Source organism: Microbispora sp. H10830, from assembly GCF_014161375.1.
Classification (GTDB): domain Bacteria; phylum Actinomycetota; class Actinomycetes; order Streptosporangiales; family Streptosporangiaceae; genus Microbispora; species Microbispora catharanthi.
Map to the genome: position 1 here is coordinate 1 of NZ_JABBWX010000030.1, position 57,021 is coordinate 57,021.

Sequence of the window (57,021 nt, forward strand, 5' to 3'; positions counted from 1 at the left end):
TCGTCCGCCACGCCAAGGCCACCCGCGCCGACGTCGCCGTCCACGCCGGGGACGGACGGCTGACCCTCGTGGTGGAGGACAACGGCGTCGGCATCCCGGCCGAGGGCCGCCGCAGCGGCCTGCGCAACCTCGCCGACCGCGCCGAACGACTCGGCGGCGCCCTCACCCTCACCTCCCCCGAGGCCGGCGGCGCCCGTCTGGAGTGGAGCGTCCCGCTGGGCTGATCAGCTCGTGCCGCGTGAGGACGCCGCCGCCTCCGCCGGCTGCGGTACGTCTCCTGATCCGTCTGCCGAGCCGCAGCCTCGGGCGTCCGCACATGACAATGGGCGAGACGTGCCGCGGCGACGGTGACATCGCTCGGCACGTCCGCTTGATGTCACTGCTGGTGTTCGGCCTTGAGGCGGGCGGCGAGCGCGGCGGCCTGGGTGCGGCGCTGCATGTCGAGCTTGCTCAGCAGGTTGGACACGTAGTTCTTGACCGTCTTCTCGGCCAGGAACATCCGCTCGCCGATCTGGCGGTTGGTCAGGCCCTCGCCGATCAGCTCCAGGATCTGCCGCTCCTGGTCCGACAGCGCGGCAAGCGGGTCCTTCTTCGTGGCCTGGTCGCGCAGCCGGTGCAGCATCGCGGCCGTGGTCTGCGGGTCGAGCAGCGACTGCCCGCCGGCCACCGTGCGCACCGCGCCGACCAGGTCAGAGCCGTGGATCTGCTTGAGCACATACCCGGCCGCCCCGGCCATGACCGCGTTGAACAGCGCCTCGTCGTCGGCGTAGGAGGTCAGCATCAGGCAGGCCAGGCCGGGCAGCTTCGAGCGCACCTCACGGCAGACGTCCACCCCGCTGCCGTCGGGCAGGCGCACGTCGAGCACCGCCACATCCGGCTTCAGCGCGGGGATGCGGGCCACGGCCGACTCGGCCGTCCCCGCCTCGCCGACGACCTCGATGTCGTCCTCGGCGTCCAGCAACGCCGCCACACCACGCCGCACGACCTCGTGGTCGTCCACCAGGAACACCCGAATCATGCCTCATAAGGTAGACCCTCGCGGTGTACGCACACACGGGAGACGGACGGCTACTCCGGGGAACGCCCGTAGTAGGCGGCCCGCATCAGCGCCTGCATGTCCTCCAGCATCGGCATCCGGGGATTGGCCGGCGCGCACTGGTCCTCGTACGCGTTGAGCGCCTGCTGTGGGAGTGCGTCGACGAACGCCTTCTCGTCTACGCCGACGTCCTGGAAGGACCGCTCGATCCCGACCGCGTCGCGCAGCCGCTCGACGGCCGCGGCGAGCGATTCGACCCCCTCCGCCGGCGTGGCCGCGGGCAGGCCCAGCATCTGGGCGATCTCCTGGAACCGCTCGGGGGCGCGGTAGTCCTCATACTTGGGCCAGCCGGACAGCTTCGACGGGACGGTGCCGTTGTAGCGGATCACGTGCGGCAGCAGGATGGCGTTCGTGCGCCCGTGGGCCACGTGGAAGGTGGCGCCGAGCGTGTGGGACATGGCGTGCACGATCCCGAGGAAGGCGTTGCCGAAGGCCATGCCGGCGATCGTGCCGGCGTTGTGCATCTTCTCCCTGGCCTCCGGGTCGGCGGCGCCGCGGGTGACCGCGCGCTCCAGATACCGGAAGATGATCCTGACGGCGTGCAGGGCAGGGCCGTCGGTGAAGTCGTTGGCGTACACCGACACGTACGACTCGATGGCGTGGGTGAGAGCGTCGAAGCCGCTGTCGGCGGTGACCACCCGGGGCAGGTCGGCGGCGAGGACCGGGTCCACGATCGCGATGCTCGGGGTCAGCGCGTAGTCGGCCAGCGGATACTTCTTGCCCGTCACGGTGTCGGTGATCACGGCGAACGGCGTGACCTCCGCGCCCGTGCCCGAGGTGGTCGGCACGCACACGAGGCGGGCGCGCTCGCCCAGGGCCGGGAAGCGGAAGGCGCGCTTGCGGACGTCGAAGAACTTTTCCTTCATGTCCGCGAAGACGACCTCGGGGTGCTCGTAGCGCAGCCACATGACCTTGGCCGCGTCCATCACCGAGCCGCCGCCGAGGGCGACGATGACGTCGGGTCGGAAGGCGCGCATGAGGTCGGCGCCCTTGTCGACGGTCGCCACGCTCGGCTCGGGCTCCACGTCATCGATGATCTGCAGGGCCACCCGCTCGCCGCGCCGCCGCAGCACGTCGGTGACACGGTCGACGTACCCCAGCCGGGTCATCACGGCGTCGGTGACGATCGTGACGCGGTGCACGTCCGGCATGTCCGCCAGGTAGCGGATCGCGTTCGGCTCGAAGTAGATCTTCGGCGGCACCTTGAACCACTGGAGGTTGTTGTTGCGCCGCCCGATCCGCTTGACGTTGATCAGGTTGACGGCCGAGACGTTGTTCGACACCGAGTTGTGCCCGTAGCTGCCGCAGCCCAGGGTCAGCGAGGGCAGGAACGCGTTGTACATGTCGCCGATGCCGCCCTGGGAGGCGGGCGCGTTCCAGATCACCCGTACGGCCTTCACCCGCGTGCCGTACGTCTCGGCGAGGGCGGCGTCCTCGGTGTGGATGACGGCGCTGTGCCCGAGGCCGTCGAACTCGACCATGCGCTCGGCGAGGACCATGCCCTCCTCGCGGGTGCGGGCCCGCAGCACGGCGAGCACCGGGCACAGCTTCTCCCTGGTCAGCGGCTCGTTCGGGCCGACCTCGTCCACCGGGACGAGGATCAGGGAGGTGTCCGGCGGCACGGCGAACCCGGCCTGCTCGGCGATCCAGTGCGGAGTCCGCCCGACGACGTCGGGATTGAGCCTGGCCTCGGAGCAGGAGGCGCCGTGTGCCGTCACCCCGAACACGAACTCCTCCAGCTTCGCCTTCTCCTCCGGCGTGGCGACGTGGGCGTGCAGCCGGGCGAACTCGCCCAGCGCGGCGTCGTAGATCTCCTCGTCGAGGATGACGGCCTGCTCGGAGGCGCAGATCATGCCGTTGTCGAACGTCTTGGACAGCACGACGTCGTGCACGGCCCGGCGCAGCTTCGCCGTCCGCTCGATGTAGGCGGGGACGTTGCCCGCCCCCACGCCCAGCGCCGGCTTGCCCGCAGAGTACGCGGCTCTCACCATGGCGTTCCCGCCGGTGGCGAGGATGACCGACACGCCCTCGTGCCGCATCAGCGCGCCGGTCGCCTCCAGCGAGGGTTCCTCGATCCACTGGACGCAGTGCTCGGGCGCGCCGGCGGCGACGGCGGCGTCGCGGACGATCCTCGCCGCCTCGGCGCTGCAGCGCTGGGCCGCCGGGTGGAACGCGAACACGATGGGATTGCGGGTCTTCAACGCCAGCAGGGCCTTGAAGATCGTGGTCGAGGTGGGGTTGGTGACCGGCGTGACGCCGCAGACCACCCCGACGGGATCGGCGATCTCGACGATGCCGTTGATCTCGTCGCGGGACACCACGCCGACCGTCTTGAGGTCGGCCATGCTGTGGGTCACGTGCTCGCAGGCGAAGATGTTCTTGACCGCCTTGTCCTCGAACAGGCCGCGGCCGGTCTCCTCGACCGCCAGGCGGGCGAGCGCGGCGTGCCGGTCCAGCGCGGCGACGGACGCCTTCTTGACGATGTGGTCGACCTGCTCCTGGGTGAAGGACTCGTACTCCGTCAGTGCCTTCAGCGCGCCGGTCACCAGCGTGTCGATCGCGGCGTGCACGTCGGCGGGCAGGGCGGCTCCGGTCGGGGAGTCGGTCATCTGGATCACCTCGTGGGGCTCGGTCGGCCGGATTGTCACCTTCATCCTTCCGATGCCGGCGCGCCCGCACCGCTGCGCAAGGGCCCCGCCCCCAAGGACCAAGGTCATCGATTCGGCGGTCGCCGGCCGGGCATGGCAGCCTTGCGGTGGCGGACTCGGAGGCGAGCCCACGTGATCAGCGCGATTTTCAGCGCGACAAGCGCTACGGCGATGTCGACGGCAGCGGCGGTCCAGCGTGATTCCGCTATGACCGTGCCGGCCACGCCGACGTGCAGACCGATGAGAAGGACCACGGCCAGCGCGAGGACCACAGCCTGGCGGCCGGACCGTAAAAGCCCTCGCCGTGACTTCGATGTCACCGCACCGGTGTGCCGGAAGAGGGCGCCCGGGGTCTCCTGCCGCAGCCAGGTCACCGTCAATGGGTCCCGTCGGCTGAACCGCTCGAAGTCGCGGGTGATGATGTCGCGCATCTGAGTCAGGCCCTCCTCGCCGGGTGCGTCGATGCGAACCGTGAGGGTGCCTGCGTCGGCGGTGAGCGTACATGCGCCCCATGGTGAGAAGGTGACGGTTCCGCTGGTGTCCGACCACTCGGCGGCCACCCGCACCTCGCGGCGGGCCTCCGGTCCGTGCGGATGTAGCCGGGCGGTGTGGCCGCCGCCCATGGCGGCTGCGTGCCTGCAGAACTGGGCGAGGTAGCGCCCGGCCCGTTCGGTCTGAATCTGAGCGTGCAAGGTCGGCATCGGGGAACTTTCTTGCTCGTCTGTCGTGGAGGGATCCGGCTGATCGCGTGGGAGGTGCCGCAACGGGCGAGGATCAGGTCCGGGTGAGGGCGATGAGCCACGCCGGGATGCCGTCCTCGTCGCTGAGGCTGTCGAGGGTGGTCTCCTCGATCGAGTCCACGCGCCAGTCTTCGGTGAAGCAGGCGGTGACGTCCTCGCGCACCAGGTGGCGCGGTCCCGAGTCGCTCCGCGGGCCCCGGAAGCACAGGACGAAGTAGCGGCCACCGGACGGCACCACCGCCCGCAGCCCCTGTAGGTAGGCGAGGCGGTCCTGTTCGTCGTTTATGACGTGGACCAGCAGCCCGCTGTCCAGCACGGTGTCGAAGGACTCCCCGAGCTCGGCCAGCCGTCTGACATCGTGACGGAGGAACCGGGCGTTCAGACCCCGCTCGTGTGCCTTGCGTTCCGCGGCGTCGATCGCGGCGGCGGCGATGTCGACGCCGGTGGCGTCGAGGCCGATGTCCGCGCACATCAGCACGTGTTCGCCGGTCCCGCAGCCGACGTCGAGGACTCGGCCCGAGACGGCGCCGGACGCGGCGAGAGCGAGGAACGCCGGCTGGGGGCGGCCGATGTCCCATCGCGGCCCACGAGCGTAGATCTCTTCCCAGTTCGGGTGCTCGGTGTCCAGGTCGTGTGTGGCGCCGGCGGCGTCGTGGTGCCGGCCGGTGGTCGCGTTCCGCATGGCGGTGTCCGTTCCTTTTCGAGATGACCGCCCGCGGGTGTCGGGGAGGTCGTGGCGGGATCGACTTTTATCGATACACATTGTCTACGGCAGTTTCAGTATGTCGCGCAAGAGGACAGCCTGTATGATCTGGACGTGCCCAAGCTGTGGACCGAGACGATCGACGCGCATCGCGCAGCGGTTCGGGATGCCGCCTTGAACGCCATGGCGGCGCTGGTGGCTGAGCGCGGGCTGGTCTCGCTGACGATGTCGCAGATCGCCGAACGCGCCGGCGTCGGGCGCGCGACGCTGTACAAGTACTTCCCCGACGCCCAGGCCGTCCTCACCGCATGGCACGAACGCCAGATCAACGCACATCTCGACCGGCTCACCGCGGCGGCCGAGCCGGCCGAGCCGGCCGTCGTACGCCTGCGGGCCGCGCTGCGGGCCTTCGCGGAGATCCAGCACCACTCGGCGCGCCACCATGGCGGCGAGCTCGCCGCGCTGCTGCATCGCAGCGAACACGTCGACCGCGCGCGGCAGCGGCTACAGGAGTTCGTGGAGAACCTGATCGCCGAGGCCGCCCAGGACGGGGATGTCCGTGACGACGTGGCGGCCGGGGAACTGGCCGGTTACTGCCTGCACGCCCTCACCGCGGCCGGCACGGTCGACAGCCTTGACGCGGTCCACCGCCTGGTCGCCGTCACCATGGCCGGACTGGACGCGCAGGCTCCTCGGCCGTGATCCGTCGGCACAGCCGGGCGGCGGAAGCGGCGAGTGCGCTCGTGGCGTAGGTGGGCTGGCCTCACTTCGGGGCGGTGCCGACGCTCCTCGACACGACCGCGTGCGCGATGCGTTCCTGCTGCTCGATCTGCGCTCGCAGCTGCCCGAGGTCGTCGGCATCGACAGTGCGGAAGGCGCCTGCCATCTCGGCTGCGCGGTCGAACGCGCGCTCGCGGGTCGCCCAGAGCCGTCCGGTATCACTCCGCAGGATCCGCCAACCAGAGTGGACATGGGATTCGGGGAGCATGTTCACGGCGTAAGCACTATCTGGTCATGATCACGAATCGCCGCGGGCAGGTGGAGTTTTCTCCCCCGGACGGCCTCAACGGCGGCCACGGGAGATAAATCCACACCGAGTAGAAGATCTCTATAACCGAGCGGCTGGGCCTCTCTCGATGTCCTCCTGTGAGACTTCGCATGCTTCCTGGGGTTCCAGGTAGTGAGCCGAGGCAACCATCCAGCAGCGTCACTCGTCCTCACTCCTGTCATTCACCTTGTCAGGAGTCCCCCATGCGAACTCGTCTCCTGGTGCCGGCCGCGGTCTCGGTCGGCGCTCTACTCGTCGCTTCTCCGCCCGCGCTCGCGGCCGGCCCGGCGATCCAGATCACAAAGATCTACTACGACAGTCCCGGCAAGGACACCCGCTCGAACACGAGCCTGAACGCCGAATACGTGTGGATCAAAAACACGTCGAGCAAGACGGTCGCCGTCACCGGATGGACGCTCGCCGACGCCTCCCGCCACCGCTACACCTTCCCCGCGTTCTCCATCCCCGCCGGGAAGACCATCACCATCCGCACGGGCTCGGGCAAGAGCGGCACCAGCACCCGCTACTGGGGAATGGGCAACTACGTGTGGAACAACGACAGGGACACCGCCTCCCTGCGCAACGCCGGCGGCAAGCTCATCGACTCCTGCTCGTACAACTCCACCAAGGTCAGCTACAAGATCTGCTGACGAGGCTCGCCCCGCAGGATGGGCGGAGATCAGCTCGGGGGCACGATTTTCAACGCCTGCCGAAGCGCCTCCGCCTCCGCGGGGGTCAGCTCGGCGAGGAAGTGCACGAACGCCGCCGCCTGATTGTTGCTCGTCGCCAGCCCTCCGCGCATCAAACGCGCCGTGTACGCCTCGCGCGAGGCCACAGCCTCGTAACTGTAGGCGCGACCCTCCAACCGGCGGCGCAGCCGACGGGATCAGGGGGCCTCTCCCCGGCAGCTCCTACGACCTCACGGCCGGCCTCCATCACGATCACTAGCACGGGTAGTAGTGAGTGCTTGGGAAGGCATTGCGAGGCGATCCGGGAAGCGCGCGTATCCGTGGGTAATGTGTCCCACTGTGACCACGGGCGGTGCGGCGCGCAGGCTCGCTCCATTGAGCGGGCTGCTCCTGCTTGCCGCCGTCCTGTGCGGTCTACTGGCCATGCACGGACTGCAGCCCTCGCCTGGGCCCCTCCCCACTCCGAGCGTTCTGGCCCTGCACTCCGCTCAGACCGGTGACTCGGCGATGCCGATGGCGGGGCCCCACGACCGGCACGGCGACGGACCCGGCTCTCCCCACCCTGGGCATGGTGGCGGCCAGGTCTGTCTCGCCCTCCTCCTGGCCGGGTCGGTCCTACTACTTTTCCTCGTCATGGTGGCTGCCGGCCGCATCTTCGCCCCGCCGATCCGGCTGTTCCTGCAGGCGCTCCTCCCCCGCGGGCCGACCGCCCGCCCCCGAGGGCCGACTCTCGCGCAACTCTGTGTGATCCGGGTGTAGAAGGCGCACTCGACGGTCTGCCTGCCGTCGAGCTCCAGCGACCTGCCTGCGCCTACACACGGAGAGTGTTCATCCATGAAGCGTCTTGCCATTCCCGCCGCCCTGCTCTCGGCCGGTCTGCTCGTCAGTGCCTGCGGCTCCACGGAGACCGCCACCGGCGACATGTCCGCCACTTCGTCGATGTCCGCCACGCCTGCCGAATCGCCGGCTCCTGCCACCAGCTCGGCCGCGGACCACAACGACCGGGACATCTGGTTCGCACAGATGATGATCCCGCACCACCGCCAGGCCCTTGACATGGCGAAGCTGGCCGAAGACCGCGCCGGCAGCGGCAAGGTCAAGGAGCTGGCCAAGCGGATCGAGGCCGCCCAGGATCCCGAGATCCAGACGATGACCGGCTGGCTCGAAAGCTGGGGCGTTCAGGCTCCCGGCGAGGACGGCATGCCGATGGACCATATGGACCACGGCATGCCCGGCATGATGTCCGGCGAGGACATGAAGAAGCTCGAAGGCCTCAAGGGCGCCGCATTCGACAAGGCGTTCCTGACAATGATGATCCAGCACCACGAGGGCGCCATCACCATGGCCGAGGAGGAGCGGGGAGCCGGCGTCTACGAACCGGCCAAGCAGATGGCCGACTCCATCATGACCAGCCAGTCCGCGGAGATCAGCACCATGAAGAAGCTCCTGCGGTAGGACATTCCCGGTGGGTGGGCGACGAGTCCCTGTCGCCCACCCGAGCCTCGGATGAGCGCCGGCGCGTGGTCGGCCGCTGCGCGGCCTCTCATCTGAGGAACGGGTAGCGCCGGACCAGCGCCGTGTTCCCCCACCACCTGCCGAATCCGAGGGTGTCCCCGGCGTTCACCAGGGCCAGTCCCACTATCACGAGTGCGTAGACGAGGCGATAGTCCATGAACGGGTTGTGCTCGGGCGGCAGCTCGGCCGCCCACATGAGAAGCAGCAGCAACCCGCCCAACACCGCCGTCAGGCGCAATCCGACCCCCAGGATCAGCGCCGCTCCGACGCCCAGCAGGCCGAGCATGAACAGCCAGTCCGCCCATGCGTGCCCGGCCAGGGGAGAGAACACCGCACCCAGGGGCTTCCTCGCTGTGCCCTTGAGGTACCCCGTCGTCGGGCTCGCTCCCCCGACCCAGGCACGGCCGGCGGGAGTGCCGAACCCCCAGCCGAAGGTCTTGTCCAGGAACGCCCAGAGAAACACCCAGCCGATCGAGATCCGGACCAGCGCCCAGATGTAGTCGCTCGGACGAGTGGCCGCACCACCCGCACCGTGCTCGGCGACGTGGCCGGCCGCGGCGCCGCCCCTGTGTCCAGAACCGGCCATCACCACCGCCCCTGAGGAGTGTTACCGAGGAGTCCCGCCTCCACAGCGTGGAGTGTCAGCTCGACGTGGGGCACTGCTTGCCGAGCTTGGACACTTGGCCGGAGAAGGCCTTCGCGTGCTTCAACTCGTCTTTCGCGGTGCCGTTGAGCACAGCGGCCGCCTCGGTGTCACCGGCCGCCGAGGCCTGGCGGGCGTAATCGGGATACATCTGCGTACCCTCGTACGTCTCCCCCTTGATCGTCGCGCACAGGTTGGTCCCGGTGTCGCGCACCGCGCCGGCGAGATTCGCGTGCTCGGCGAAGTGCTCGGTGCGCTCGACGGCGGCCGTTCGGTGGAACAGCCGGGCCAGTCTCGGTTGCCCGGTCTCCCGTGCCTTGTCTCCGTACAGCGTGTATTTGGCATAGGCGAAGGCCTCGCCCTTCATCGCCGTCCGCAGGTTCTCCAGCGTCCGGGAGGAGGAAACCTTGGGTGCCCCGGCCTGGATTTCCACCGGCTTGGCCCGCACGTCGGTCGGGATCGTCGCTCCGGACGACGGGTCGGTGATGGCCTTCTGCGCCTGGAGGAACTTCTCTCGGTGCTTGGCCTCGTCCTGGCCGACTTCCGAGAAGAGCCTGGCGGCCTCCTGGTCACCGTCCGCCTTGGCCTGCTCGGCGAACTTCTTGTACATCGTCGTCGCCTCGTAGGACTCACCGCTGGTGCTGTCGCGTAGGTTCGCCGCGTTGTCGCCGACCTGGCCGATCAGCTTCGCCTGCTCGGTGAGGTGTTCACGCAGTTCCGTGTGCGCGGTGCGCCGGTACAGCGCGGCGACGTCGGGCAGGTTCTCCTTGTCGGCCTGCTTCGCGTACGCGCGGTAGGTGACGTTCGCTAACGCCTCGCCCTTCATGGAATTGGTGACGTTGGTACGCGTGGACGGGTCTACATCGTCCGAACGAGGAGCGGAGGCGGCCATCGCGCTCCCGGCTCCTACAGAGAGAAGGGCGACCGTCCCCGCGGTCGTAAGACAGAATCTCCAGCAGACGAGACCTCGGGTTCTCATGCGACCCCCCGATGTGCGTTCGGTGCGGCACAAGCAGAGTGGTTTCCTGCCCAGCCGAAGTTCCGACGGATTGACGCGTCCTCTGACCGTGGTACCCCCACGCGTCAGCCGAACCTCCCGAAGAACATTGGGCTAGGGCGGGATTGGGCAAAGTGGCAACGCCTCCGGCAGGGGCCTGCGCCGGGGTGATCGCCCGCGCACGGCGGCCGAAAGCTCTACGTCGCCGGCCACTTCGGCCTGTTCCAGGTCAGAGCGACGGACATCGCCGTCAATCGCGGGACCAGCCTCATGGTGTGTGCCGATGCCTGCGAGTATTGCGCGGAGCGCGTGTTCACCGCCCTGCATCGGACAAGGCAGGAGGCCCTATGACCTCGGCGGAGCAGACCTCAGCGAAGATTGCGCAGGCCGCACCGCGGCGGCAGATGTGGCCGCTGTACGCGGCGGGGTTCACCACCGCGTTCGGGGCTCACGGCATCGCCGCCAACCTTGGAGGCTTCTCCGAAGACGCGGTCACCTCGTTGATGGTGCTGGGGGGCCTGCTGGCCCTGTACGACGGAGCCGAGGTGCTGCTCAAGCCGTTGTTCGGCACGCTGGCGGACCGAGTCGGCGCCCGTCCGGTGCTGCTCGGCGGGCTGGCCGCCTTCGCCGTCGCATCGGCGGTGTACGTCCTGGCGGGCAGCCCTGCCTGGTTGTGGGCGGCCCGCCTGGGTCAGGGCGCTGCCGCGTCCGCGTTCTCCCCCGCGGCCTCCGCGCTGGTCGCCCGGCTGAATCCGGCGACCGGGCACGGCCGGGCGTTCGGCTCCTACGGCTTCTACAAGTCCATCGGCTACACCCTCGGCCCCCTGCTTGGCGGGGCACTGGTGTGGGCGGGAGGACTGCGGGTGCTGTTCGGCGTGCTGGCTGTGCTGGGCGCGGCGGTCGCCGTGTGGGGAGCGCTCACGGTGTCGGCCGTGCCTCCACTGCCCAAGGCCCGGCAGACGGTGCTGGACCTGGCCCGCCGGGTGGTCGACCCGGCCTTCCTGGTCCCGACGGCGGCGCTGGCCGCGGCGACCGCCGCGCTGTCGGCAGCGGTCGGCTTCCTTCCCGTTTCCGGCACGGCGGCCGGGCTGGGCACGGTGGCCACCGGCGCCGCGGTGTCGGTGCTCGCCGGCTGCGCCGCCCTCGTCCAGCCCAGGGCCGGGCGTGCACTGGACGCCGGGCGCATCACCTCGCGTGGCGGCATCACCGCAGGACTGCTGCTCACGGCAGCGGGCCTGGGATGCGCGCTGCTGCCGGGCCTGGCCGGTGTGCTGTGTGCCGCCGCGTTGATCGGTGCAGGAACAGGCCTGATCACTCCACTCGGCTTCGCCGCCCTGGCCGCCGCCACCCCCGTCGAACGGCTCGGCCAGACCATGGGCGCCGCCGAACTGGGGCGCGAACTCGGCGACGCGGGCGGCCCGCTGCTGGTCGGTGCCGTCGCCACCCTCGCCACCCTCACCTACGGCTACGCCGCGCTCGCCCTCCTGCTGGTCCTCGGCTCGGTGCTCATCCATCTCGCGTCGCGCCGCAGCACGGCGGCGCAGCCGGCGTAGTAGCCGCAGCACGCCGGCGCCGTTGACGGCACTGTCGGCGCCGATGCGCTCCAGTGCACGACACGGGTCCATCGCCCGTGCTTTGGCTCACCGCCTGAAGGCGGTTTCCACACCCGGTGTCACCACAGCGCGAAACGCCGCGTCCATCTCGGCCGGTGTGGCGGTCGACTCGCCGTCGGCCCACTTGCGCAGCAGCGCCATGAACGCCCCGACGACGCAGGTGACCATCAGGTCGAGCGAGTCCGGTGGTGTGCTTCGCGAAGGGAACGCTGCCAGCAACTCGTCACGTACGACCGTGGCCAGGATTTGCTCTCCGCGCGCCATCACGGCGCTGCCCCCGCGGCGCCCGAGCAGCGCTCGCGCCAGCCGGCGCTGCTCATGAAGGTGCTCGAACATCGGCAGGCTGAAGGCGAACAGCGGGCCCGGCCTGGACGCGGGAGCGAGACGGAGAAGGCTGGAGAGCTCTTCGAGGTTGCTGAACAGCACATCCTGTTTGTCCGTGAAGTGCGCGTAGAAGGTCGAGCGGCCGACGTTGGCGCGGTTGATGAGATCAGTGACGGTCACCGCCTCATAGCCCTTCTCCAGAATCAGCTCCACCAATGCCTGCTGAACGGCCTTCCGAGTGCGCTGCACCCGGCGATCGGAGCTCCCCCGCCGCGAGTTTCCGAACACGTCCCCCACCTCTGTCCAGTACGGCACAGCTCAACGAATTTGCTTGTTGACCATGCTGTGCCGGCGAATCGATCATTTATAACCGAACACATTGTTTCGAAACAAGAAGGAGAAGCCCTATGGGCAGGGGAAAGTTGCTGCATAGTCACTCGAAACACAGTGACGGTGGTGGCACCATCAACCATCCGCGGGGTTATGAGGTTTTGGCCGAGCTCGGTTTCGCCGGGCGCCGTCGCAGCGTTTTCACCCGCCTGGCCGCGTTGTCCGGCGCGGGGCCGAGCCATCGGATTCTGGACGTCGGCTGCGGCACCGGCTACCTGACCCGGATGTTGGCTCCTCTCGTGGGCCCCGAGGGGCGGGTGACCGGCGTTGACCCGTCACTTCCGATGATCGAGCACGCCCGCCGTCGCTCACCTGACAACTGCTCCTATCAGGTGGGCGAGGGGCAGGCGCTGCCCTTCCCCGACGCCTCGTTCGACATCGTGGTCTCCAGCTTCGCCGTTCACCACATGCCCGTCTCCGCCCGCGGCACCGCCGTGAGGGAGATCTTCCGCGTCCTGCGACCGGGTGGGCGACTGCTGATCGCCGAGTTCCGCCCGCCGGTCAACCCCCTCGCCGCCCGTCTGGTCGGGATACTGGCCGGCCCCGCGATGCGGCCCACCATGCCGGAACTGCTCGACGATCTGGTCCCCGGTGCCGGTCTCCGCGTCGAGAGCACAGGCACCGTGGGGCCGGTGCTGTACTACGTCAACGCCGTCCGTCCGCCCGAAACCCGTTCCTGAAATACCCCGCTGTTTCACCTGTCGGACAGATCGTCCGCCGAAGCACTGAGCACGGCGCCCGGCCTGGGCACACCACCACGGGGTCGTCGGACAGGCAATCGCCCTTCTCCACCGCTGACCGGTCGACAGTGACGATTTGGGGTCGTTCGGCTCTATCGGTCGTCAGGGCAGGGCGGTCGTATGGAGGGCAGCACTCTCATCGTCTCGTCATTGTGGAGGCGCGACATGCTGCGCTCTCTTGGTGCCGTGGGTGGTCGGTGGCGTGAGCCGGTGTTCCTGGCAGCGACCGGTGGCGCGCTGGTCGGCGGAGGTGTGGCCTGGTTGGCCGGAGCTACGGCTGTCGCGGACGGATTCTGGATGGCGGGGACCGCGGTGGCCATCGTGCCCGCGGTGGTGTGGGTGGTCGCCGCACTGCGGAAGGGACGGGCGGGCGTCGATGTGATCGCGGCGCTGGCGCTGGCCGGGACCCTGGCGGTCGGGGAATACCTGGCGGGGGCTTTGATCGCGGTGATGCTGGCCACCGGGCGGGCGCTGGACGCGGCGGCGGAGCGTCGGGCATCGCGTGACCTGCGTGCGCTGCTGGAGCGTGCGCCGCGCTCTGCTCGCCGCCGAAGCGGCGATGAGGTGGTCGTCGTCGCCCTGACGGATGTGCGGGCGAAAGACGTGGTGGTGGTCGGCCCGGGCGAGGTGGTGCCGGTGGACGGCCGGGTGCTCACCGGGCCGGCGATGCTGGATGAGGCCGCGCTGACCGGGGAGTCCACCCTGATCGAACGCGGTGTCGGCGAGGCGGTCCGCAGCGGGGTGGTCAACGCCGGCGGTGCGATCGACATCGAGGCGACGGCTACCGCCGAGGACAGCACGTACGCGCAGATCGTCCGGCTGGCCGAGCAGGCAGGTGCGCAGCGGGCGCCGGTGGTGCGGCTGGCCGAGCGGTACGCCGCCTGGTTCCTGCCGCTGTCGCTGGGAGTCGCCGGGGCGGCGTATCTGATCAGCGGTTCTGCGGTGCGGGCGGTGGCGGTCTTGGTGGTGGCGACCCCGTGCCCGCTGCTGCTGGCCGCTCCGGTCGCGATCGTCTCGGGATTGTCGCGGGCGGCGCGCCAGGGCGTCATCGTCCGGGACGGTGGGGCGCTGGAGCGGCTGGGGCGGGCTCGCACTCTGCTGCTGGACAAAACAGGCACGTTGACTACGGGCCGTCCGCGGGTTCTGCAGGTCGCCGCGGCTCCCGGCCGGACACCGTCGGAGGTGCTGCGGCTCGCGGCGTCACTCGACCAGATGTCGGCTCACGTGCTGGCTGAGGCGATCGTCGGGGAAGCGCGGGCCCGCGGCTTGGCGCTGTCGGCGCCGCGGGAGGTGACCGAGGAGCCCGGCCGCGGAGCGTCCGGCGTCGTGGACGGGCGGCGCGTGAGCGTGGGCAAGACCGTGATACCGCTCGAGGCCCGTCCCGGCTGGGCTCGCGCGGCTGACAACCGGGCCGCCTTGGACGGCGCCGCCGTCGCCTGGCTCACCGTCGACGACGCGTTGAGTGGTGCGATCTTGCTGCTGGACCCGTTGCGTCACGACGCTCCCCGTACGCTGCGGCGGCTGCGCTCGGCGGGAATCGGCCGCCTGCTGATGCTGACGGGCGATCGCGCCGAGCCCGCCCGGGAGGTGGCCGCGGTGGTCGGGCTGGACGAGGTACGGGCCGAGCAGTTGCCCGCCGACAAGGTCGCCGCGGTCAGAGCGGAAACCTCGCGGGCGGTGACGGTCATGGTCGGCGACGGCGTCAACGACGCCCCGGCGCTGTCGGCGGCCGACGTCGGGGTGGCGATGGGAGCGCGCGGGTCCACCGCCTCCTCCGAGGCCGCCGACGTGGTGCTGGTCACCGACCGGGTGGACCGGCTCGCCGACGCCATGGAGATCGCGGTGCGCACCCGGCGTATCGCCGTGCAGTCGGCCGCGGGCGGCATGGCCATGTCGCTGGCGGCCATGGTGGCCGCGTTGCTGGGCCGGCTGCCGCCCGCGGCCGGGGCGCTGCTGCAGGAGGCGATCGACGTGGTGGTCATCGTCAACGCGTTGCGTGCCGTGCTGCCCCAGCGCGGCGCCCGGCCGGTGCTGGAGCCGGCCACCGAGGACCTGATCCGCCGCTTCGCCGCCGAGCATGACGATCTCGCCGACGTGCTGGACGCCGTACGCGATGCCGCGAGCCTGCTGGCCGTCGAGCAGGGGCCGCGCGTGCTGGGCGCCGTGCGGGAGGTCGACCGGTTGCTGACCGAGCGGCTGCTGCCGCATGAGTACGCCGAGGAGCATGAGCTCTATCCGGCGCTGGCCGCTCCCCTGGGTGGAGGAGAGGCGACCGCGACCATGAGCCGGGCCCACAGCGAGATCGATCGCCTGGCCCGCCGGATCGCCACGCACGTGAAGGTCGCCGATACCGCCGGCCGGTTGCGGCCCGAGCAACTGGAGGATCTACGAGCCTGCCTGTACGGGCTGCACTCGGTGCTGCGGCTGCATTTCGTCCAGGAAGAGGAGAACTACTTCTCCCTCGCCCCGTGACCGTCGGCGGCGCGAGGCATCAAGCCGTACCCGTAGAAAGACGGCCGGGCCGACCCGTCGCGGTGACGCCCCTTCCACAGGAGCAGGTAGGCGATCGCCGCTGTGACGGCCGCGGCGCCGGCCAGCAGCGCGGCGATGCCCCAGGCGGTGTGGAACAGCGCGGGAGGGGCCTGCTGGATGAGCACGAAACCGCCCATCACGAGGACGAACCAGCCGAATCCCGTGCGCAGGCGGTCGGCGTGGACGCGCCCCGCGAGCCATCCTCCGGCGAGACCGCCGGCGACCGCGGCCGCCGTGACGGGCAGGGCGATCGACCAGTCGACCGGGACGGTCTGCAGATAACCGGCCAGTCCGGCGAACGACTTCATCGAGATCACCACCAGGGAGGTGGCGACGGCCGTGCCCATCGGCATGCCGCCCAGCAGCACGAGCGCGGGGACGACGAGGAACCCGCCGCCGGCCCCGACCAGCCCGGTGACCAGGCCGACGACGACGCCTTCGACGACGACGTGGAGGATCGGCAGCTCCTTGTGGGCCGGGGCGGCCTCGGGCGTCCCGCGGCCGCGGATCATGGCCACAGCGGTGGCCACCATCATCAGCGCGAAGCCCGCCAGCAGCGCCACCGCGGGCAGATGCGGCCCGAGCAGGCCCCCGCCGTACGCGCCGGCCATCCCGGCCAGGCCGAAGACCAGGCCGGTCTTCCACCGGATGCGGCCGGCACGGGCGTGGCCCGCGGCGCTGACCACGCTGGTCACGCCGACGACGAACAGGGACATGGCGATCGCGGCCTTCGCCGGGACGCCCGCGACGTAGACGAGCAGGGGGACGGTCAGGATCGATCCTCCGCCGCCGAACAGGCCCAGGGTCAGGCCGACGACGACGGCGCCGGCGAGGATGAGAGCGGTCATGTCGTCGCCTCGGATCCGTCAGGCCGCGCTGCGGCCGGGGCGGCGGATACAGGCGAGGGCGGCGTCCACGTCGGCGCCCTCGCCGCGGTTGTACGGCAGGCGGGCGAGCAGCATGCCCATGGCACAGGTGTCGGTCAGCCCGGCGAAGACCAGGCCCGCGCCGACGAAGGCCCCGGCGAAGCGCATACCCGGCAGCCACAGGTCGGCCACGATGGACGCCAGCACGATGCCGCCCGCGACCAGGCGGACCTGGCGCTCCAGGCTCCACCGCTGCGCGCCGCGCACGACGGGGGCGCCGGAGGCGATCCACGCGTTCATCCCGCCGGTGAGCACGACCGCGTCGGGCAGTCCCGCGTCGCAGAGCTTCTTGTGCGCCTGGGTAGCCCGGCCGCCGGACTGGCAGATGAGCAGCATCGTGCCGCCTGCGTCGTCGACGATCCGCCGCAGGTGGGCGTCGACCTGGTCGAGCGGCAGGTTGATCGCGCCGCTGATGTGCGCGGTCTCGAACTCGGCGGGAGTCCGCACGTCCACGACCAGCACGTCCGGGTTGGAGGCGATAAGCGCGCGGGCCGTCGCGGTGTCGATGTTCGGGGATTCGGTGTTCACGGCTTCCTTCTCGTTTTCGTCGCAGGTGGGGTGGTCAGGCGGCGCGGCGGGCCCGCAGTTCGGCGGCCACGTCGGGCACGCCCGCACCGTCGAGCACCGCCGGGATGTATCCCTCGCGGATGAGCAGGGTGGCGGCGATGGCCGCGCGCCGGCCCGATCCGCAGGCCACGAGCACTGGATGGCCGCGGTCCAGCTCGGCGGGCACGCCCTCGGCCACCAGATCGGCGAGGAACCGTTCGGCGGCTCCTTCCAGGTGTGCGGCCGCGCGCTCGTTCGGCATGCGCACGTCCAGCACCTGGGCGCCGGGCTGGGCAGCTCGCGCGGTGAAGGTCGCCAGGTCCAGCCGTTCGAACGTCGCGGTCGCGGCCGGGCCGAGGTCGCGTACGACGCCGCGTACGGTGTCGATCCCGATTCGTGCGAGCTGGGTCACCGCCTCGGCCGCGTCCTGGCCCGGCTCGGCCACCAGCACGATCGGGGACCGGTACGGCAGCAGCCACCCGGCCCAGCTGCCGAAGTCGTCGCCGAGCTCGATGCCGATCGAGCCGGGCAGGAAGCCGTCCGCCTGCCTCTTGCGCGGGCGGACGTCGATCACCTGTGCGTCCTGGGGCAGGTCGCCGATGGCCAGTTCGGGTGCCGCGGTCGAGGGCATCGGCGGCACGCCGAGCGTGTTGGCGGGGCCCATGTACCGGTAGAAGGCCGGGATCGGCATGGGCGCGGCGAGCAGTTCGTCGGCCAGATGTTCGGCGTCCTCGACGGCGAGCAGGGGGTTGGACCTGATCTCCTCGCCGATCGTCGAGGTGTAGCGGCCCGCCCCGCTCGCGGAGCAGAACGACCCCTCGCCGTGCGTCGGGAACAGCCCGATCTCGGGGGGCAGCGCCGCCAGCCGGCGCAGCGAGCCGTGCTGCAGCCGGGCCAGGGTCCGGGCCCGGGCCGCGCCGAGCAGGTCGGGCCGGCCCGCCGAGGCCACCAGGAGGCTGCCGCCGGAGAACACCGCGACCGGCTCACCCTCGATGAGCACCAGGTAGCTGATGTGCTCGGGGGTGTGCCCCGGGGTGTGGATCGGTCGTAGGGACAGGCCGTCCCCGCCCTCGATGTCCTCCATGTGGAAGGCCGGGGTGTGAGGGTAGGCGGGCGCGGCGGCGGCGGGCAGGACCAGCTCGGCTCCGGTGCGCAGAGCCGCCTGCTCGCCACCCGACACGTAGTCGTTGTGCAGGTGGGTCTCCACGACGAGACGCAGCTCCACGTCACGCTCGGCCGCCGCCCGCAGGAACCGGTCGATGTCGCGCTGGGGGTCGACGAGCACCCCCTTGCCCTCGTGAGTCAGCAGGTAGGTCTGGTCACCGAGACCCGGAGTGCGGAAGGACACGATCTCCACAAGGAACACCTTTCTTCTAGATACCCCGGGGGGTATATGGCGAGCAAAAAAAGAGACCGGCGGCCAGGCGACGTAGGCGGGACGGTCGCGCGACACTTCGCCGTCCGCCACCGCCCCGTCAGGCCGTCGAACGGGATCGGCAGCTCGGAACATACCCCCGGGGGTATCCAGGGGACATGAAAAGGCGAACCTTCCCCGGAAGGGCCGCCTATGCCAGGGCCAGAAACAGCTTCTCCAGCTCGGCCACACTCATCGGAGCCTCCTCGCCCCGCTCCTGCGCAGCCTGACAGTGCCGCAGTCCGCTGGCGACCAGCTTGAACCCGGCCCGATCGAGCGCCTTGGAGACCGCGGCCAGCTGGGTCAGCACCTTGGCGCAATCCTCGCCGGCCTCGATCATCGCGATCACTCCCGCGAGCTGACCGTGTGCTCGCCGCAGCCGCGTCACCGCGTCGCCGACCATCGCCTCGTTCATCTGCACGCCTCGTTTATACCCCCGGGGGTACTCTTCGAGCAAGTCGGTGAGCCTCGGCGCGGGAGCGTCACCGCCAGGCGCGCGCGAGGCCGTCCGCCAAGCTCACCACGGACTGAAGCGCTCCGGGTCGGGTGGCGACCCTACGGGCCGGCCCCAGCCACTGGCTGGGGCCGGTGTCGAGCGTAGTAGTCGGTCTCGTGTCCGGTACGCGGGATGTGCCCGATCGCGGCGTGCAGGCGCTGGTGATTGAATCACCCCCGAGGGGCGGCGCCGTCGAGGGCCGGCGGCAGTCCGCACAGCCCGAACAGGCCGGCGTCGAGGAACGCGACGACCCGGGCGACACCGGCGGCCGTGACGGTGAGGACATGAAGGGCGTGCGCGCGGTACACGCCGTCGCCGTCGCGCGAGTAGGACCCGAACGCGGGCTGCCCGTTCACGCTCGTCGGGACCATCCGCTGCTCGCCCGCGGCCAGGACCCTGGCCCCGAGGAACCGCAGGACCGTCTCCCTCCCCGCGAACCATGTGGGGATCGGCGGCATCTCCCAGACCGCGTCGTCGGTCAGCACCCCCGCCAACACGCCGACGTCGGCGCTCTCGAACGCCGCGGCGTACCGGTCGAGCAACGCCCGCCGGGCCGGGTCGGCCGGTTCCGCGATCCCGTCCTGGGTGGGGGCGATCTGGCTGAGCTGGGCCCGGGCACGCTGCAGCGCGCTGTTGACCGCGGCGGTCGTGGTGCCGAGCAGGCCGGCGACCTCACTCGCCCGCCAGGCCAGCGCGTCGCGCAGGATCAGCACCGCCCGCTGCCGGCCGGACAGGTGCTGCAACGCCGCGATGAACCCCAGCCGCATGGTCTGCCTCGTCTCGACGATGGCGGCCGGATCGGCCTGGGCCGAGCCGAACAGCGCGTCGGGGGCGGGTTGCAGCCACGGCACCTCCGCCGACCCGTGGCGCGGCGGCTCGTCCGGGTGATCGCTCGGGCTGCCCAGGCCGGACGGCAGCGGGCGCCGGCCGTTGCCCTCCAGCGCCTTGAGGCACGCCCGGGTCGCGATGCGGTACAGCCAGGTGCGCATCGAGGAGCGCCCTTCGAAGCGGGCGTAGCCGCGCCACGCCTGCAGGTAGATCTCCTGGAGCACGTCCTCGGCGTCGTGGATCGACCCGAGCATGCGGTAGCAGTACGCCAGCAGTTCGCGCCGGAAGGGCTCGCTCCGCCGGACGAACTCCTCGTCTGACGTGCCGGCCGCCGTGGTCGCCGTCCGCGTCATCGTCCCTTCACTCATCCCATCGGCCAGAACATCGTGGCCATCGCCGCGGCCATGAGAGCGTGCGCCACATCGGAGATCCTTTCCGCGGCGCCCGGCGCCGCGCCACCTGAGCCGGGTCGCACTCCACGGATCAGGAACCACGCCGCCGTGCCCGCGAGCACGAGGATGAGCATCCACCTGAGTGTCAGGGACTCGATCATTCCGGGACTCCCGTGTTCGAGACGGACGGGTGACGCCCCCTGGCGAGGCGTCACCCAAGATGCGGTCGGCGTCTGCTCAGTGGTGATGGGCGTGGTGGGAGTGGTCCGCACCACCCTCGTACGTGTCGTGATAGGGGAACTCGTTGACGTAGCGCCGCCGGCCCAGGGGGGTCAGGTCGAGGTAGTGGTAGGTGCTCAGCATGACCTCCGCGCCCCGGCCGTACGTCGAGTAGGTGTGGAAGACGCTGTCCTCGTCGCGGACGAAGACGCTGATCCCCTGGGCGTCGCCGTGCACCGCGTACCCCAGGCCCTCCCGCTCCAGGGTCGCCTTGTCCTTGTAGTTGTACTCCACCGGCGCGACGGCCTCGTCGTTCGTGACGTGGAAGTCGTAGTTGAAGTCGCTCCCGGCCGAGGAGTACCACGGGATGGTCCACCCCATCCGCGCCTTCCACCTTTCGATCTTGGCCAGGGGCACGCGGGAGACGAGCGCGAGCGTCGTGTCACCGGCGTGCAGGTGCTCCAGTCGGCCCACGTTGTCGACCGCGAACGAGCAGCTCGGGCAGCCGTCCTCCCAGTCCTCGTTCCACATGAAGTGGTACACGAGGAGCTGACGGCGACCCTCGAACAGGTCGGCCAGGCGGGCCGTGCCGCCCGGGCCCTCGAAGACGTAGTCCTTGTCCATCCTGACCATCGGCAGCTCCTGACGCCGCGCGGTGACGGCGTCCTGCGCCCGCATGGCGTCCTTCTCCTGCTCCAGCAGCTTCAGCCGCGCCGCCAGCCACTCGTCGCGTGACGCCGTCCGTGGGAGAGTCATCGTCTTCTCCTTCTGCTCTGAATGTTTCATGACCGGAACAGGCGGTAGGAGCCGACCAGCGTGGCGCCGGCACTGACCGGCGGGACGGCCATGCGACCGGCCGCGCCGTGCTGGAACTCGGCGAAAGCCGCCGACCGCCGGAGCGGGTTGTCGTCCCCCTCGATCAGGGCGACGTGCACGAAGCCGACTCCGTCGGCCAGGCGGAACGCCCCGTAGCGCAGCCCCTCCGGGGCCGTCTCGTTCAGCTCGCGGAACACGCGCTCCACCAGCCGCTGGTTCTCCGCCGCCGCGTCGGCGCGTGTCTCGTAACGCACCACGACTGTCTCGCTCATCTGGACGACACTCCTCATCCGCCTGAAGTCACACCGGAAAGCGGCCGCGCCGTTCTCCGGTCGTCTACAGGTACAGAGGCGCCGCGTCGAAGAAATTCATCGGCCGGACGCGAATGATGTCGATCCGTCGGCCGTTCCATGCGTCCGGGAAGGTGGGCGGCCCATCCGGGCTGCACAGGATGGGACGCGCGGCATGGCGAAATATCTGGTGCTCATTCACGGCGGCGAACGGCAGTGGGCGGCAGTGGGCGGCGATGTCCCGCTCGGCCGTGGCGTGCGGCCGTCAGCCATGGAATGGGCATCGGGCACCGGTGGGGCCTCAGGCGCGGTCGCGGACGACCACGCGACCGATCTCGGTCAGGTCGCTTGGTGATCGTACGGCCCGGCTCCGACGCACGCAATCCTTTGCTCCCCACCTCCGCTGCGGCCATGGTCCCACCGCTTTCCTGAATTGGGCAATCGTGTGCGGAAGAAAACTCGCCTGGCTAACAGTCTTGACGGCCAGACAAGTTCACCGTACGTTTCCGGCTCGGAAAACCTTTGCGCACAGTTGCCAAACTCGGCTTGTGTGCGCTGCGTCGTCGTGACCACCGCACAGGCACCGATCTGGGGAATCCCATGTCCAGCGAGTCTTCCGCTTCCTCCGCGATCGGCGCGGTCGAGGACCGAGGCCATGGCTACCCGGCCGCCGGTACCCGTGGACGCGGTCCCCGGCCGGCGACCTCCGCGGTCCGCTCGGCACAACCACCCCCCAACCACTCCTCAGGAGAGACGCAGTGAAGACGACCAAACCCAGAGCCGGGCAGGCCGCCGCCCTGCTCACCTCGCTCGCACTCACCGCAGCCGGCGCGACCATCGCCGCCGCTCCCGCCCACGCCGCCGCGAGTGCCTCGACCACCCTGGTGGTCAGCGCGAACCAGCCCTTCCGGCCGGTGACGTATGTGGCCAGCGGCTCGCTGTACGGCCTGGCGGACGCGACGACGCCGTCGGACAGCCTGGCCCAGGCCATCAAGCCGAACACCTTCGTCCAGAAGCCCCAGGGCGGCAAGCAGCAGCCGACGGGTGACATCCTGACCGTCGCCCCGAAGGCGGCCAGGGCAGGCGCGAAGGTCGTGAACCGGCTGTCCGACGTCTACGCGGGCTGGCCCTACCAGTTCAGCTGGAGCAACTGGTTCAGCCTGGTCGACCAGCAGATCGCGCAGACCAAGTCGTCGGGCATCACCAACCTGGCCGCCTACGAGCTGTGGAACGAGTCGGACAACACCTGGAACTCGTCCAACGGCACGTACGAGGACTTCTGGACCAGGACCTACCGTGAGGTGCGGGCCAAGGACCCGACGACCCCGATCCAGGGGCCGAGCTTCTCGGACAACATCAGCGACATGGACAACTTCCTGAGGAACGCGGTCGCGACCAACACCGTCCCGGACATCATCGCCTGGCACGAACTGACCAGGGCCTCGAAGATCGCCGGTGACGTCGCCACGGTCGTCAACCTCGAGAAGAAGTACGGCATCAGCCCGCGCCCGATCGCCATCGAGGAGTACGCCTCGCCATCCGAGGTCGGCATCCCCGGCGCCCTCGTCAGTTACATCGCCAAGTTCGAGCGGCTGGGCGTCCACGACGCCGAACTGGCGTTCTGGAACCAGTCCGGCACGCTCGGCGACCTGCTCACCGGCCGGGGCGGCTCGCCCAACGGCGCCTACTGGCTCTACAGGTGGTACGCCGACATGAGCGGCAACATGGTGACGACCACCCCGCCCGCGCAGACCGGCATCGACGGCGCCGCGGCGATGAACAGCGCGGGCAACCAGCTCAGCGTCATCTTCGGAGGCGGCTCCGGCGACAGCGCCGTGGTGATCAACGGGCTCGGCTCCTTCGGCGGCACCGCCCACGTGAAGCTGGAGTACACCCCCTCCCCCGGCCGTACGGTGGCCGTCTCCGGGCCCTCCACGCTGAGCGAGTCGAACTACACCGTGAGCAACGGCTCCATCACCGTGCCCGTCTCGGCGATGAACTCCACCTACGGCTACCACCTGGTCGTCACCCCGGGCAGCGGCAGCGGCAACCCCGGTACCTCGCTGGCCGGCACCTACCAGATCAAGAACGTGAACAGCGGCCTCGCGCTGGACACGCAGAACTCCGGCACCGCCCAGGGCACCCTGGTCGACCAGGCCACTCCCTCATCCGGCAACACCCAGACCTGGACCCTCGTCGACAGCGGCTCCGGCCTTTACAAGATCGTCAACAGGGCCGGCGGGCTGGTCCTCGGCATCACCAACATGAGCACCAGCAACGGCGGGACCGCCCTGATCTGGGGCGACAACGGCACCGCCGACCACCTGTGGTCGTTCATCTCGGACGGGAACGGCCACTACAAGATCCGCAACTACAACAGCGGTCTGCTGCTCGGCGTCAACGGCATGAGCAAGTCCTCCGGCGCCCAGGTCCTCCAGTGGGAAGACAACGGCACCGCCGACCACCTCTGGACTCTCACGCCGCGCTAGGACCTGTGCGGAGCTGAGATCACGCGGTTGCGCATTCAGCTCCGCCGGAGCCGCCGACGCCGGTAGATCACCTCGTCGTGGCGCGTGGTGACCCACTGATGACGAGTGGTCCGGGATCGAGCCCCACCTGCCCCTGGGCGAGCGGGGCCCGATCCCGGACCTGCGACGGCAGCGCCTCACCCCTTCGGTGGTGAGCACGGCGTGGACGGCACGGACACCGCGGCCGTCTGGCGCAGCAGCTGCTCGGTGAGCCGCTCCTTGGCCAGGGCGAGGTGGCGCCGGTACGTGCCGTAGGGCACCCCCAGCCGTCGGGCGGCCGCCTTGCAGCGACGTCAGGCACGTCGCCGGGCCGGAGGGCGGTGTCCTCGACATGGGGGTGCGCCCGCCAGTCGTACAGGTCGTCCGGGCCGCCCTGGTCGCGGAAGAGGAGCATCCACTCCGCGACGCGCACCAGCACATCGTCCTCGGAGGCGGAGCGCACCGCTTGCAGACACGCGACCGAGACGCGTACGCGTACGTCGTCGTAGCGCTCGGTGTCCCGCCAGCGCAGGTCGGCCTCGAGCATGGCCCGCACCGCGTCGTGAGGATGCAGCCTCGCAGAACCGGTCATCTCCGCGATCCACACGAGCTACATGCGGGTCCGCGCGTACGCCTGCAGTGCGTCGCGGACGAACATCGCCCCCGCGGCGTCGTCGTACATGGCGGCGAAGCGGGGGTCGTCGACGTACATGTCCCCCAGGCATTGCACCATCTCGATCGAGCGCTCCCGGTCGCCCTCGGCCGTGGGGGTACCCGGGATCTGGCTCAGCCACCGGACGTGCCGGGCAGCCAGTGACTGCGCGTGTTCCGATGTCGGAGACACCCCGGCCTTCACCGCGGCGACCCATGCGGCGACGAGGTCTTCGGCGGCCTGCTTCCAGGCCCGCTGCTGGTCAAGTGTCTTGCCGTGCCACCAGTCGTTGCTCACTTGGAACGCGCGCTCGCCCCAGCGTGAGATCACCTCGTCCTTGTAGCGGTCGTTGAACCCCGCCACCATGACGTCCATCCGCGGTTCCACCCCCGCCTGCAGAGCCTCGAGCGTGTGACGCACAGACCGGATCTGCCGTTCGATGCGGTCCCGTTCCTCTTCCAGTGCGGCGATGTGGGCGCGGAGCCCGTCACACGTGTCCACCTCGTCGGCCAGGACCTCGGCGATGGCCGACAATCCCATGCCGAGCCGGCGCATGAGCAGGATCCGCTGTAGCCGGGCGACCGCGGTGGGGTTGTAGTAGCGGTACCCGTTCGCGCCGACCCGGGACGGGGCCAGGAGCCCGACGCGGTCGTAGTGACGCAGGGTGCGGCTGGTGATGCCGGCCCTCGTCGCGAGTTCCTGGATCGTCCACTCCATCGCTCCAGTGTCACCCGCGGCGGAGCGTGGCGGCGATGACCTCCGAGCTGCCGGCGTGCAGGGCCTGCGCCGCCGTCTGCCCGGTCGCCGCCAGGTAGGTGTCGGCCAGCCGGTTGCCCGCGGCGTACCCGGCGCCCATGGGCAGTCCCACCGGGGTGAGGCCGAAGCGCTCGGCGCTGGGGTCGCCGTGCACCCAGGCGGTGAAGTTCTGCATGCCTGTCACGTCGAGCCCGGTGAGTACCTTGCCGAAGATCTCGTCGTCGTGCAGGTGCGGCACGCCGATGCGGGTGGGGCCGAGCTCGTCGCCGTAGAGCTGGCGGGCGAAGGCGTCGGCCAGGCCCTCGGAGACGATGTGCTCGCCGACCGTGACGGTCATCGGGTCCCACACAACCCCGCCCGGGACGAACCGCAGATTGTGGTGGAGTTCGTGCACGGCGGTGGCCTCCAGCCGCTCCACGTTCTCTGGGAAGGGCCAGAACGTGATCACGATGTGGCCCGAGATGCCGCCGAACCCGGTCACTCCTCGGCAGGGACCCATGAAGTGCTCGTCACCCGGATCGCCGAGCACGAACAGCACGGTGATGTCCGGGGCCGCCAGCCCCGGCGTCGCCTCCAGCAGCACGGCGAGAGCGTCGTCGAGAGCGCGTCGCATCCGCTCCCAGGCTCCGGCCGCCGCCAGGGTCTCGAGCGCCTCGAGGCAACGCTCCTCGTCGCGGTCGATGGGGAACCCGGACGCTTCGAGGTGCATGGCCACCAGGTCGACCTCGCCGGGGTGGTAGCGGTACATGCCCCTGATGGGCTCCAGCATCGAACGCAGCAGGTCAACGCGGTCCGCGACCGGGGCCAGCAGGATCCGCCTCATGGCGGAGTAGGTGTCGAGAACAGTGATCGACATGGCCCCGATGTTAGAAGTTGACGCAGCGTCAACGTCAAACCGGCGGCGCTCTTCGTCGAGGTACGGCCGGCGCGCCGTCACCCGGTCCCGTCATGACCGGCGGTTCGCCGCTGCGATGGACCCCCGCCGTCAACGCCGCGGCACCCCGGCCGCCGAAGGGCCGGGGTGCCGGGCTCCCCCGGGAGGCGGAAGGGGCCCGTCCGCTCCTCACCATCCCGGGGAGGAGGCGAACTCGCGGTAGCGGCCGGAGTGAAAGAGCAGCGGCTCCCCTCCTGACCGCTGATGGTGCTCCACCTCGCCGACGAAGATGTGGTGATCGCCGCCGGCGTGGACGGTCACCGTACGGCAGGAGAATGTGGCCAGGGTTCCGGCGAGCATGGGCAGCCCGGTGGGGGTGGCGAGCACGTCCACTCCGGCGAACTTGTCCGGCGCCGGCGTCGCGAACCGCCGCGACAGCTCGTCCTGGCCGGCGGCCAGGACGTTGACCGCGAAACGCCCCGCGCGAAGGAAGACGGGCGCGCTGGGAGCGCGGTCCGACAGGCACCACAGCACCAGCGGCGGATCGAGCGAGACCGAGCTGAAGGAGTTCACCGTCACCCCTGCCCGCTCCCCGCTCGGGGTCGCGGTGGTGACCACCGCGACCCCGGTGGCGAACTGGCCCAACGCCTCGCGCAGCGATCTCATGACGCGACCCGGTCGAGGTAGGCCTGTGCCTTGTCGGCGTCCATGAACCACTCGGCGTAGTCGGCGGGGTCGTCGAAGCCGTTGACGAAGCGGGAGGCGATCTCCGGCACCTGGCCGGCGGCGCCCAGAAGCGCCAGGTGGTGCGGTTCGGCCGGGGCCAGCAGCGCGTTGGTCCAGCGGGTGACGTGCTGGGCCTGCGCCCAGAAGCGATCGAAGGTCTGCCGCATCCAGGGCGCGTCGAACGGCTGCTCGCCGCGCTCCAGGATGGCCTGGAGGTAGGTGGCGGCGCACTTGGCGGCGTTGTTGCTGCCCTGCCCGGTGATCGGGTCGTTGAGCACCACCACGTCGGCGACCCCGAGCACCGGTGCGCCCGACGGCAGGACGGCGACCGGGCGGCGCACGGTGGGGCTGAAGCGCCCGGTCAGCACCCCGTTGGCGTCGGTGAGCTCGATCCCGGAGCAGCGTTCCGCCTCCCAGGGGAAGAAGCTCTCCAGGATTTGGCGGCTGCGCGCCAGGTGCTCGGCGGGGCCGCGCACATCGCCCCAGCAGTCCATCGGCCCGCCCGGCACACCTTCGAACACCATGATCTCGCACGGGCCGCTGTGCGTCAGAGCGGGGAAGACGAAGTACTCGCCGACGCCGGGCAGCAGGTTGAAGCTGACCGCGGAGTGCTCGGGCCGGGGGGTGAGGCCGTTGACGTAGGTGACCGCCAGCGCCCGCTGCGGGGTGCTGTATGTCGAGCGCGCCGCGTCCCGCTCGAACAGCGAGGCGATCTCCCCCTTCCCCGCGGCGACCAGGATCAGGTCGTGCTGGGCCGCGTAGGTCTCCAGATCCTCCTGAGTGGCGTCGTGGATGACGAGCTTGCCGCCGAGCCGTTCGACCTCGTCCAGCCAGGCCGGCATCTTCACCCGCTGGTCGACCGCGAGGGCGGGAGTCCTCAGCCGGGCCGCCCAGCCGAGAGCCTTGCCACCCGCGGGGCTCGGGACGGATAACTCGATGCCCTCGATGGGCGGGCAGACGTCCGCCCACCAGTCCAGGCCGAGCGCGCGCTCATGTGCCCGGGCGGTGCCGAACATGCACTGGCCCGACATCACCCGGCCGTCGCGAATCGATTCCGGGGTGCGGTTGGAGACCACGGTGACGTCGTAGCCGTTCTGCAGCAGGCCGATGGCCAGGTGCAGACCCGCCTGACCGGCACCGACGACGAGGATTCTGCGCATGAGGGTGTTTCCTTTCGCTGAAAGTTGCGGTTTCAGCGAAATTACGGCCGAAGCGGCCCGGTGATCCATCCGCTCAGCGCGGATTCCGTCCATCTGGCGCGGGATCCGCCTCAGCCGCGTCTCAGGGTCTCCGACGGGTGCCGGCCGTACTTCTGGCGATAGAGCGCGGCGAACCGGCCCTGGTGGAGGAAGCCCCAGCGGGCGGCGACGCTCGTGACGGTGTAGCGGGCCGGATCCCCGGCCGCGAGCTCCTCGTGCACCTTGGTCAGCCGTACCTCCCTGAGCTGGGCCATCGGCGTGCGGCCCACGTGGACGCGGAAGCCCTCCTGAAGCGAGCGGCCGCTGACCGCCACGGCCCGCGCGACGTCCTCGGTGCTGATCGGGAGGTGGGCGTGCTGCTCGATGAACTCCAGCGCCCGGCGCACCACCTTGGGAAGCACGGGCGGCCGAGGCGCCGCCAGCCGGTCCCGGTAGTTGGAGGGCTGCATCGTGAGCAGGGAGGTGAGCAGCGCGTTCTCCAGGTGGGCGACGGCGAGCGGCTGCGCGGTCAGCCCGTCGTCGTGCTCGGCCTCGCGGACGATCAGGTCGGCCATCGCCCGCCAGGCGCGCGTCCATCCCGCGGTCAGGTCCACGCCCAGGTCGAACACGACCGGCCGGTCGAGCGGCTCGCCGAGCATCTGCTCCAGGGAACGCTCGACCGCCGTGCGCTCGAACTTGACGATCAGCTTGGGAGTGCCCGCGGCCCACCGCATGTCGAGATGCTGCGTCGGAGAGGGGAGGGCGGCCGTCGTCGGGGTCGAGACGATCTCCTGGCTCCCACTGCGGATGAGGCTGCGTCCGGCCAGCGGGATCATCACCAGGAAGAAGGTGCCGAGGTCGCCGGGTTCGATCCGGACGTCGGCCCCGTAGTCGAGGTAGCTGATCCGGACCGAGCCGAGCCCGACGGAGTTGAACCGGGCCGACAGCAGGGACGCCGCGCCGGTCAGGTCCAGCCGATGCGGGCAGAAGATCCTCGCCACCTCCTCACGGACCTCGTCGAGGTCGGTGCTGGCGAAGACGGGTCTGTTGCCGAGCAGCACTTCCATCGATCTCCCCCACTCCGACGACCTGTCATTCGGATAATCGCGGGAGGCTTCTCGGCGTTCCATGCAAAAGGACGGTTCCGCGGGAAATTCTTATTAGGACCAGGTGGCGTACGTTTTTGTCCGCCGTTCTCCGTAAACCGCCCCGGCGTCGGTGGAGACCATTGATTCCAGCGGGTTCGCTGGGGTGGCGTGAGCGTTGGAGGAGTGCAGGCGGGTGGTGGTGAACCACTCGGCCCACCTCAGGATCTTGTCCGAGGTGCGGTTCGTGCTGGTCGCCCGCGTCGGCACCGCGACAGACCGGCTTGCGGGCGATGCCGGGCACGGCCACGCCCAGTCGCTGCGCGAACGCGACGTGGCCGTGCCTCACATCGCAGGGCTGACCAGTCCTGTTTGATAAGCGATGACGACCAGTTGCGCACGGTCGCGCGCACCCAGTTTCACCATCGCACGGCTGACGTGGGTGCGCGCGGTGGCCGGGCTGAGAAACAACTCGGCACCGATCTCGTGGTTGCTCAGTCCCCGCCCCACCAGGGCCAGCACTTCGCGCTCACGCTCGGTCAGCACCGCGAGCCGGTCCTCCCCGGCCCGGGCGGCTGTTCGCAGCGCGGCGAACCGGCCGATGAGGCGTCGGGTGATCCGCGGCGCGAGCAGCGCGTCTCCGGCGGCGACCACCCGGATGGCGTGCAGGAGCTCGGCCGGCCCGGCGTCCTTGAGCAGGAAGCCGCTGGCGCCGGCTTGCAATGCGTCGAAGACGTACTCGTCGGTGTCGTAGGTGGTGAGGATGAGAACTCGGACCTGCTCCAACCCGTGCGTCCCGGCGATCCGGGCGGTGGCTTGAATCCCGTCCAGCTTGGGCATGCGGATGTCCATGACGACGACGTCGGGGCGGGCGGCGCGGGCCCGTTCGACGGCTTCGGCACCGTTGGTGGCTTCTCCCACCACCGTGATGTCGTCCTCGAGGTCGAGCAGGACCTTGAACCCGGAACGCACGAGACCCTCGTCATCGGCGAGCAGCACCTTGATCTGGGCGTTGGTCGACGGTGAGGCGGCCGCCGCGTTCATCAGCGCGGCCCGGCCGGCGCGAGGGGCAGTCGTGCCTTGACTTCGAACCCGCCACCCGGAAGCGGCCCGGCGTCGAGTTCTCCGCCCAGCAGCCGGCAGCGCTCGCGCATGCCGACGATGCCGCGGCCGGGCTTGGCCGAGACTCCGGTGCCGCTCGGATACCGGGCCGGTAGGCGCGGATCCGCGGAGTCGTGACCGGGGGCGGCGCGGCGGCCCTCGTCGGTTACGCGGATCTCCAAGGCCTCGATTCCGGGGTGCAGCGCTACCGTCACCCGAGTCGGACCGACGTGGCGGACCACGTTGGTGATCGACTCCTGAACGATTCGGTAGGCGGCACTGCCCACCGCGCTGGGCAACGGCGTCGCGGGCGAGGCGTCCTCGACCTTGAGGTCGAGTCCCGCCTCGCGTGCCTTGGCGGCCAGTTCGTCGATCTGCCCCAACCCGGGGTAGGGCACCCGCCCCTCGTTGTCGTCACCGTCGTCGTGACGGAGCACCCCGAGGACGGCCCGCATCTCCTGCAGCGCCCGGGAACTGGTCTGCTCGATGGCGCGCAGCGCCTCGCGCGCCACTTCCGGCCGTTTGTCGAGCACATGCGCGGTGACACCGGACTGGACGTTGATGATCGCTATGGCGTGCGCGACGGTGTCGTGGACCTCGCGCGCGATCCGGAGCCGTTCGGCGTCCACACGCGCCCGCGCTTCCTCCTCGCGAGTCCGTTCAGCCAACTCAGCGCGCTCCTGGGCCTCGGCCGCGATGACCTGCCGGGACCGGACGGACTCGCCAAGGGCCGCGCTCATGACCGACGCGCCGATCCGGAAGAACACCCAGCCGATGGCCGCACGTGGCTCGATGTCGGCCGCAGCGACCAGCCAGCCGATGGCGAGCACCGAGGTGCCCACGGCGGCGATCACCAGCGACCGGCGCCCGTCCCCGTAGGCGGCGAGGGTGTACAGGGCGACGAAGAGCCCGAGCCAGCCGGGCCCGTCCGGGAAGTCGAGGCCGTAGTACACCAAGCTGGCGAGCGCGGCGGTGACGAACACCGGCACCGGCCACCGGCGGCGGACGGCGACGACCACGCCACTCACGATCAGCAGGACATATCCCAGGTTTCCGAGGTCGGTAAGGGGACGCTGTACCACCTCGCCGGCATTGCGGACTATCGTGCCCTGAACCTGCATCACGGTGATGAACAGCGCGAGCAACACGTCCTGCGCCGGCACCGGCAGGCGCAACGACACCACGCGGTGTTCCATGCCGCGATCCTACGGTTCCCCGTGTGCGGGACCACTCCGCCCAGACGCGCGACCGCCCTACCGCCGGGAGCGTACCTGGGTGCGAGTCGTCTACGCAGAACTGCGTAGACGCCGCCGTCCGCTGTCGGAGGCCCCGGCCGCCTCGACGGCTCGATGATCGATTCCGTGTCACCCCTCCCAGGCGCTCGGGACCGGCGCCTCGACCCGCATGGGCGATTCACCGCGCTGCACACGCCGCCGACGCCCGTCATCCAACCGAAAGGATCCTCATGTCCCTCCGTCACGTGCCGGCCACCGCCGCAGCCGCCCTGCTCGGAATCACGGGGCTCGCCACGCCGGCAGCCGCGCACGTTCTGGTCGAACCCGTCGGTGCTTACACCTTGACCGCCGGGCGTCTCTGGTCCGTGGTGGCCGCGCTGCTGGGGTTGGCCGGCGTCGTCATCGGCGGGCTGGCTCTGGCCCGCTCCGCCGGTCGTATCGGCACCGGCACCGGGAGAAGAGGGGCCATCGTGGCCCTGGCGGCGGGGCTGGCCTGCACGGTCATCGGCGGGCTGGTCGTGGCCGCCGCCGAGGGTGGTCCCGGCACCGGCTACGGAATAGTCGGGGGCTACGTGGACCTGGTGGTCGGGCCGATCGCCATGGTCCTCGGCGGGCTGGCTCTGGCCCGCTCCCGCCGCACAGTCTGACCCGGCGCCGGGTCAGTGCCCGTGTCGTTTCCGTCTGGGTGCGACTGGATGTTTCAATCATCATGCGGCGATCCCCGAGGACGCCGAGGTGCCGCGCATCGGTCCATACGGCTCGCGAAGTCGGCGAGGTAGTCCAACCGCCAGCGGCTGACGGTCTTCGCTCCAGGCCAGACACCCTCGGCGGCCGCCGGACCCTGGTCGTCGCACCACCAGTTGCGGTGGGTTGTCGACGGGCACTTCCAACGCTCCTCAGGCGGCGGTGCGGCGGTGAACCCACCCGTCAGACCTTCAAGGTCGGGGTGTGTGCTCTGAACGACGATGGACATCGGGCGCGCGTCCCTCGGAGAGTAGCGGAACCGAAGCGCATCGCCTTCGTCGACGCCTGTCGGGAACGGACCGCCCAGGCGGTTGTCGACGACGAACCGCGTCGTGTCCGACTCGCCGTACCCCACCGGTTTCGAGATCAGCCACTCGACGACGCCGTAGGCCTCGACGACGTCGGCTGTGGTGGTGAGGCGATCGAAGATGGTCTTGCGGCCGTCCCAAACGGGGACGTACTGGCCGCCCCAGCCAGGGTGTCCGGGGTTGCCGTCTCCGTTGAGATGCCACGTCACAGATGGGGTGTCGCCCATCTTGACGCCGCTGAGGAGACCGGCGAAGAAGCTGCCGAGAGCTCCATGTCCGTCCACGTGCTTCTCGACGAAAGTGGTGTTGCTCCACTCGCCGGTCTGGTCGCCGCCGGTGAAGAATCCGCGGTAGGTCGAGTTCGACTCGATCACCCAAAGGTCGGGGTGGTGTGTCTCGATGTAGTCGTAGGCGTTGACGGACCACAACTTGTTCGGACCGCCGATGAAGTACACCCGCAGGTTGGGCAGGATGTCAGGAGCGTCGTGCAGCGCCTGAGCCAGGTCGTCGATACCACCCCAGACCAGCACGTTCAGGGGGCGGGGATCACGCCTGCGCGCGCAGCGGATGATCCATTGCGAGCCCTCGGTCGATGTGCCCACCCCACCGGGGCCGGCCGATTCGAGCGCTCCCTGCTTGCTCAGTGACCGCAGCGCTTCGGGCCTGGGGTAGTGGGGTGACCACGTCCGGAGGTTGCCGAAGTCTCTGTCATAGAGGTCGATCACCCGCAAGATGTCCGCCTTGCGTCCCGCGCCGAACGGCGAGGAGACGATGCCCTCCAAATGGAAGCGATCGGCAGCGACCAGAAGGTGGACCATGGACTGAAAGTCGTCGGGATCGGTCCCCCCGATGTCGGTGCACACCAGCAATCGGGGGCGCCCGGGGCCACGAGACGGTCGCAGGCCCTCCTGGGCAGCGTCCGCATGAGCCGGGCCTGCCATGCCCAAGAGGCCGGCCGAGGTGACCGCGGCCCCATACAGGAGTCGGCGCCGAGTGATACTCACATTGCCTCCGAACAGTTATTCACGGCCGCCTCTACTCCATAGCTGAACTGAACGCCGCGTACCCAAGCGCGGCCTCATCGCGGCTCCAGTGGAGCCCCCGCTCCGCTGGAATTCCGCCGTCTTACGTCAGGAGCTGATCGCGAAGTCCTTCACCTTGCCGGCGTTGTCCTTGTTGACCAGTACGCAGTCGACGGACTGCTTCTCCGGCTGACCGGTGCTGCCGGTCTTGATGTGCTTGTCGGCCTGGTCGACCGCCATCTGTGCGATCTGACTGGCCGGCTGCAGCACAGTGGCCTTGACGCCGTCGTTGAGAATGGAGTCGACCACGTCGGGGCTGCCGTCGAACCCGACGACGATGACGTCGGTCTTCTTGGCGGCCTTGAGCGCGGCGTATGCGCCGAGCGCCATGGTGTCGTTGCCCGCGATGATCCCCTTGAGGTCGGGATGCGCCTGCAGGATCGTCTGCGTGATGTTGAGCGCGGTCGTCTGGTCCCAGTTGGCCGCCTGCTGCGCGACCATCTTCATGCCGCTGTACTGGTCGAGGATGCTGTGATAGCCCTGCGACCGGACGCCCGCGTTGGTGTCGGTGGGCTTGCCGGTGAGCTCGGCGTACTTGCCGCTGTTGTCCATGAGCTTGGCGAACTCCTGGCCGCCGAGGGCCGCCCCCTGGGCGTTGTTGGCGACGATCTGCGCGACGGCCACACCCGTCTTGTTGATCTCCCGGTCGATCAGGAAGCTGGGGATGCCGGCGTCCTTGGCCTTCTGGATCGCCGTCACGGACGCGTCCGCGCCGGCGTTGTCGAGGATGATGGCGGCCGCCTTGCGGGAGATCGCCGTGTCGATCTCCTGGCTCTGCTTGGTCGGATCGTCGTCGTGGCTGAGGACCAGCGTCTCGTATCCGAGCTTCTTGGCTTCAGCCGCCGCCGCGTCCTGCTCCGCCTTGAAGAAGACGTTGTCCGGGGACGGCGTGATGATGACGATGAGCTTCGAACCGGCGGCGCCCGAGCTTGCGCTGGGAGCGCCGGATGCGCTCGAGTCGCCCTCCGAACTGCCGCAGCCCGTGAGAGCCAGCAGAGCGACGGCGGCCAACGCGGCCACCGCGCGGCGTGGTGGTGCTGATAGAGGTGTCATCCCGTCGACTTCCCTTCGGATGGATATTCGGTTTCGCGGCCGAATCCGCGCAGCCTCGTATGGCCGGCTGTCGGCCGACGTCTGGGAGATGGAACTGGTGAGTGCCCTGCCCGGGCGGGTTATCGCGAGGCCATCCGGGCCTGGACGCGCTGTTGTGCCTGTTCCATCACAACAGCCAGGACGATGACGCTTCCCTTCACGACGAGCTGCCAGAAGGCCGAGACCCCGACGAGCACGAGGCCGTCGCTGAGGAATCCGATGACGAAGGCGCCCATGACGGTGCCCACGATGGTGCCCCTGCCACCGAACAGTGAGGTGCCGCCGAGTACGGCCGCGGCGATCGCGTTGAGTTCGTAGGTCGTCGCGGTGTCGGGGTACGCCGCGCCGAGTTCGGAGGTGAGAAGCAGTCCGGCGAGCGCGGCACAGGCACCGGAGATCATGTACGTCGCGGCCTTGATCCGGCTGGTCCGTATGCCGGCGAGGACGGCCGCGCGCTCATTGCCGCCCACGGCGTAGACGCGCCGGCCGAAGGCAGTGCGGTTGGTGACGAGAACGGCCGCGGCCGCGACCACCACCATGATCCACACTGCCACGGGAAGGCCGAGCCAGCTGTCCACGCCGATGATCGAGAAGCCGGTGTTGCCGCGTGACGGGCGCCCGGCCAGATCGGGAAAGGTGCCGCCGTTGCTGCGCAGGTCGGCGAAGCCACGCGCGACGTAGAGCATGCCGAGGGTGGCGATGAACGGTGCCACGCGTAGCCGGGTGATGAGCAGACCGTTGACCGCGCCCACGCCGGTGCCGACCAGGATGCCGATGAGGATGACCATCACGGCCGAGAAGTAGACGGTGTTTCCCGGCAGCCGCAGTCCCTCGTACAGCAGACCGCCGACGATCATGCCGGCCAGTCCCGCGATCGAGCCGACCGACAGGTCGATCCCGCCGGTGAGGATGACGAACGTGACGCCGATGGCCAGGATCGCGTTGATGGACACGTGCTTGGTCATCAGCGTGAGGTTGCTCTGGCTGAGATAGTGCGGGGACAGTGCGTTGAAGATGACGATCAGTAGCACCAGGACGATGGCGGTGCGCCCGCGCAGCAGCAGAAGCAGCACGGCCCGCGGTGACCACCGCGACGCGTCCCGCGGCTCGGCCGATGTCGACGTGGGTGTCGTCTCACCCTTGACGGTGGCGGTCACGCTTGCCCTCCGAGTGCCTTCTCCGACGCGGATGCCGCGACGAGTTCCTTTTCACTGACCCGGCCCGCCTCGAATTCGCCCGTGATCCGCCCCTTGGCCATGACCAGGATGCGGTCGGCCATGGCCATCACCTCGGCGAGTTCCGATGAGGCGAACAGGACGCCCAGCCCTCGCCCGGCGAGATCGCTGATGACCCGTGAGATCTCGGCCTTGGCACCGACGTCGACACCGCGGGTCGGCTCGTCCAGCAGCAGCACGGTCGGCTCGGTGAGCAGCGCGCGCGCCAGCACCACCTTCTGCTGGTTTCCTCCGCTCAGCGCGGTGACCTCGGCGTCCAGGGCCGGTGTCTTGATACGCAGGTCCGCCACCTGCTCGCGGGCACAGGACTTCTCCCGCCGGGGCGAGAGCAACCAGCGCCGGCTGAGGGCGGTCAGGCTGGACAGCAGGACGTTGTCCTTCACCGACAGCGTCTGCACCAGACCTTCGCGCTGGCGATCCTCGGGTACGAGCGCCAGCCCCGCGGCGAGACGAGCGGGCACGTTCGCCTCGGCGCACAACCGGCCGCGTACCCGGATCTCGCCCGCGCCGGCCCGGCGGGAGCCCATCAGGCATTCCATGAGCTCCGTACGCCCGGCGCCCATCAGCCCGTACACCCCGACGACCTCCCCCTGACGCACCTCGAGGGAGACGGAGTCGAGGACGGGCCCGGCCGGGCCAGGCGCGGTCAGGCCGGTTACCGACAGCAGCGCCTCGCCGACCTCGGCGCTGTTGTGCGCGAACAGCCCTTCCTGACCGCGCCCCACCATCTGCCGCACGATCCAGCCGGTGTCGGTCTCGGTCATCGGCGCGTGCGCGACCAGTCCCCCGTCACGCAGCACCGTGACGTGGTCGCCGATCCGGCGGAACTCTTCGAGACGATGCGAGATGTAGATGACGGTCACGCCGTCCCGCCTCAGATCGTCCATCACTTCGAAGAGGGTGTCGACCTCCTGGTTGCTCAGCGCGGACGTCGGCTCGTCCATGATGAGGACGCGGACGTCCTCGGCGAGCACGCGCCCGATCTCGACCAGTTGCTGCTGGCCGATCGGCAGCGCGCCGACCGGCGTGGCGGGGTCCACGCGCAGGCCGAGGCGGGCCAGGACCGCGGCGGCCTGTGCCCTTTCCGCCGCGAAGTCGACCATGCGAAGCGCCCCACGCGGCTCCCTGCCGGCGAAGATGTTCTCCGCGATGCTCAGGTTGGGGAAGAGGCTCAGCTCCTGGTGGATGATGCCGATGCCATGGCTCATCGCGTCGCGCGGGGACCTGAAGGAGACCTCCTCGCCGTCGAGCAGGATCGTGCCGGAGGTCGGCGCCTCCGCCCCGGCCAGGATCTTCATGAGGGTCGACTTGCCCGCGCCGTTCTCCCCCACCAGCACGTTCACCTTGCCCTCGTAGGCGGTGAACGTCACGTTCCGCAGTGCGCGTACGCCGCCGTAGGACTTGCTGATGTCCCGCGCCACCAGGATGGGCCGGTCGTCCGGGGTCGTCACGAGATCTCCAGCTGCGCAGGTGTCACCACGATGTTCTTCGGGTCCAGCAGCTGGAAGGCGCCGGCGAAGGTGACCGTTCTGCCCTCCGCGGTGCCGAGGTCGACGGGAGCCACGACCTTCTGGCGTACCTCGCTGTTGAGCGCGGTCGCCGCGCCGGCGTAGTCGACCTGGTTGGTGAACTGACCGAAGTCGATGAACCCGACCGCGTCGCGCAGGGCGGTGCCGAGGAAGACCGGGCCGATCGCGATGTTCAGGTCGGCCTTTCCGTCGGGCGGGTTCAGGTCCACCTGGAGCTGACCCGCGCCGGTGGACTTCGCCACCGACAGCACCTTCCCGGCACCCTTGATCATGACGGCGTACGGGCTTCCCGTGCCGGTCTGCCGCCCGTACTTCTTTCCGGCCTCGGCGGGGTCCGCCTTGACGGCCTTGAGAACCGTCTCCGCCTCGACGGCCTTGGCGAGCACGGTCGGCACGACCTTCGCCGACCAGATGCCGGCCGCGTACGCCGTGGCGTCGAAGGCGCCGTCCTGGGCGGCCGCACGGGAGCCCGGCTTCTCGACCACATAGACGCCTGGCACCCGGGCGCAGCCGGCCACGGCCACGGTGACGACGAGTGCGGCCACCAGCCCGAGCGCCGACCACCGGGGTATGCCGTCACGCCGCTTGTCTCGACTGTCCGGACCGACCATTGAATTTCCATTCACTTACGATTGAAGATGCGTATAGTGTCGCTCTGTGTTGCCGCCAGGTCAACCACGCGAAGACGTCGTGACCTGGTCGTTAAATCGAGGTAACGGCGCTGGTCAGCCGGTGGTCTCGTCCGGCAGGCGCAGACGGGCCCTGGCCACCGCCGCGTGCCAGGAGGCGACCCGTGCCGCGGGCCCGGCGCCGTCGGGGCACGGTGTGAAGACGTCGCGCTCCCTGGGCAGTTCGCGCAGGTCGTCGTCGTTCCAGACACCCGACGTACGGCCGGCCAGGTGGGCCGCCCCCAGCGCCGAGAGGTCCGCGGTCCGCGCCCGCCGCACCGGCGTCCGGCTGAGGTCGGCCTGCAGTTGCATCAGCGTGCCGTTGGCACTGCCGCCGCCGTCGGCGAGCAGGCAGCGCACCGGGCCCACGCCTCGGGTCACGGCGTCCACCACGTCGTTGACCTGCAGGGCGATCGACTCGATGGCGGCGCGGGCGAGCTGCTCCGGAGTGGCGCCCAGGGCGAGCCCGCTGATGGTGGCCGTGGCGTGCTCGTCCCACCAGGGAGCGGCGAGCCCGCCGAAGGCCGGCACGATGTCCACGCCCGCGCTGCTCGCGCCCTCCGCCATGACGACCAGGTCGTCCGGCGTCGTCCGCAGCAGCGTCGCCAGCCACGCCAGCACGGCGCCGGCGGCCCGGATGTTGCCCTCCACCGCATACGCGGCCGCGCCGTCGTCCCACGCGATGGTCAGGCACATCCCCTGCGGGACCTCGTCGAGGCCGTCGACGAGCCCCATCACCGAGGCCCCGGTCCCGTACGTCGCCTTGACCAGCCCGGAGGTGACGGCGCCGTGCGCCAGGAGGGCCGCGTGCGAATCCCCCAGCACACCGGCCAGCGGTACCGACGGCGGCAGCCCGGGCAGGTTCCGGACCTCGCCGAAGGGCCCGTCCGACCGTGTCAGGGTGGGCAGCACCTCGGGCGGCACGCCGAACAGGTCCAGCAGCTGGTCGCTCCAGGCCCGCCGGCGGACGTCGAGCAGCTGGGTGCGCGCGGCGTTGCCCATCTCGATGCGGTGCGAACCGGTCAGCTGCCAGATCAGCCAGGAGTCGACGGTGCCCAGGCACAGCTCACCGCGCCCGGACCGCCGCCGGTCCGGGTCGTAGTGGTCCAGCAGCCACCGGGCCTTGAGCGCGCTGAACATCGGATCGAGCGGCAGCCCGCTGATGTCGCGCACCAGTTCGCCGGCACCGCTCGCCCGCACCCGCCGGCACGCGTCGACGGTCCGCTGGTCCTGCCAGCCGAGCATCGGCCCCACCGGGAGCCCCGTGGCGCGCTCCCACAGCATCAGGGACTCGCGTTGGTTGCTGATCCCGACGGCGGCGACGGCGGCCGGGTCATGACCGGCCAGGCACCGGGCGACGCCGTCGCGCACGCTCGCCCAGATGTCCATCGGGGACTGCTGGACCCAGCCGGGGTGCGGGTACTCGATGCCCACGGGGGCCGAGGCACGAGCCACGACATGTCCGGCGGCATCCACGAGCAGGCACTTGGTGGCACTCGTGCCCTGGTCGATCGCGAGGATCAGCGGGTCACCCACGGTGGTGACCCGCGAGATCCCGCGCGGCGGCGGCGATGCCCTCCGCGGTCAGGCCGAAGTGCTCGAGGAGGAAGTCCGTCTCGCCGGTGGGCGCGAACACCCCCGGCACACCCAGCAGCCTCATCGGCACCGGTGCGTGCTGGACCACGAACTCCGCGACCGCTCCGCCCAGCCCGCCGTAGACGGTCGCCTCTTCGGCCGTGACGATCCCGCGCGTCTGCGTGGCCGCGGCGAGGACGGCCGCCTCGTCCAGCGGCTTGATGGTCGCCATGTTCAGCACGCGGGCGCGGATGCCGGAGGCGCGCAGCCGGCCGGCCGCCTCGACGGCACGCGAAACGAGCGTGCCGGCGGCCACGATCGTGACGTCGTCGCCCTCCACGAGCGTGCCGGCGCGGCCGATCTGGAACGGCTCCCCGTCCGGTATCACCTGGGGCACCTTGAAGCGGCCGACACGCAGGAAGACCGGACCCGCGTGGTCGAGGGCCCACCGCACCGCCCCGCGGGTCTGCACCGGATCGGCGGGAACCACGATGGTCATGCCGGCGATGGCCCTCAGCCAGGCGAGGTCTTCGATCGAGTGGTGGGTCGGCCCCAGCGGGCCGTAGGCCATGCCGGGGCTCATCCCGCACAGCACGACGTGGGCGTTGCTGTAGGCGAGGTCCGCCTTGATCTGCTCCAGCGCCCGTCCGGTCAGGAACGGCGAGGCGCCGCAGACGAACGGCACGTAGCCGCCTCCGGCCAGACCGGCCGCGACGCCCACCATGTCCTGTTCGGCGATGCCGACGTTGATCAGGCGATCGGGAAACTCCTCGGCGAACCCCCCGAGATTGCTGGAGCCGACGGAGTCGTTGCAGACGGCCACGATCCGCTCGTCGTCGCGCGCCAGCGCGCGCAGCTCGTCGGCGAAGGCGACACGGCAGTCGAAGGTCTCTCCTGTGGTCACGGCGCCGCTCACTGAGCCAGTTCCAGGAGTGCGGCTTCGGTCTGCTGCGGCGAGGGCACCTTGTGGTGCCACTCCACTCGGTCTTCCATGAAAGAGACGCCCTTGCCCTTCACCGTGTTCGCGATGACACACGTCGGCCGCCCGGTGGACTCGGGCGCCAGGGCCGGCAGCAGCGCCAGGTGATCATGACCGTCCACCTCGCTCACCTGCCAGCCGAAGCTGCGCCACTTGTCCGCCAGCGGTTCCAGCCGGTTGGTCGCCTCCGTACGCGCACCCTGCTGTAGCCGGTTACGGTCCACCACGGCGATGAGATTGTCCAGCCCCCGGTGCCCGGCGGCCATCGCCGCCTCCCAGTTGCTGCCCTCCTGCAATTCGCCGTCGCCGAGCACGACGTACACCCGCCGGGACGATCCGGCGAGACGCCCGGCGATGGCCGCGCCCACACCGACCGGCAAGCCATGGCCGAGCGGGCCGGTGTTGGTCTCCACACCCGGCACCTTGGTGCGGTCCGGGTGCCCGTTCAGCGGCGAGAGCGGCGCCATGAACGTTCCAAGCGCCGACGGCGGGAAGAACCCGCTGTGCGCGAGCGTGGTGTACAGAGCGGCGGCGCAGTGGCCCTTGCTCAGGATGAACCGATCCCGGTCCGGCCAGTCGGGCCACTCGGGGTCGACCCGCAGCACCGCCGCGTACAGGCAGGTCAGGATGTCGAGCACGGACAGATCGCCGCCCACGTGGCCCATGCCGGCCGTACGGATCGTCCGGAGGACGGCCGCACGCGAGCTGTCCGACGCCGCGTGCAGCGCCTGGGCCTGAGCCTGGGGATCCGAGGTCTCGACGAGGCGTCGCAATGCCCGCCACCGCTTGACCTGTTCCCTGTCCACTTGGAGCATCGAATACCTATTCAGTAGTGAATTGATTCTCAGGCTCATCTTGGCGTCACGTCGAAGCGCAGTCAACAGTGAATGGAAATTCAGCTACGATGAGGGCGTGAGGGGTCCCCACCCCCGGTCGCCAAAGGAGTCCCGTGCCCAGCGAACGCAGCAACCTGCGAGAGCCCGTCATCGGTGGTCTGGCGCCCGGTCAGCTACGACTGCTGACCAAGGTCGCCCGCTTGTATCACGAACACGGCATGCGTCAGCCGCAGATCGCCGAGCAGCTGCACATCTCCCAACCCCGGGTGTCCCGCCTGCTGAAGCAGGCCGTCGAGCTGGGCATCGTCCGCACGACGGTGGTGACCCCGGCCGGCGTGCACGCCGAGCTGGAGGAGCAGATCGAGCGCCGCTTCGGCCTGCGGGACGTGGTGGTGGCCGACCCCGGCCACCCCTCGCCGAGCGAGCAGTCCACCCTGCAGGCCATCGGCGCGGCCGCCGCCGTTTACCTGGAGACCACGCTCACCGGCGGCGACCGCATCGGCATCTCCTCCTGGAGTTCGACGCTGCTGGCCACCGTCGACGCCATGCGCCCTCGGCCCACTCCGGTCGCCGACCGGGTCGTCCAGATCATCGGCGGTGTCGGCAACAGCACGTCGCAGGTCTACGCCACTCGCATAGCCGACCGGCTGGCCGTTCTCACCGGCGCCGAGGCGGTCTTCCTTCCGGCTCCCGGACTGGCCGCGTCGCCCGCGGCGCGCGAGGCGCTGATGGCCGATCCGCACATCAGCGACGTCCTCGCCACGTACGACAGCCTGACGATGGTGCTCGCCGGGGTGGGCAGTCTCGAGCCCTCACCGCTCCTCGTGGAGAGCGGCAACGCGATCGCCGACGCCGAGCAGGAGGCGTTGCGCAAGCTCGGCGCGGTCGGCGACATCTGTCTGCGCTTCTTCGACGAGAAGGGCGAGCTCGTCAAGTCCGCGCTGGACGACCGGGTGCTGGGCATCGACGCCGAGACACTGCGATCGATACCGCGCCGGGTCGCGATCGCGGGCGGCACCCGCAAGTACACCTCGATCCGTGCGGCGCTGCGCGGCGGCTGGATCGACGTCCTGGTCACCGACCTCGGCGTGGCACGCCGCCTCGCCGAGGAGCCCGACGGCCAGTAGTGCTTCGACGCGGCCTCTTCCCGGCCGTGCGATCCAGATCGCATCGGCCGGGAAGGCCATCACGCCCTGGCGGGGTGACCTGGGAGCATCCCGCCCGCCTCTCGGCGGCACGGTCCCGGACAAACCCTTGCGTCCGCAAGGGAGAACCCACCGGCTGAGGCGCGAGCACGGTCACCTGCACCCTGACGACGCTCGCCCCTCAAGCTCGATCTTTCCCGGTCCTCACCCGAACAGCGCACGCCGCACGATGCGCTGGGCGGCCAGGGCGTCATGGCTCGCCCGCGCCTCCGCCAGCTCCTCCGCCGGCAACCGCCGGGCCCGCTCGCGCAGCAGGTCGATGGCGTCCAGGCTGTCCCTCACCGCCACGACCGGGTCTTCGCGGTACGGGAACAGGTCGAGCTTGAGGGGTGCGTCCCAGCCCAGCTGCTCGACGGTGTGCAGGAATTCGACCGTCTCGATGACATGCAGCGCCCCGACGGTCAGGTCGTCGTCCCACTCGCGGTAGTTGTCGCACAGCTCGACATCGACAAGCCGGCCACGTGCGTGCGCGAGCGTCAGCGCCTCGGCCGGGTTCTCCTTCGCGAACAACGAGTGCCCGAAGTCGATCACCAGGCCCACGTTGTCGACGCGCATGTCCTCGATCGCCAGCAGGCTGGCCGCCGCCGTGCTCCAGAACAGCCGGGTGCGCGGCTCCTTCAGCTTGTACTCGATGCCGAACCGGACGTCGGGATGAGCGGCCGCCACACTGCCGATGCCCTCCAGGCTCCAGCGCCGCAGCTGTGCGTAGTCCACCTGGAAGGGGTAGTCGTAGCCGTCCTGACCCGGCCAGAACTTCACATAGTCGGCGCCAAGCCGCCTGGCCACCTCCACCGACTCGTGCGCCAGATCGATGGCCTCGGCGCGCACCTTGGCATCGGGATGCGTGAACGACCCGCGGGCGAAGCTCCGGCCATAGATCACCGGCGTGATCGTGCGGGCGTGCAGGCCGTGCTTGTCCAGCGCCCCCTGCACGTCGTGGTCGGTGATGTCCGGCGAGGACCACGGATAGTTCAGGTCCACCCCCGATAGGCGACCCGTGCTGCCCGCTGCCTCGATCGCGTCGATCGTGCTGACCGTCGGTCCGTAGCCGTCGGTCGCGTACCGGTCCAGGATCTGACCGAACACCCAGATACCCGCTGTGTAAGCCACGCCGAGGCCTCCTTAAATAAAAATTCAGTGCCGAATAAACCCCAGCATCCGGCATGCCGGCAAGCCGCGTCAAGCCATGGGGGTGCCGCGACCGGGACTGGCCACGGCCACCACGCGATCGACGAAGGTCGTCACGTGGTGGCCGTCTCCGTGCGATCTCAAGCAGGAAGATCGCTATGTGTCACCGGAGTGCCGCCGGCCGGTCTAGCCGAAGTTGACGACGAGGTGGCCGTCCGAGGCGAAGGACCAATGCATGGCGCCCCGGTAGGAGGAGCACCGGGACCCGTTCGAGCCGGTCCAGAACTGGTTGGAGCTGTCGGCGTTGCCGACGATCGAGTCGTTGGGGCTGCTGCTGGTGAAGCGGCAGGAGGTGTTGTCGCGGAACGTCGAACTGCCGGCGCCCCAGTAGAAGTTGCGGTTCTTGTTGTCGATGCTGACGTTGTCCGACACCGTCATCGAGCCGGGGTTCTTGTTGTAGGTGAACCCGGTCGCGCCGTTCTGGTAGGCGATGTTGCCCCGGATGGTGTGGTTGACGGCGATGTTCTCCCCGCCGAGCTTGAAACCGTTGCGGTCGCCGTTGGTGTTCTGGGTGCCGTCGGTGAGGGTGCCGTTGCCGTAGGACAGGGAGTTCTCGATGGTGACCGGGCCGATGGCTCCCGTCGCCGCCTTGGTGTAGAGGTCCCAGCCGTCGTCGATGTTGTTGTGGGCCACGTCGTAGCGGAAGACGTTGCCGGTGCCGGAGGTGAGCTTGGCGGCGAAGCCGTCGGCGTTCTCACCGCTGGGGTCGACGTTGTCGTACGACTCGGAGCTCACGATGAGATTGTTGGACGGCCAGTTGGAGTTGCTGGACCCGCTCCGGCCGAGCTGGAGACCGGTGTCGGCGTTCTGACGCGTGACCACGCGCTCGATGATGTTGTTGCTGCCGCCCATGTAGATCCCGTTGTCACCGGCCTTCTGAACGACGATGCCGTACACGTGCCAGTACGACCCGTTGAGGATGAGGCCGCGCTGACCCACGGCCTCGGCCGAGAAGTCCAGGATCGGGGTCTCGCCGGGGTAGGCCGACAGGGTCTTGCGGGCACCCGAGGTGCCGCTGTTGCTCACCTGGACAGTGATCGTCTCCGAGTACCTGTACGTCCCGCCGAGCATGTAGATCGTCCCACCGGCGGCGACGCGCGTGAGTGCCGATTCGAGCGTCGTCGGGTTCGACTTCGTTCCGGCCGCGCCGGAGCTGCCGTTCGGCGACACGTAGATGGCACCGTTCGTCGGTGTGGTCGTGGGCGTCGCGGTGGGCGAGGACGTCGGGCTCTTGGTGGGCGTGGCCGTGGGGGTGGACGTCGGGGTCTTGGTCGGGGTGGCGGTGGGGGTCGAGGTGGTGGTGGAGCCGGTGCAGGTGACGCCGTTCAGCTTGAAGGTCGTCGGCTTGGGGTTGGCGCTCGTCCAGGTGCCGTTGAAGCCGATGCCCACGGACGCCCCGGTGGCGATGGCGGCGTTGTAGTCGACGTTCTTGGCGGTGACGTTCTGCCCGCTCTGGCTGTAGATGGCCGACCAGCCGTCGCCCACCTTCTGTCCGGAGTCGGGGAAGGTCCAGGTGAGGGTCCAGCCGTTGATCGCGCTGCCCAGGTTCTGGATCGTGATGTTGGCGGTGAACCCGCCCTGCCAGTCGCTGGTGGTGTACGTGACCGCACATCCGGTCGCGGCCTGGGCCGGGGCCGCCACAGCGAACGCGGCCGCGGCGAGAGGGACGGCCGCTGTCGCGGCGGCCAGGCGGGCCACGCGGGCCCGGCGGATGATCGGACGCATCGAATGCTCCTCAGTGGTGGGGGTGGTGTTCGCCGTCGAGGGGGCCGTGCCGGCCCCGGGCTCCGGCGGGGTGTGAGGTTGTGGTCAGAGGCCGGTGGCGGGCGGCGGGCCGGCTGCGAAAACCGCGGCCGGGCGGCGCCTCCTCCAGGCGGTCGTCGGGATCGGCTGCCGAGCGCCTACCGCGGCCCGGCGCAGCGGGTGACGATGGCGGGCACGTCCTGGGCGTTGTCCAGGGTGTAGCTGTAGGGCGGGTTGGTGAAGGGGGTGACGCCACCACCGACGCCCCCGGCTCCGGTGTCCCTCTTACCGGTGGTGTTGTCGTAGGCGTTGCCGCGGGCGGTGATGTACGACGGACGGTCGTACATGAACTGGTGCGGGTTCTTCACGTCCTTGAAGTAGTTGCTCTCGATCAGGACCGAGGCGAGCGCGCCCACGCCGACGGCGTAGGTGTTCCCACTGGCCGTGTAGTAGCTGTTGAAGACGTGGCCCTTGCCGAAGAGCATGCGCGGCATGCGCTGGTCGACCAGGTTGGCGAACCAGTTGTGGTGATAGGTGGCGTTCTCCTTGCCCAGGTCGGTGGAGTCGTGGTCGGCGCCGGCGCTGACCAGGCTGGCGAATCGGTGCGTGTGACCGGGATCGGTGTACCAGAACTTCACCCAGGACACCGTCATGTAGTCGGAGCCCTTGGTGAGGTCCATGAGCCCGTCGCCGGCGTCCCAGACGTTCAGGTGATCGAACCAGAGGTGATGTGCGCCTCGCGCGGCGACCGTGTCGGCCGGGCTGCCACCCTGCCCGGCTCCCTGGATGTTCAGGTTGCGGACGATGATGTTGCCGTTGCCGGCTGCGATGTCGATGCCACCACGGATGGTGGCGTTCTTGCCGGCGCCGATCAGCGTCTTGTCGCTGACGATTTCCACGGGAGCGGAACCGGTGCTGATCGTCCCGGAGATCTTCAGGACCCGCGGCGTGGGGTCCGCGGCGTACTTTCTCAGGTCCGCCGGCGTGGTGATGGTCTGCGGAGTCGCGTTGCCGCCGCCCGTCGTCGTGCTGACACCGTTTCCCGCGACGCTCGCCCAGCCCACCAGTCTGTTGTCACAGTCACCGGACGTAGGGGTGACCGTGGGCGTGGGCGAGGAGGTGGGCGTCGCCGTCGGGGTGGATGTGGGACCGCTGCTCGGGGTGGAGGTGGAGCCGGTGCAGGTGACGCCGTTCAGGCTGAACGAGACCGGCTTGGGGTTGGAGCCCGACCAGGTGCCGTTGAAGCCGATGGACACCGAACCGCCGGTGGCGATGGCCGCGTTGTAGTCCACGTTCGTGGCCGTGACGTCCTGCCCGCTCTGCCGGTAGGTGGCCGACCAGCCGTTGGTCACTTTCTGGCCGCTGGCGGGGAAGGCGAACCCGAGGGTCCAGCCGTTGATCGCGCCGCCCAGGTTCTGGATCGTGACGGTGGCGGTGAACCCGCCCTGCCAGTCGCTGATGGTGTAGGTCACCGCGCAACCGGTCGCGGCCTGGGCCGGGACCGCGACGGCCAACGCCGACGCGGCGAGGGGGATCGCCGCCGAGGCGGCGGCCAAGCGGGCCACGCGAGCCCGGCGGGTGATCGGACGCATCGAATTGTCAGTGGGGATGGCTGCCATGCGGCCAACTCCTTCTCATCGGCAGGGCGGCGCGGCTTCTGGCACTTCGCGGGCACGGTGGTCAGTCCGGTTGCCGTCCCCATGCGTGCTCTCGACGTCGGCTGGGGGCCGGCTGGATCGAGGGTCGGCGGCCGCCAGCCGGACCGGCGGCCGCCTCCGCTCGTGCAGGTTGTTCAGTTGACGTGGAGAACGACTCGGCGGTAGGAGGCCAGAGAAGGGCTGCCGTTGTCGGCCGCGCGCAGGACGATGTGGATGTCCTTGCCGGCTGCGGCAGAAGGCACCTGAACGGTGGCCGTCTGGGAGGTGGCCCCACTGATGCTCACCGCGCCGGCATAGCCCGCGCCGGTGTCCTGCGACCAGCCGTAGCTGATGCTGTTGCCGTCGGGGTCGCCGGAGCCCGCGGCGCTGACCGGGACAGTGGCGCCCGCGCCGACGTTGACCACGACGGGCGCGTACCCCGAGTTACCGTTGACGACCAGGCGCGGGTTCCTGTTGCCGGTGCCGTTGGTCGCCCAGCCGATGCGCGAGATGAAGTCGTTGACGGTGTCCTGTAGGTGACCGTCGACCGCGGCCCGGCTCTTGTTTGCCGCGTCGCCGGAGTTGTCGAGGTAGGCCTGGGTCTGGCCGTCAGGACCGGTGCCGTAGACGAACCGGCCGCCGAAGCTCGCCTGGCTCGGGTCCTGCGGGTCGTTCAGGCCCGGCCACAGGTACAGCCAGCTCGGCGTGTCGCCTTCGACGATGTACTTCCAAGTGGGATACATGCCGCCGAGCGCGCCGTGACCCTGGATCTTGGAGGTGTACTGCGACCAGTACGTACTCTTGATCTTCGAGCCGTACTCCCCCCATGCGGATTCCGACCAGATGTAGAAGAGGTTCTTGAAGTTCTTGCGCATCCAGAACTGGGCGCTGTTCGCGTAACCCTCTCCGTTGTAGCCGCGGTCCTGGTCGGTGATGGCATGCACACGGATCTTGGACAGGAACTGGTTGAGCTGGTCCGCCGACCGCGTCTTGCGGACGTCCCAGATCGCCTGCGCCAGGGTGTTGCCTCCCCCCCAGAAGGTGACCCACACCGGCCGCGGATCCGAATCGTCCACAACCTTGATCACGTGCTGGCTGCCCGGCGAGGACTTGCCGTCTCCCACGGCGTCCATGCCGCGGTCGGGCTGTCCCTCCTTGACGAGGCTGCGTAGATACGCCGGGCTGGGCCAGTAGCCGATCGGCTGCCGGCTCTCGTCGGCCATGAACCCCGTCTGCCCGCTGCGCTTCATCAGCTTGGGAAGATCACGCTCGTAGGCGTCGATGACCTCGTTGAGGTGGTAGGTCTGCAGGGGGCTGCTGCCGTCCAGGCTCCACCCGGTGGTCGAGATGAGGCCCTCGATCTCGAACATGTCGGCGCTGGACAGCAGGTGGATGAACGACTCCATGTCGTCCGGTTCCCAGTTCGCCGACGTGATGTCGGTCATCACGATCACCCTCGGCTTCAGATCCCCGCCGGGCGGCGGGATGGTCGGCGTCGGGCTTGGGCTTGGGCTGGTGGTGGGGCTGGGTGATGGGGAGGGTGTGGTCGTCGTGGCGGTGAAGGTGAGCCAGTCGAGGTTGACGTTGCCGTTGACGAAGACGAGTTTGACGTCCTTGACGCCGTTTTGCGCCGGCAGGGTGAGTGATTTGGTCTGGTAGGTGTCCCAGCCGCCGGTGCCGCCGACGGTCAGGGTGGCGGTGTTGACGCCGCCGGTCCATACCTGGATCGCGGTGTTGCCGCCGCCGTTGGCCACGCTCATCTGGACCGTGGTGGTGCCCGAGTGCAGGTCCACGTTGTTGTACTGGGTCCAGGCGCCGGCTCCGACGTAGCACAGCACGCCGTTGCACACCTGCAGCGAGCCGCCCGAGCTGTCGTAGCTTTCGGCCTGGATGGTGGACCACCCGTCACGTGTGGCGGGAGAACCACTCGGGCTGGAACTCGGACTGGAACTCGGGCTGGGGCTGCGGGTCGGGCTCGCAGACGGGCTGGCGGTGGGGGTGGTGGTCACCGAGCCGGTGCAGGTGACCCCGTTGAGGGTGAACGCCGCCGGTGCGGGGTTGGTGGCGTTGTTCCAGGTGCCGTTGAAGCCCACCTGGGCCGTCGCGCCGGTGCCCAGACCGCCGTTGAAGGAGGCGTTGGTGACCGTGACGTCGGCGCCGGACTGGCTGACCGTGCCGTTCCACAGCTGGCTGATCGTCTGCCCGGCGGCGAAGGAGAACTTCAGCGTCCAGTTCGATATCGGGTCGCCGAGGTTCTTGATGTCGATGTTGGCCCCGAACCCGCCGGACCACTGGCTGGTGACCGTGTAGGTCACCTGGCAACCCGCCGCGGCACTGGCCTGCGGGGCGGCCGCCACCACCGCACCGCAGGCAAGCGCGGCAAGCGCCGTCACCGCGACCACACCGCGGCGTAGACGCGCCCGCGCGGCCCCTGACCGGGGAACGAATCTCATGCGGCTGACTCCTTTCTCGTCACCACCGCGGCGCGGCACGTGACACTTCCCGGGCAGCAGGAAACAGCGGCACAAACCCGCATCCAGCGATAGACGAGATAGCCGATCACCGACACCGCCACCGCGAATACGAGCGATAGGCGTCACCTGGCTCCACTGCCGTAATCGACCGTCATCATCACACGGAACCAATCCCACCTCAAGAAGAATTCATGTATGAATATATATTCATACCCATGCTGAGGAAGCAGATCGGATCAGCGCATACACCTGACGTCGATCCCGGTCAGGACCAGGTCACAGCACTCACGAAAGGGCAGTCACTTGTGCTTCGAGAGGAATGGCGGCCCGTTCGTCCGCACGCCCATCAGTGCCCTTGATGAGCGGGACCACCCTCGACTGCACAGGCGAAAAACCGCATGAACAACTGACGCCGGACCGGGCGGAAAAACGGCGCCGACATATTCGCCGATGCGCTTGTTGCCCGGCAGGACGAGTTTCTGTTCCCGCTGTGCGACGGATTGATAGTGGTGCGGCCCTCACCCCATGCGAAGAGGGAGTCCCAGCACGGCTCGGACCCTAGCCCGCCCTTTTCCGGTCCGCCACTCATGGACCCGCCGCTGTGGCATCCGCCCACGTCAAGCCTTCGCTCCCCGTGAAACTTTCGGGCGCGCGGTCGGTTCGGGCGGCCGGCGGGTTCGGCGTACGCACGTACGAGGGAGCCGGGGAACCGTGTTCCCCGGCTCCCCGGTCAGTCACTGGACGATGGTGAAAATGATCCTCTGGTACGAGGTGAGGGCGGGCGTTCCGTTGTCCGTCACCTCCAGGATGATGTGGATCTGCTTGCCCGGCTCGTTGGGCACCACGAAGCCGGCGGCATTCTTGGACGTGGCGTTGCCGACGGACACCTTCGCCGAGACCGAGTCGGCGTCGCCGTACTCCCACCAGTGGTAGCTGAGCGCGTTTCCGTCGGGGTCGGTCGTCGGTGAAGCGTCGAGCGAGATCACCTGACCGGGCGACACGTTCCTCCGCAGGCTCCCGTTCACCTTGGCGTTCGGCTGGTGGTTGGCGCCGCTGTAGGAGGAGGCGACATCCCAGTCCATACGGGCCGCGAAGTCGTTCTGGGCTGCCGGGACCCAGCGCCAGTACATCTTGTTGCGGTCTCCGTCGTCGGAGATGGTGGAGTCGGTGAGGTGGTTGGGCTTGTTGGCCGGGTCGTCGAAGACCGACCGGCCGCCCCAGCCGCCGAGCGTGTAATCCTCGTCCGCGTCCAGGCCGTTGGCGATCTCGTGAAGGAAGGAGGGAGTGTCACCCTCGCTCACGAAACTCTGGGGATACATGGCGCCGAGCGGGCCGTGACCGCTCTTGACGTTGGTGTCCAGCCAGGAACTCGTCATGTAGGCCTTGACGTAGTCCGGGCTCGGCCCCGACAGGCTCTGGTAGTCCCAGACATTGTCCCAGCGGTACGCCTCGTTGATGTAGGCCTCGCGGATGTTGTCCTCGATCCACTGACCGCCGCCGTCCTGATACCAGATGCAGTAGATGCGCACCTTGGAGACGGCCCGCTTGTAGTCCGCGGCGGAGTAGGAGGTCTTCAGCCGCCAGAGCGCCGAGGCGACGGTGTTGGCACCGCCCCACACCGTGATGTGGACGGGACGAGGATCGTTGTCGAGCAGCGTGTTGATGATCAGCTGTTCACCCGGGGTGTTCTTGGTCGCCATGTCAGGCGGCGCGACGTTGAGATCGGCGGAGTTCTCGTTGCCGACCCGAACAACGCTCTGCAGATAGCTCGCGTCCGGATAGTTGGGGTTGTGGCGCCTCAGGTTCGGCAGGACCTTCGCGTAGTTCGCGAGCTCCGCTTCGACCCACCTGTCCTTGCTATGGCCGCTCTTCTGGTATCTGGAGTTGGTCTGCACGATGCCCGCGACGTCGAAGTCGGAGGTGTAGTGCAAGAACCTGATCATGGTGCTGCGATCGTCGACCTCGCCGTCGGTCAGCGCGATGACCCGTGGCCTCCCACCCCCGTCCGGGCTTCGGGTGGGTGTGGCGGAAGCGGTCGGGCTTGGACTCGGGCTGGGGCTGCGAGTCGGACTGGGACTCGAGCTGGGACTCCGAGTCGGGCTGGCAGTGGGGCCGGGGCTCGGACTGGTGGTCACGGAACCCGTGCAGGTGACTCCGTTGAGCGTGAACGCCGGGGGCGCCGGGTTGCTCTTGTCGTCCCACGTCCCGTTGAAGCCCACCTGGGTCGTCGCGCCAGTGCCCAGGCCGCCGTTGTAGGAGGCGTTGGTGACGGTCACGTTGCTTCCGGTCTGACTGACGGTGCCGTTCCACAGCTGGGCGACCGTCTGGCCCGCGGTGAAGGAGAACTTCAGAGCCCAGCTTGATATCGGGTCCCCGAGGTTCTTGATGTCGATGTTGGCGCCGAAGCCCCCGGACCACTGACTTGTGATCGTGTAGGCCACCTGGCAACCGGCCGCGGCACTGGCCTGCGGGGCGGCCGCGACGGCCGCGCCGCCAGCGAGCGCAAGCGCCGTCATCGCGACCGCACCGCGGCGTAGGCGTGAGCGCGCGACCTCCGGCCGGGGAAGGGGTGTCATGCGGCTGACTCCTTTCTCGTCACCACTGCGGCGCGGTGAGTGACGGTTTTTCCGGGCAGCTGAACGTGCCGACGCGGACCCGTATCGAGCGATAGGCGAAAAGGCCGGTCGCCGCGATTGTTTTCGCCGGCCGGATGTGAGCTCGGCGTCATCTGGTCCCGCCGTAATCGACCGCCATCTTCACACGGACCCAGTCTCCACTCAAGAATAATTCATAGGCGAATATATATTCAATGCTTGTGGGTGGGCCGGTAGGCGTCCACCGACCTTTCTCGTTTCGCCCATCCCACCAGGTCGTCCGCCCATGGCGACCATGTCGCCGTGCCCATGCGGTTCACGTCGGCACACATGACCGTGGCCCCACCGGATGTGCATCCGTACGTGTGCGTGAATAAGCAGGAACAGACAACGCAAAATAAGCGGCACCGCGGCGGCACAAGCGCTTTCGGCGGCACGAATTCGCGTTATCGCGCGCTCGCCGAGGTCAGGTCGGTACCGTCCAGGACGAGAGCCGGCGGATGCGCTCTGCCCCGGCTGGTGCTTCCTTTCGACCTACGAATTCAGTGCGAGGCAGACGGGCTCGGCGTGCGGCGCGACAGCGCCTGGCGGCTTCACCTCTCGCGCACGCGTTCAGAAGCAGCGGTCCGCACGCGGGGACCGTACCCACCCCTACGCGGTACGGCCAGCCGAGACTTCGGCGATCCGCCGTCTCCCCACGTCGGGCCTCCACACCGCCATGAAACTTTCGCCCGGCACCGCCCCCCTGCCGACGAGCGGACGCCTGTCGCCACCGAGCCGTGCCGGACAGGCAGCCTTGACGACCCCTCTGCGGCGCATGAATACTGCCAGGGCGTCAAATCTCTATTCCTTGCTGAATAGAGATTCAAGAAAGGAACTGCCGTGTCCCTCTCCGGCCCCTCCGTTCCCCGGCACCGGCATCGCATTCGCATGTTGACCTGTGGGATCGCCGCCCTGCAAGGTGTCCTCACTATGACCAATGCGCTCCCCGCGGCGGCCAAGCCCGCCGAGTCCTCCTGGGAAGGGAACCGGCCCAGAACGGTCGTCACCACCGATATGGAGAGCGACGACTACGCCTCACTCATCCGGTACCTGCTCTACACCAACGACGTCGACACTCAGGGGATCGTCTACAGCAGCAGCAAGTATCACTGGTCAGGGGACGGCCAGGGCACCCTCTTCTTCCTGCCCGGCCGCGAGTACACGACGCCGCAGGCGTCCTGGCGATGGACCGGAAGTCGCACCATCCAGGACCAGGCCCTGCGCGCGTACGCCGAGGTCTACCCCAACCTGCGGCGGCACGACCCCCGCTATCCCACGCCTCACGCGCTGCTGTCCAGGGTAAAGATCGGCAACATCGATTTCGAAGGCGAGATGGCGAAGGACACCGAGGGCTCCGATCTGATCCGCAACCTGCTGCTGGACCACGATCCCCGGCCGCTGTATCTGCAGGCGTGGGGCGGCACCAACACCATCGCCCGTGCCCTCAAATCGATCGAGGACCGGTTCTCCGGCACCAAGCAGTGGCCCCGTGTCAAGGCCGAGGTCTCGGCGAAGGCGGTGATCCTGGCCAGCGGCTTCCAGGACGAGACCTACGCGAAGTACATCGCGCCCGTCTGGCCGAGCATCCGCGTGCAGAACATGGAAGCCGGATACGCCACCTGGGGCTTCAACTGTGAGTGGGGGCAGGGCAACGTCCGCGGTCTACCCGCCGACCGGGTCTACTTCAGCGGTGAGTGGATCAAGCAGAATATCCAGATCGGGCCGCTGGGCTCGCTCTATCGGTCATGGCTGGACGGGCAGTCGATGCCCGGCGACCCACTCGACATCTTCGGCGACTCCGAACGCGCCCCGAGCGGCTGGTGCAAGCCGTTGGCACCGTACGACTTCCTCTCCGAGGGCGACAACGTCGCCTTCAATCCCCTGCTCGACACCGGGATCCAGGCTCCGGAGAACCCGGCGCTCGGCGGCTGGGGCGGCCGGGCGACCCAGACGACCACCAACCCGAACCTGTGGACCCTGGCGCGGACGGAGAAGGACGACACCGGCGCCGACGTCGAGAACTACACGACGCTGCGTTGGGCCGGGGCCGCGCAGAACGACTTCGCGGCCCGCATGCGGTGGACCCTGACCCCCGACTACCGCGACGCCAACCACCCGCCCACCGTCAAGATCGTTGGTGGTGGGACGGTCCGGGCACGCCCCGGCTCCGTCGTCACGCTCACCGGCCTGGCCGGCGACCCCGACCATGATCGTGTGACGCTTCGCTGGTGGCAGTACCAGGAAGAAGGCACCTATCCCGGCATTGTCACGATCACGGACCACGGCCACGGCCGGGCCTCCGTCACCATCCCGGACGCCGAACCAGGGCAGACCATCTCGATCATCCTCCAAGGCACCGACGACGGCCAGTTCCCCCTCACCCGCTACGACCGCGTGTTGATCCAGGTCGTCTGACCGGTTGAGTCGCACTTGGGTCGCACAAGGCGTCTCTCACCTGCAACGCCGTACGCTCGGGCTCCCAGCCGGGGCCAGTGGCGGCCGTGGCGGTCCCGACCACCGGCGTCCTGACCACGCCGGCGTACGCGGACTCCACTCTCGGCCAGTTGGCGGCGGCCAAGGGGCGGTACTTTGGCTCAGCAGTGGCCAGGTGCCGGCCACGGGCGCGGTTCCGGCGCCTCGCCCCGTGACCGGCACCGCCGGAGCGACGTCGTCAACGGGCACCGTTCGGTCGCTCCCGAGACGCCGTGAGCGAGTGGAGCTGCTGCTACGGAAGTACGGTTGTCGGCGCCAGACGCGACGAGAGCCCGATCTCGCCGCCGTCGTCGGCCTGGTCCTCACCGATAGGCGGAAACTCTGGATCCTGGACGTGATTCGGGGTGCCGAGAGCGCCGCGCAGAACGCGGGGCCGCCGTCGCCGTGTCCGTCCTGCGCGGGCACCGAGAGCAGCCCAGGACTTGCTGCGGGACGTCGCGACGCGCAACGTATGCGGCCTGGTCGTCGTCCACCCCGACTCCTCCACCTTTCTCCCCGTCACGATGTACGCCCGCCGCCTCCCGATCGTCGTGATCGATCCCGGCGGCACCCGCTGGTGGACGGGAGGAGCTCCTGTGTGCAGCGTACGGGCGAACCGGTCGAGGCGACGAGCGTGGCCAGGTCGCGGGCACCGACGCCAGAGACGAGCCGAGGGGGCGTCCTTGACATACGTTCGACGGGCGGTTAGCGTCCCGAGGAATGAATATCGACACGCCTTTGAATATTTATGCAAGAGGTCTAGTGTGCCGCCTCTCGCTCTCCCCGGCCAAGGTTCTCGACCCTGCCGGTGAGCGGGTCGCTGGAAAGGGGTCGCCGCGATGAGATCGTTGAGCCGCCGCCGCCGCGTCATCATCAACACCGATGCGAAGAACGAAGCGGACGACCAGTACGCGATAGTGCACGCCCTGCTGTCGCCCGGCCTGAACATCCGCGGCGTCATCCCGGCCCATTTCGGTCAACGGCCGGGACGGAGCCTGCGGAGCATGGAGGACAGCCGCGTCGAGGTCGACCTTCTGCTGAAATACCTCGGCATGCAGGACCAGGTCCGGGTGGAGAACGGCGCGCCGTTCCCGATGCCGGCCGTCAACATCCCAGTCCCGTCGCCCGGCGCCGAATTGATTATCGAAGAGGCGCTGCGCGACGATGCCGAAGGGCCGCTCTACGTGGCCTTCTTCGGTCCGCTCACCGACATGGCGAGCGCGCTGCTGATGGAACCCCGCATCGCCGAACGCGACATCATCGTGGTGTGGATCGGTGGTCCAGGCTACGATGCCGATCCGTTCCCGGGGCCCGAGTTCAACCTGTCCAACGACGTCGTCGCCGCCAACATGGTCTTCCGCTCCACGCTGACGGTCTGGCAGGTGCCCAGGTCGGCCTACGCGATTACAGCCGTGGGCTACGCCGAGCTCGACGAGAAGGTCGCGCCCTGCGGCCCCCTGGGCAGGTACCTGGTCGATCAGCTCCGCGAGTGGAACGAGCGATTCGCCAACGACCCCATGGAATACCGCGCGCTGGGCGACTCCCCCGCCGTCGCGGTCATCATCAACCCCTCTGCCGGGCAGTACATCGAACGACCGGCGATGGGTTTCACCTACGACTGCACCTACGACAGCACGGCGCAGTATCGGCCGATCCGGGTGTACCAGACGATCGATTCCCGCTTCATGCTCGAAGACTTCTTCGCCAAACTGCGCCAGTTCGCACGAAGCCAGTCCACCGTGTCCGAGGCCCCCCATCTGCCGTGAAAGTCGGCGGCCCCGGCACGCACCTCGTCCGGGGCCGCGACCAGCCCGCCCAAGACGGGGCCGCCGGAGGCGACCTACGGAGAAGTCCGACGGGATCGGCACCCCGCCGGGGATGGAGCGCTTCGCCCTGGCC

Annotated in this window: 53 protein-coding genes; 15 read left to right on the top strand and 38 right to left on the bottom strand. The window is 69.3% G+C overall.

Going from position 1 to position 57,021, the window contains the following annotated elements:
* Positions 1-224, top strand: a 224-nt coding sequence (locus HHX35_RS40785) for a sensor histidine kinase (protein WP_396781842.1), incomplete at its 5' end; no start/stop codon positions are given.
* Between the two features lie 152 nt (positions 225-376).
* On the opposite strand, the gene HHX35_RS40790 is transcribed toward HHX35_RS40785, so the two are convergent.
* The 4 genes from HHX35_RS40790 to HHX35_RS40805 form a co-directional block, all read right to left on the bottom strand.
* Entirely contained in the window at positions 377-1,018 is a 642-nt protein-coding gene (locus HHX35_RS40790; RefSeq protein ID WP_182903956.1) for a response regulator transcription factor, read from the bottom strand.
* 50 nt (positions 1,019-1,068) lie between these two features.
* The gene (gene adhE / locus HHX35_RS40795; protein ID WP_182903957.1) at positions 1,069-3,705 is read right to left on the bottom strand and encodes a bifunctional acetaldehyde-CoA/alcohol dehydrogenase; all 2,637 of its coding nucleotides are present in this window, start codon (positions 3,703-3,705) and stop codon (positions 1,069-1,071) included.
* 104 nt (positions 3,706-3,809) lie between these two features.
* Positions 3,810-4,445 (bottom strand): DUF2218 domain-containing protein, encoded by a 636-nt coding sequence (locus HHX35_RS40800; protein WP_182903958.1) that lies wholly within the window; start codon positions 4,443-4,445, stop codon positions 3,810-3,812.
* Between the two features lie 73 nt (positions 4,446-4,518).
* Positions 4,519-5,166 (bottom strand): bifunctional 2-polyprenyl-6-hydroxyphenol methylase/3-demethylubiquinol 3-O-methyltransferase UbiG, encoded by a 648-nt coding sequence (locus HHX35_RS40805; protein ID WP_182903959.1) that lies wholly within the window; start codon positions 5,164-5,166, stop codon positions 4,519-4,521.
* Positions 5,167-5,301: 135 nt separating this feature from the next.
* Here HHX35_RS40805 and HHX35_RS40810 point away from each other — a divergent pair, with 135 nt between their 5' ends.
* Positions 5,302-5,889, top strand: a complete 588-nt coding sequence (locus tag HHX35_RS40810) for a TetR/AcrR family transcriptional regulator (protein ID WP_182903960.1) — start codon at positions 5,302-5,304, stop codon at positions 5,887-5,889.
* A 61-nt stretch (positions 5,890-5,950) separates the two neighbouring features.
* Here the strand turns inward: HHX35_RS40810 and HHX35_RS40815 are convergent, their stop codons facing one another.
* Positions 5,951-6,175: a hypothetical protein gene (locus HHX35_RS40815; protein ID WP_182904003.1), complete on the bottom strand. Its 225-nt coding sequence runs from the start codon at positions 6,173-6,175 to the stop codon at positions 5,951-5,953.
* A gap of 263 nt (positions 6,176-6,438) precedes the next feature.
* Here HHX35_RS40815 and HHX35_RS40820 point away from each other — a divergent pair, with 263 nt between their 5' ends.
* Positions 6,439-6,885: a lamin tail domain-containing protein gene (locus tag HHX35_RS40820; RefSeq protein WP_182903961.1), complete on the top strand. Its 447-nt coding sequence runs from the start codon at positions 6,439-6,441 to the stop codon at positions 6,883-6,885.
* A 29-nt stretch (positions 6,886-6,914) separates the two neighbouring features.
* Here HHX35_RS40820 and HHX35_RS40825 read toward each other — a convergent pair whose 3' ends face one another.
* The gene (locus tag HHX35_RS40825; protein WP_259405865.1) at positions 6,915-7,100 is read right to left on the bottom strand and encodes a BlaI/MecI/CopY family transcriptional regulator; all 186 of its coding nucleotides are present in this window, start codon (positions 7,098-7,100) and stop codon (positions 6,915-6,917) included.
* A 163-nt stretch (positions 7,101-7,263) separates the two neighbouring features.
* Here HHX35_RS40825 and HHX35_RS40830 point away from each other — a divergent pair, with 163 nt between their 5' ends.
* Both HHX35_RS40830 and HHX35_RS40835 read left to right on the top strand, forming a co-directional pair.
* Positions 7,264-7,683 carry a DUF6153 family protein gene (locus HHX35_RS40830; RefSeq protein WP_182903962.1) on the top strand — a complete coding sequence of 140 codons (420 nt, stop codon included), beginning with the start codon at positions 7,264-7,266 and terminating at the stop codon, positions 7,681-7,683.
* Positions 7,684-7,758: 75 nt separating this feature from the next.
* A complete protein-coding gene (locus tag HHX35_RS40835) occupies positions 7,759-8,379 on the top strand; it encodes a DUF305 domain-containing protein (RefSeq protein ID WP_182903963.1) in 621 nt (206 codons plus the stop codon).
* A gap of 88 nt (positions 8,380-8,467) precedes the next feature.
* Here the strand turns inward: HHX35_RS40835 and HHX35_RS40840 are convergent, their stop codons facing one another.
* On the bottom strand, positions 8,468-9,025 hold the full coding sequence (locus tag HHX35_RS40840; protein WP_182903964.1) for a DoxX family membrane protein: 558 nt from the start codon (positions 9,023-9,025) through the stop codon (positions 8,468-8,470).
* Positions 9,026-9,080: 55 nt separating this feature from the next.
* On the bottom strand, positions 9,081-9,974 hold the full coding sequence (locus HHX35_RS40845; protein ID WP_220506479.1) for a rubrerythrin family protein: 894 nt from the start codon (positions 9,972-9,974) through the stop codon (positions 9,081-9,083).
* 452 nt (positions 9,975-10,426) lie between these two features.
* On the opposite strand from HHX35_RS40845, the gene HHX35_RS40850 reads away from it, so the two are divergent.
* Positions 10,427-11,632, top strand: a complete 1,206-nt coding sequence (locus HHX35_RS40850) for an MFS transporter (protein ID WP_220506480.1) — start codon at positions 10,427-10,429, stop codon at positions 11,630-11,632.
* Positions 11,633-11,719: 87 nt separating this feature from the next.
* Here HHX35_RS40850 and HHX35_RS42930 read toward each other — a convergent pair whose 3' ends face one another.
* On the bottom strand, positions 11,720-12,229 hold the full coding sequence (locus HHX35_RS42930; protein WP_220506481.1) for a TetR/AcrR family transcriptional regulator: 510 nt from the start codon (positions 12,227-12,229) through the stop codon (positions 11,720-11,722).
* Positions 12,230-12,507: 278 nt separating this feature from the next.
* Between HHX35_RS42930 and HHX35_RS40865 the strand changes: the two genes are divergently transcribed.
* Positions 12,508-13,086, top strand: a complete 579-nt coding sequence (locus HHX35_RS40865) for a class I SAM-dependent methyltransferase (RefSeq protein ID WP_220506482.1) — start codon at positions 12,508-12,510, stop codon at positions 13,084-13,086.
* Between the two features lie 357 nt (positions 13,087-13,443).
* Positions 13,444-15,618, top strand: coding sequence for a heavy metal translocating P-type ATPase (locus tag HHX35_RS40870; RefSeq protein ID WP_259405867.1), 2,175 nt, complete (start codon positions 13,444-13,446; stop codon positions 15,616-15,618).
* Here HHX35_RS40870 and HHX35_RS40875 read toward each other — a convergent pair.
* The 8 genes from HHX35_RS40875 to HHX35_RS40910 form a co-directional block, all read right to left on the bottom strand.
* Entirely contained in the window at positions 15,597-16,526 is a 930-nt protein-coding gene (locus tag HHX35_RS40875; RefSeq protein WP_182903967.1) for a sulfite exporter TauE/SafE family protein, read from the bottom strand. The genes HHX35_RS40870 and HHX35_RS40875 overlap by 22 nt on opposite strands.
* An 18-nt stretch (positions 16,527-16,544) precedes the next feature.
* The gene (locus tag HHX35_RS40880; protein WP_182903968.1) at positions 16,545-17,132 is read right to left on the bottom strand and encodes a rhodanese-like domain-containing protein; all 588 of its coding nucleotides are present in this window, start codon (positions 17,130-17,132) and stop codon (positions 16,545-16,547) included.
* A 34-nt stretch (positions 17,133-17,166) separates the two neighbouring features.
* Positions 17,167-18,507: a rhodanese-like domain-containing protein gene (locus HHX35_RS40885; RefSeq protein ID WP_182903969.1), complete on the bottom strand. Its 1,341-nt coding sequence runs from the start codon at positions 18,505-18,507 to the stop codon at positions 17,167-17,169.
* A gap of 208 nt (positions 18,508-18,715) precedes the next feature.
* Positions 18,716-18,979, bottom strand: a complete 264-nt coding sequence (locus HHX35_RS40890) for a metal-sensitive transcriptional regulator (protein WP_142566192.1) — start codon at positions 18,977-18,979, stop codon at positions 18,716-18,718.
* Between the two features lie 251 nt (positions 18,980-19,230).
* A complete protein-coding gene (locus HHX35_RS40895; protein WP_182903970.1) occupies positions 19,231-20,241 on the bottom strand; it encodes a sigma-70 family RNA polymerase sigma factor in 1,011 nt (336 codons plus the stop codon).
* Positions 20,242-20,252: 11 nt separating this feature from the next.
* A complete protein-coding gene (locus HHX35_RS40900) occupies positions 20,253-20,441 on the bottom strand; it encodes a hypothetical protein (protein WP_139574171.1) in 189 nt (62 codons plus the stop codon).
* A 76-nt stretch (positions 20,442-20,517) separates the two neighbouring features.
* Positions 20,518-21,255 (bottom strand): DUF899 domain-containing protein, encoded by a 738-nt coding sequence (locus tag HHX35_RS40905; protein WP_182903971.1) that lies wholly within the window; start codon positions 21,253-21,255, stop codon positions 20,518-20,520.
* A 26-nt stretch (positions 21,256-21,281) separates the two neighbouring features.
* Positions 21,282-21,587 carry a hypothetical protein gene (locus HHX35_RS40910; protein ID WP_182903972.1) on the bottom strand — a complete coding sequence of 102 codons (306 nt, stop codon included), beginning with the start codon at positions 21,585-21,587 and terminating at the stop codon, positions 21,282-21,284.
* A 193-nt stretch (positions 21,588-21,780) separates the two neighbouring features.
* Here HHX35_RS40910 and HHX35_RS40915 point away from each other — a divergent pair, with 193 nt between their 5' ends.
* On the top strand, positions 21,781-21,960 hold the full coding sequence (locus tag HHX35_RS40915) for a hypothetical protein (RefSeq protein ID WP_182903973.1): 180 nt from the start codon (positions 21,781-21,783) through the stop codon (positions 21,958-21,960).
* Between the two features lie 403 nt (positions 21,961-22,363).
* The gene (locus HHX35_RS44995) at positions 22,364-24,094 is read left to right on the top strand and encodes an RICIN domain-containing protein (protein ID WP_182903974.1); all 1,731 of its coding nucleotides are present in this window, start codon (positions 22,364-22,366) and stop codon (positions 24,092-24,094) included.
* Between the two features lie 67 nt (positions 24,095-24,161).
* On the opposite strand, the gene HHX35_RS42935 is transcribed toward HHX35_RS44995, so the two are convergent.
* From HHX35_RS42935 to HHX35_RS40950, 6 genes are all read right to left on the bottom strand, one after another.
* A complete protein-coding gene (locus tag HHX35_RS42935; protein ID WP_220506484.1) occupies positions 24,162-24,704 on the bottom strand; it encodes a hypothetical protein in 543 nt (180 codons plus the stop codon).
* An 18-nt stretch (positions 24,705-24,722) separates the two neighbouring features.
* A complete protein-coding gene (locus tag HHX35_RS40930; RefSeq protein WP_182903975.1) occupies positions 24,723-25,481 on the bottom strand; it encodes a MerR family transcriptional regulator in 759 nt (252 codons plus the stop codon).
* Positions 25,482-25,491: 10 nt separating this feature from the next.
* A complete protein-coding gene (locus tag HHX35_RS40935; protein ID WP_182903976.1) occupies positions 25,492-26,376 on the bottom strand; it encodes a DUF2268 domain-containing protein in 885 nt (294 codons plus the stop codon).
* A 207-nt stretch (positions 26,377-26,583) separates the two neighbouring features.
* Positions 26,584-27,060, bottom strand: coding sequence for a flavin reductase family protein (locus HHX35_RS40940; RefSeq protein ID WP_182903977.1), 477 nt, complete (start codon positions 27,058-27,060; stop codon positions 26,584-26,586).
* Complete coding sequence (locus tag HHX35_RS40945; RefSeq protein WP_182903978.1) at positions 27,057-28,280, bottom strand: styrene monooxygenase/indole monooxygenase family protein; 1,224 nt, start codon at positions 28,278-28,280, stop codon at positions 27,057-27,059. The genes HHX35_RS40940 and HHX35_RS40945 overlap by 4 nt, the downstream gene beginning before the upstream one ends.
* A 110-nt stretch (positions 28,281-28,390) precedes the next feature.
* Positions 28,391-29,365, bottom strand: coding sequence for an AraC family transcriptional regulator (locus HHX35_RS40950; protein ID WP_182903979.1), 975 nt, complete (start codon positions 29,363-29,365; stop codon positions 28,391-28,393).
* Positions 29,366-29,579: 214 nt separating this feature from the next.
* On the opposite strand from HHX35_RS40950, the gene HHX35_RS40955 reads away from it, so the two are divergent.
* Positions 29,580-29,759: a hypothetical protein gene (locus HHX35_RS40955; protein ID WP_182903980.1), complete on the top strand. Its 180-nt coding sequence runs from the start codon at positions 29,580-29,582 to the stop codon at positions 29,757-29,759.
* On the opposite strand, the gene HHX35_RS40960 is transcribed toward HHX35_RS40955, so the two are convergent.
* Entirely contained in the window at positions 29,729-30,427 is a 699-nt protein-coding gene (locus HHX35_RS40960; RefSeq protein ID WP_182903981.1) for a response regulator transcription factor, read from the bottom strand. The two genes, HHX35_RS40955 and HHX35_RS40960, sit on opposite strands and share 31 nt — an antisense overlap.
* The gene (locus HHX35_RS40965; protein ID WP_182903982.1) at positions 30,427-31,680 is read right to left on the bottom strand and encodes a sensor histidine kinase; all 1,254 of its coding nucleotides are present in this window, start codon (positions 31,678-31,680) and stop codon (positions 30,427-30,429) included. Before HHX35_RS40965 ends, HHX35_RS40960 begins: the two co-directional genes overlap by 1 nt.
* A 269-nt stretch (positions 31,681-31,949) precedes the next feature.
* Here HHX35_RS40965 and HHX35_RS40970 point away from each other — a divergent pair, with 269 nt between their 5' ends.
* Positions 31,950-32,366: a DUF6223 family protein gene (locus HHX35_RS40970; protein ID WP_220506485.1), complete on the top strand. Its 417-nt coding sequence runs from the start codon at positions 31,950-31,952 to the stop codon at positions 32,364-32,366.
* Between the two features lie 53 nt (positions 32,367-32,419).
* Here the strand turns inward: HHX35_RS40970 and HHX35_RS40975 are convergent, their stop codons facing one another.
* The 8 genes from HHX35_RS40975 to HHX35_RS41010 form a co-directional block, all read right to left on the bottom strand.
* On the bottom strand, positions 32,420-33,712 hold the full coding sequence (locus HHX35_RS40975; RefSeq protein ID WP_182903983.1) for a DUF1593 domain-containing protein: 1,293 nt from the start codon (positions 33,710-33,712) through the stop codon (positions 32,420-32,422).
* A gap of 189 nt (positions 33,713-33,901) precedes the next feature.
* Complete coding sequence (locus tag HHX35_RS40980; RefSeq protein ID WP_220506487.1) at positions 33,902-34,864, bottom strand: D-ribose ABC transporter substrate-binding protein; 963 nt, start codon at positions 34,862-34,864, stop codon at positions 33,902-33,904.
* A 161-nt stretch (positions 34,865-35,025) separates the two neighbouring features.
* Positions 35,026-36,102 (bottom strand): ABC transporter permease, encoded by a 1,077-nt coding sequence (locus tag HHX35_RS40985; RefSeq protein ID WP_182903985.1) that lies wholly within the window; start codon positions 36,100-36,102, stop codon positions 35,026-35,028.
* The gene (locus tag HHX35_RS40990) at positions 36,099-37,631 is read right to left on the bottom strand and encodes a sugar ABC transporter ATP-binding protein (RefSeq protein ID WP_220506488.1); all 1,533 of its coding nucleotides are present in this window, start codon (positions 37,629-37,631) and stop codon (positions 36,099-36,101) included. Before HHX35_RS40990 ends, HHX35_RS40985 begins: the two co-directional genes overlap by 4 nt.
* A complete protein-coding gene (locus HHX35_RS40995; RefSeq protein WP_182903986.1) occupies positions 37,628-38,320 on the bottom strand; it encodes a DUF2291 domain-containing protein in 693 nt (230 codons plus the stop codon). Before HHX35_RS40995 ends, HHX35_RS40990 begins: the two co-directional genes overlap by 4 nt.
* 114 nt (positions 38,321-38,434) lie before the next feature.
* Entirely contained in the window at positions 38,435-39,913 is a 1,479-nt protein-coding gene (locus HHX35_RS41000; protein ID WP_182903987.1) for an FGGY family carbohydrate kinase, read from the bottom strand.
* On the bottom strand, positions 39,906-40,856 hold the full coding sequence (locus HHX35_RS45000) for a transketolase family protein (RefSeq protein WP_220506489.1): 951 nt from the start codon (positions 40,854-40,856) through the stop codon (positions 39,906-39,908). Before HHX35_RS45000 ends, HHX35_RS41000 begins: the two co-directional genes overlap by 8 nt.
* 8 nt (positions 40,857-40,864) lie before the next feature.
* Positions 40,865-41,737 carry a transketolase gene (locus HHX35_RS41010; RefSeq protein WP_220506490.1) on the bottom strand — a complete coding sequence of 291 codons (873 nt, stop codon included), beginning with the start codon at positions 41,735-41,737 and terminating at the stop codon, positions 40,865-40,867.
* Positions 41,738-41,880: 143 nt separating this feature from the next.
* Between HHX35_RS41010 and HHX35_RS41015 the strand changes: the two genes are divergently transcribed.
* Positions 41,881-42,894 carry a sugar-binding transcriptional regulator gene (locus HHX35_RS41015; RefSeq protein WP_310739648.1) on the top strand — a complete coding sequence of 338 codons (1,014 nt, stop codon included), beginning with the start codon at positions 41,881-41,883 and terminating at the stop codon, positions 42,892-42,894.
* Positions 42,895-43,116: 222 nt separating this feature from the next.
* On the opposite strand, the gene HHX35_RS41020 is transcribed toward HHX35_RS41015, so the two are convergent.
* From HHX35_RS41020 to HHX35_RS41040, 5 genes are all read right to left on the bottom strand, one after another.
* A complete protein-coding gene (locus HHX35_RS41020) occupies positions 43,117-44,082 on the bottom strand; it encodes a TIM barrel protein (protein WP_182903990.1) in 966 nt (321 codons plus the stop codon).
* A 204-nt stretch (positions 44,083-44,286) separates the two neighbouring features.
* A complete protein-coding gene (locus tag HHX35_RS41025; RefSeq protein ID WP_182903991.1) occupies positions 44,287-45,885 on the bottom strand; it encodes a cellulose-binding domain-containing protein in 1,599 nt (532 codons plus the stop codon).
* A gap of 176 nt (positions 45,886-46,061) precedes the next feature.
* Complete coding sequence (locus HHX35_RS41030) at positions 46,062-47,522, bottom strand: cellulose binding domain-containing protein (protein ID WP_182903992.1); 1,461 nt, start codon at positions 47,520-47,522, stop codon at positions 46,062-46,064.
* A 173-nt stretch (positions 47,523-47,695) separates the two neighbouring features.
* Positions 47,696-49,993: a nucleoside hydrolase-like domain-containing protein gene (locus HHX35_RS41035; protein ID WP_182903993.1), complete on the bottom strand. Its 2,298-nt coding sequence runs from the start codon at positions 49,991-49,993 to the stop codon at positions 47,696-47,698.
* Positions 49,994-50,748: 755 nt separating this feature from the next.
* On the bottom strand, positions 50,749-52,590 hold the full coding sequence (locus HHX35_RS41040) for a nucleoside hydrolase-like domain-containing protein (protein ID WP_182903994.1): 1,842 nt from the start codon (positions 52,588-52,590) through the stop codon (positions 50,749-50,751).
* A gap of 990 nt (positions 52,591-53,580) precedes the next feature.
* On the opposite strand from HHX35_RS41040, the gene HHX35_RS41045 reads away from it, so the two are divergent.
* Complete coding sequence (locus HHX35_RS41045) at positions 53,581-55,065, top strand: DUF1593 domain-containing protein (RefSeq protein ID WP_182903995.1); 1,485 nt, start codon at positions 53,581-53,583, stop codon at positions 55,063-55,065.
* An 896-nt stretch (positions 55,066-55,961) separates the two neighbouring features.
* Positions 55,962-56,888 carry a nucleoside hydrolase gene (locus tag HHX35_RS41050; RefSeq protein ID WP_182903996.1) on the top strand — a complete coding sequence of 309 codons (927 nt, stop codon included), beginning with the start codon at positions 55,962-55,964 and terminating at the stop codon, positions 56,886-56,888.
* Positions 56,889-57,021 lie beyond the last annotated feature (133 nt).

Coding starts and splice junctions, on each gene's coding strand:
- HHX35_RS40805 (WP_182903959.1), bottom strand. CDS start 5,166: ATGCGGAACGCGACCACCGGCCGGCACCACGACGCCGCCGGCGCCACA.
- HHX35_RS40915 (WP_182903973.1), top strand. CDS start 21,781: ATGGCGAAATATCTGGTGCTCATTCACGGCGGCGAACGGCAGTGGGCG.
- HHX35_RS40960 (WP_182903981.1), bottom strand. CDS start 30,427: ATGAACGCGGCGGCCGCCTCACCGTCGACCAACGCCCAGATCAAGGTG.
- HHX35_RS40790 (WP_182903956.1), bottom strand. CDS start 1,018: ATGATTCGGGTGTTCCTGGTGGACGACCACGAGGTCGTGCGGCGTGGT.
- HHX35_RS40935 (WP_182903976.1), bottom strand. CDS start 26,376: ATGTCGATCACTGTTCTCGACACCTACTCCGCCATGAGGCGGATCCTG.
- HHX35_RS42935 (WP_220506484.1), bottom strand. CDS start 24,704: ATGACCGGTTCTGCGAGGCTGCATCCTCACGACGCGGTGCGGGCCATG.
- HHX35_RS40950 (WP_182903979.1), bottom strand. CDS start 29,365: ATGGAAGTGCTGCTCGGCAACAGACCCGTCTTCGCCAGCACCGACCTC.
- HHX35_RS40875 (WP_182903967.1), bottom strand. CDS start 16,526: ATGACCGCTCTCATCCTCGCCGGCGCCGTCGTCGTCGGCCTGACCCTG.
- HHX35_RS41035 (WP_182903993.1), bottom strand. CDS start 49,993: ATGAGATTCGTTCCCCGGTCAGGGGCCGCGCGGGCGCGTCTACGCCGC.
- HHX35_RS40940 (WP_182903977.1), bottom strand. CDS start 27,060: ATGAGATCGCTGCGCGAGGCGTTGGGCCAGTTCGCCACCGGGGTCGCG.
- HHX35_RS40895 (WP_182903970.1), bottom strand. CDS start 20,241: ATGACGCGGACGGCGACCACGGCGGCCGGCACGTCAGACGAGGAGTTC.
- HHX35_RS40965 (WP_182903982.1), bottom strand. CDS start 31,680: ATGGAACACCGCGTGGTGTCGTTGCGCCTGCCGGTGCCGGCGCAGGAC.
- HHX35_RS40910 (WP_182903972.1), bottom strand. CDS start 21,587: ATGAGCGAGACAGTCGTGGTGCGTTACGAGACACGCGCCGACGCGGCG.
- HHX35_RS40975 (WP_182903983.1), bottom strand. CDS start 33,712: ATGGCAGGCCCGGCTCATGCGGACGCTGCCCAGGAGGGCCTGCGACCG.
- HHX35_RS40900 (WP_139574171.1), bottom strand. CDS start 20,441: ATGATCGAGTCCCTGACACTCAGGTGGATGCTCATCCTCGTGCTCGCG.
- HHX35_RS40890 (WP_142566192.1), bottom strand. CDS start 18,979: ATGAACGAGGCGATGGTCGGCGACGCGGTGACGCGGCTGCGGCGAGCA.
- HHX35_RS41030 (WP_182903992.1), bottom strand. CDS start 47,522: ATGGCAGCCATCCCCACTGACAATTCGATGCGTCCGATCACCCGCCGG.
- HHX35_RS40905 (WP_182903971.1), bottom strand. CDS start 21,255: ATGACTCTCCCACGGACGGCGTCACGCGACGAGTGGCTGGCGGCGCGG.
- HHX35_RS41025 (WP_182903991.1), bottom strand. CDS start 45,885: ATGCGTCCGATCATCCGCCGGGCCCGCGTGGCCCGCCTGGCCGCCGCG.
- HHX35_RS40800 (WP_182903958.1), bottom strand. CDS start 4,445: ATGCCGACCTTGCACGCTCAGATTCAGACCGAACGGGCCGGGCGCTAC.
- HHX35_RS40845 (WP_220506479.1), bottom strand. CDS start 9,974: ATGGCCGCCTCCGCTCCTCGTTCGGACGATGTAGACCCGTCCACGCGT.
- adhE (WP_182903957.1), bottom strand. CDS start 3,705: ATGACCGACTCCCCGACCGGAGCCGCCCTGCCCGCCGACGTGCACGCC.
- HHX35_RS40945 (WP_182903978.1), bottom strand. CDS start 28,280: ATGCGCAGAATCCTCGTCGTCGGTGCCGGTCAGGCGGGTCTGCACCTG.
- HHX35_RS40870 (WP_259405867.1), top strand. CDS start 13,444: ATGGCGGGGACCGCGGTGGCCATCGTGCCCGCGGTGGTGTGGGTGGTC.
- HHX35_RS40995 (WP_182903986.1), bottom strand. CDS start 38,320: ATGGTCGGTCCGGACAGTCGAGACAAGCGGCGTGACGGCATACCCCGG.
- HHX35_RS41040 (WP_182903994.1), bottom strand. CDS start 52,590: ATGACACCCCTTCCCCGGCCGGAGGTCGCGCGCTCACGCCTACGCCGC.
- HHX35_RS40820 (WP_182903961.1), top strand. CDS start 6,439: ATGCGAACTCGTCTCCTGGTGCCGGCCGCGGTCTCGGTCGGCGCTCTA.
- HHX35_RS41050 (WP_182903996.1), top strand. CDS start 55,962: ATGAGATCGTTGAGCCGCCGCCGCCGCGTCATCATCAACACCGATGCG.
- HHX35_RS40815 (WP_182904003.1), bottom strand. CDS start 6,175: ATGCTCCCCGAATCCCATGTCCACTCTGGTTGGCGGATCCTGCGGAGT.
- HHX35_RS40970 (WP_220506485.1), top strand. CDS start 31,950: ATGTCCCTCCGTCACGTGCCGGCCACCGCCGCAGCCGCCCTGCTCGGA.
- HHX35_RS40840 (WP_182903964.1), bottom strand. CDS start 9,025: ATGGCCGGTTCTGGACACAGGGGCGGCGCCGCGGCCGGCCACGTCGCC.
- HHX35_RS40850 (WP_220506480.1), top strand. CDS start 10,427: ATGACCTCGGCGGAGCAGACCTCAGCGAAGATTGCGCAGGCCGCACCG.
- HHX35_RS40930 (WP_182903975.1), bottom strand. CDS start 25,481: ATGGAGTGGACGATCCAGGAACTCGCGACGAGGGCCGGCATCACCAGC.
- HHX35_RS40835 (WP_182903963.1), top strand. CDS start 7,759: ATGAAGCGTCTTGCCATTCCCGCCGCCCTGCTCTCGGCCGGTCTGCTC.
- HHX35_RS41045 (WP_182903995.1), top strand. CDS start 53,581: ATGACCAATGCGCTCCCCGCGGCGGCCAAGCCCGCCGAGTCCTCCTGG.